The organism is Ensifer sp. LC11 (assembly GCF_001695835.1).
GTDB lineage: Bacteria > Pseudomonadota > Alphaproteobacteria > Rhizobiales > Rhizobiaceae > Ensifer.
In genome coordinates this window covers 1-56,710 of record NZ_MBSO01000001.1, presented here as the reverse complement: position 1 = coordinate 56,710, position 56,710 = coordinate 1, and the positions used below count along the sequence as shown (strand labels likewise).

General features: G+C 62.8%; 54 protein-coding genes and 1 tRNA gene (1 of these 55 cut by a window edge). 22 read left to right on the top strand and 33 right to left on the bottom strand.

All coding sequences use genetic code 11. The features are described 5' to 3' along the window. A protein-coding gene (locus BBX50_RS00275; RefSeq protein WP_065773325.1) for an SDR family NAD(P)-dependent oxidoreductase crosses the window boundary here: on the top strand, positions 1-262 show its final stretch. It extends 596 nt beyond the left edge of the window; the window shows 262 of its 858 coding nt (coding positions 597-858); the start codon falls outside the window, past its left edge; the stop codon is at positions 260-262. A gap of 91 nt (positions 263-353) precedes the next feature. Next, on the top strand, positions 354-1,910 hold the full coding sequence (locus BBX50_RS00270) for a VOC family protein (RefSeq protein WP_065773324.1): 1,557 nt from the start codon (positions 354-356) through the stop codon (positions 1,908-1,910). A 135-nt stretch (positions 1,911-2,045) separates the two neighbouring features. On the opposite strand, the gene BBX50_RS00265 is transcribed toward BBX50_RS00270, so the two are convergent. From BBX50_RS00265 to speB, 11 genes are all read right to left on the bottom strand, one after another. Next, entirely contained in the window at positions 2,046-2,606 is a 561-nt protein-coding gene (locus tag BBX50_RS00265) for an NADPH-dependent FMN reductase (protein WP_065773323.1), read from the bottom strand. A 156-nt stretch (positions 2,607-2,762) separates the two neighbouring features. After that, the gene (locus tag BBX50_RS00260) at positions 2,763-3,716 is read right to left on the bottom strand and encodes a ring-cleaving dioxygenase (protein WP_065773322.1); all 954 of its coding nucleotides are present in this window, start codon (positions 3,714-3,716) and stop codon (positions 2,763-2,765) included. Positions 3,717-3,884: 168 nt separating this feature from the next. Then, positions 3,885-4,664, bottom strand: a complete 780-nt coding sequence (locus BBX50_RS00255; protein WP_065773321.1) for a carbon-nitrogen hydrolase family protein — start codon at positions 4,662-4,664, stop codon at positions 3,885-3,887. Continuing rightward, positions 4,661-5,461, bottom strand: a complete 801-nt coding sequence (locus BBX50_RS00250; protein WP_065773320.1) for an ABC transporter permease — start codon at positions 5,459-5,461, stop codon at positions 4,661-4,663. The genes BBX50_RS00255 and BBX50_RS00250 overlap by 4 nt, the downstream gene beginning before the upstream one ends. Next, positions 5,458-6,312, bottom strand: coding sequence for an ABC transporter permease (locus tag BBX50_RS00245; RefSeq protein ID WP_065773319.1), 855 nt, complete (start codon positions 6,310-6,312; stop codon positions 5,458-5,460). The genes BBX50_RS00250 and BBX50_RS00245 overlap by 4 nt, the downstream gene beginning before the upstream one ends. After that, on the bottom strand, positions 6,309-7,346 hold the full coding sequence (locus BBX50_RS00240) for an ABC transporter ATP-binding protein (RefSeq protein WP_065773318.1): 1,038 nt from the start codon (positions 7,344-7,346) through the stop codon (positions 6,309-6,311). Before BBX50_RS00240 ends, BBX50_RS00245 begins: the two co-directional genes overlap by 4 nt. A 120-nt stretch (positions 7,347-7,466) precedes the next feature. Further along, a complete protein-coding gene (locus BBX50_RS00235) occupies positions 7,467-8,546 on the bottom strand; it encodes an ABC transporter substrate-binding protein (protein WP_065773317.1) in 1,080 nt (359 codons plus the stop codon). Positions 8,547-8,654: 108 nt separating this feature from the next. Then, complete coding sequence (locus BBX50_RS00230) at positions 8,655-9,302, bottom strand: amino acid ABC transporter permease (protein ID WP_065773316.1); 648 nt, start codon at positions 9,300-9,302, stop codon at positions 8,655-8,657. Continuing rightward, positions 9,299-9,967, bottom strand: coding sequence for an amino acid ABC transporter permease (locus BBX50_RS00225; protein ID WP_065773315.1), 669 nt, complete (start codon positions 9,965-9,967; stop codon positions 9,299-9,301). Before BBX50_RS00225 ends, BBX50_RS00230 begins: the two co-directional genes overlap by 4 nt. Positions 9,968-10,030: 63 nt before the next feature. After that, positions 10,031-10,825, bottom strand: coding sequence for a transporter substrate-binding domain-containing protein (locus tag BBX50_RS00220; RefSeq protein ID WP_065773314.1), 795 nt, complete (start codon positions 10,823-10,825; stop codon positions 10,031-10,033). 91 nt (positions 10,826-10,916) lie between these two features. Continuing rightward, positions 10,917-11,978, bottom strand: a complete 1,062-nt coding sequence (gene speB / locus BBX50_RS00215; protein WP_065773313.1) for an agmatinase — start codon at positions 11,976-11,978, stop codon at positions 10,917-10,919. A 222-nt stretch (positions 11,979-12,200) separates the two neighbouring features. Here speB and BBX50_RS00210 point away from each other — a divergent pair, with 222 nt between their 5' ends. Together BBX50_RS00210 and BBX50_RS00205 are read left to right on the top strand one after the other, a co-directional pair. After that, complete coding sequence (locus BBX50_RS00210) at positions 12,201-13,247, top strand: LysR substrate-binding domain-containing protein (protein WP_065773312.1); 1,047 nt, start codon at positions 12,201-12,203, stop codon at positions 13,245-13,247. A gap of 75 nt (positions 13,248-13,322) precedes the next feature. Then, the gene (locus BBX50_RS00205; protein WP_065773311.1) at positions 13,323-14,501 is read left to right on the top strand and encodes an aminotransferase; all 1,179 of its coding nucleotides are present in this window, start codon (positions 13,323-13,325) and stop codon (positions 14,499-14,501) included. A gap of 78 nt (positions 14,502-14,579) precedes the next feature. Here the strand turns inward: BBX50_RS00205 and BBX50_RS00200 are convergent, their stop codons facing one another. The 7 genes from BBX50_RS00200 to BBX50_RS00170 all read right to left on the bottom strand — a co-directional run bounded on the left by BBX50_RS00200 (position 14,580) and on the right by BBX50_RS00170 (position 21,803). Continuing rightward, entirely contained in the window at positions 14,580-15,425 is an 846-nt protein-coding gene (locus tag BBX50_RS00200) for a DMT family transporter (RefSeq protein ID WP_065773310.1), read from the bottom strand. A gap of 206 nt (positions 15,426-15,631) precedes the next feature. After that, complete coding sequence (locus tag BBX50_RS00195; RefSeq protein WP_065773309.1) at positions 15,632-17,065, bottom strand: aldehyde dehydrogenase family protein; 1,434 nt, start codon at positions 17,063-17,065, stop codon at positions 15,632-15,634. A 16-nt stretch (positions 17,066-17,081) separates the two neighbouring features. Then, a complete protein-coding gene (locus BBX50_RS00190) occupies positions 17,082-17,816 on the bottom strand; it encodes an MBL fold metallo-hydrolase (RefSeq protein WP_065773449.1) in 735 nt (244 codons plus the stop codon). A 4-nt stretch (positions 17,817-17,820) separates the two neighbouring features. Continuing rightward, positions 17,821-18,921, bottom strand: a complete 1,101-nt coding sequence (locus tag BBX50_RS00185) for an ABC transporter ATP-binding protein (protein ID WP_065773308.1) — start codon at positions 18,919-18,921, stop codon at positions 17,821-17,823. Next, positions 18,918-19,709, bottom strand: a complete 792-nt coding sequence (locus tag BBX50_RS00180; RefSeq protein ID WP_065773307.1) for an ABC transporter permease — start codon at positions 19,707-19,709, stop codon at positions 18,918-18,920. Before BBX50_RS00180 ends, BBX50_RS00185 begins: the two co-directional genes overlap by 4 nt. Before the next feature lie 2 nt (positions 19,710-19,711). After that, a complete protein-coding gene (locus tag BBX50_RS00175; RefSeq protein WP_065773306.1) occupies positions 19,712-20,596 on the bottom strand; it encodes an ABC transporter permease in 885 nt (294 codons plus the stop codon). A 109-nt stretch (positions 20,597-20,705) separates the two neighbouring features. Then, entirely contained in the window at positions 20,706-21,803 is a 1,098-nt protein-coding gene (locus tag BBX50_RS00170) for an extracellular solute-binding protein (protein ID WP_139108425.1), read from the bottom strand. Between the two features lie 115 nt (positions 21,804-21,918). Between BBX50_RS00170 and BBX50_RS00165 the strand changes: the two genes are divergently transcribed. Then, positions 21,919-22,536, top strand: coding sequence for a TetR/AcrR family transcriptional regulator (locus BBX50_RS00165; protein WP_065773305.1), 618 nt, complete (start codon positions 21,919-21,921; stop codon positions 22,534-22,536). A gap of 57 nt (positions 22,537-22,593) precedes the next feature. Further along, on the top strand, positions 22,594-22,986 hold the full coding sequence (locus BBX50_RS00160) for a nuclear transport factor 2 family protein (RefSeq protein WP_065773447.1): 393 nt from the start codon (positions 22,594-22,596) through the stop codon (positions 22,984-22,986). Between the two features lie 403 nt (positions 22,987-23,389). Here the strand turns inward: BBX50_RS00160 and BBX50_RS00155 are convergent, their stop codons facing one another. The 3 genes from BBX50_RS00155 to BBX50_RS00145 all read right to left on the bottom strand — a co-directional run bounded on the left by BBX50_RS00155 (position 23,390) and on the right by BBX50_RS00145 (position 27,281). Next, complete coding sequence (locus BBX50_RS00155) at positions 23,390-24,304, bottom strand: transglutaminase family protein (protein WP_065773304.1); 915 nt, start codon at positions 24,302-24,304, stop codon at positions 23,390-23,392. 299 nt (positions 24,305-24,603) lie between these two features. Continuing rightward, complete coding sequence (locus BBX50_RS00150) at positions 24,604-25,917, bottom strand: FAD-binding oxidoreductase (protein WP_065773303.1); 1,314 nt, start codon at positions 25,915-25,917, stop codon at positions 24,604-24,606. Next, entirely contained in the window at positions 25,914-27,281 is a 1,368-nt protein-coding gene (locus BBX50_RS00145; protein WP_065773302.1) for a glutamine synthetase family protein, read from the bottom strand. The genes BBX50_RS00150 and BBX50_RS00145 overlap by 4 nt, the downstream gene beginning before the upstream one ends. A gap of 223 nt (positions 27,282-27,504) precedes the next feature. Here BBX50_RS00145 and BBX50_RS00140 point away from each other — a divergent pair, with 223 nt between their 5' ends. Then, positions 27,505-28,197 (top strand): GntR family transcriptional regulator, encoded by a 693-nt coding sequence (locus tag BBX50_RS00140; RefSeq protein WP_065773301.1) that lies wholly within the window; start codon positions 27,505-27,507, stop codon positions 28,195-28,197. Positions 28,198-28,530: 333 nt separating this feature from the next. Next, entirely contained in the window at positions 28,531-29,634 is a 1,104-nt protein-coding gene (locus BBX50_RS00135) for an aminopeptidase P family protein (RefSeq protein WP_083213738.1), read from the top strand. A gap of 253 nt (positions 29,635-29,887) precedes the next feature. On the opposite strand, the gene BBX50_RS00130 is transcribed toward BBX50_RS00135, so the two are convergent. Then, positions 29,888-30,133 carry a hypothetical protein gene (locus BBX50_RS00130; protein WP_065773300.1) on the bottom strand — a complete coding sequence of 82 codons (246 nt, stop codon included), beginning with the start codon at positions 30,131-30,133 and terminating at the stop codon, positions 29,888-29,890. A 145-nt stretch (positions 30,134-30,278) separates the two neighbouring features. Here BBX50_RS00130 and BBX50_RS00125 point away from each other — a divergent pair, with 145 nt between their 5' ends. From BBX50_RS00125 to BBX50_RS00070, 12 genes are all read left to right on the top strand, one after another. Further along, complete coding sequence (locus tag BBX50_RS00125; protein WP_065773299.1) at positions 30,279-30,995, top strand: FadR/GntR family transcriptional regulator; 717 nt, start codon at positions 30,279-30,281, stop codon at positions 30,993-30,995. After that, on the top strand, positions 30,992-32,164 hold the full coding sequence (locus BBX50_RS00120; protein ID WP_058320730.1) for a PLP-dependent transferase: 1,173 nt from the start codon (positions 30,992-30,994) through the stop codon (positions 32,162-32,164). Before BBX50_RS00125 ends, BBX50_RS00120 begins: the two co-directional genes overlap by 4 nt. Positions 32,165-32,232: 68 nt before the next feature. Then, positions 32,233-33,495, top strand: coding sequence for a sugar ABC transporter substrate-binding protein (locus BBX50_RS00115; protein WP_065773298.1), 1,263 nt, complete (start codon positions 32,233-32,235; stop codon positions 33,493-33,495). A gap of 149 nt (positions 33,496-33,644) precedes the next feature. After that, complete coding sequence (locus BBX50_RS00110) at positions 33,645-34,580, top strand: sugar ABC transporter permease (RefSeq protein WP_065773297.1); 936 nt, start codon at positions 33,645-33,647, stop codon at positions 34,578-34,580. Positions 34,581-34,585: 5 nt separating this feature from the next. Further along, positions 34,586-35,419 carry a carbohydrate ABC transporter permease gene (locus BBX50_RS00105; protein ID WP_065773296.1) on the top strand — a complete coding sequence of 278 codons (834 nt, stop codon included), beginning with the start codon at positions 34,586-34,588 and terminating at the stop codon, positions 35,417-35,419. 11 nt (positions 35,420-35,430) lie between these two features. Next, positions 35,431-36,498, top strand: a complete 1,068-nt coding sequence (ugpC, locus tag BBX50_RS00100) for a sn-glycerol-3-phosphate ABC transporter ATP-binding protein UgpC (protein WP_065773295.1) — start codon at positions 35,431-35,433, stop codon at positions 36,496-36,498. A gap of 203 nt (positions 36,499-36,701) precedes the next feature. Then, a complete protein-coding gene (locus BBX50_RS00095) occupies positions 36,702-37,088 on the top strand; it encodes a cytochrome c family protein (protein ID WP_065773294.1) in 387 nt (128 codons plus the stop codon). A gap of 137 nt (positions 37,089-37,225) precedes the next feature. Next, complete coding sequence (locus tag BBX50_RS00090) at positions 37,226-38,068, top strand: cytochrome c oxidase subunit II (protein ID WP_065773293.1); 843 nt, start codon at positions 37,226-37,228, stop codon at positions 38,066-38,068. 155 nt (positions 38,069-38,223) lie between these two features. Beyond that, the gene (gene ctaD / locus BBX50_RS00085) at positions 38,224-39,999 is read left to right on the top strand and encodes a cytochrome c oxidase subunit I (protein WP_065773292.1); all 1,776 of its coding nucleotides are present in this window, start codon (positions 38,224-38,226) and stop codon (positions 39,997-39,999) included. Further along, the gene (locus BBX50_RS00080) at positions 39,996-40,700 is read left to right on the top strand and encodes a cytochrome c oxidase subunit 3 (protein WP_065773291.1); all 705 of its coding nucleotides are present in this window, start codon (positions 39,996-39,998) and stop codon (positions 40,698-40,700) included. The genes ctaD and BBX50_RS00080 overlap by 4 nt, the downstream gene beginning before the upstream one ends. An 11-nt stretch (positions 40,701-40,711) precedes the next feature. Continuing rightward, positions 40,712-41,434 carry a heme-copper oxidase subunit III family protein gene (locus BBX50_RS00075; protein WP_065773290.1) on the top strand — a complete coding sequence of 241 codons (723 nt, stop codon included), beginning with the start codon at positions 40,712-40,714 and terminating at the stop codon, positions 41,432-41,434. Positions 41,435-41,443: 9 nt separating this feature from the next. Next, positions 41,444-41,818, top strand: a complete 375-nt coding sequence (locus tag BBX50_RS00070) for a cytochrome C oxidase subunit IV family protein (RefSeq protein ID WP_065773445.1) — start codon at positions 41,444-41,446, stop codon at positions 41,816-41,818. Positions 41,819-41,924: 106 nt separating this feature from the next. Here BBX50_RS00070 and BBX50_RS00065 read toward each other — a convergent pair whose 3' ends face one another. The 7 genes from BBX50_RS00065 to BBX50_RS00035 all read right to left on the bottom strand — a co-directional run bounded on the left by BBX50_RS00065 (position 41,925) and on the right by BBX50_RS00035 (position 49,710). Continuing rightward, a complete protein-coding gene (locus BBX50_RS00065; RefSeq protein WP_065773289.1) occupies positions 41,925-42,683 on the bottom strand; it encodes an ATP-binding cassette domain-containing protein in 759 nt (252 codons plus the stop codon). Between the two features lie 11 nt (positions 42,684-42,694). After that, entirely contained in the window at positions 42,695-43,894 is a 1,200-nt protein-coding gene (locus BBX50_RS00060; protein WP_065773288.1) for an alanine racemase, read from the bottom strand. Positions 43,895-43,905: 11 nt separating this feature from the next. After that, positions 43,906-44,883, bottom strand: a complete 978-nt coding sequence (locus BBX50_RS00055) for an ABC transporter permease (RefSeq protein WP_065773287.1) — start codon at positions 44,881-44,883, stop codon at positions 43,906-43,908. A gap of 144 nt (positions 44,884-45,027) precedes the next feature. Next, complete coding sequence (locus BBX50_RS00050) at positions 45,028-46,092, bottom strand: substrate-binding domain-containing protein (RefSeq protein WP_065773286.1); 1,065 nt, start codon at positions 46,090-46,092, stop codon at positions 45,028-45,030. A 59-nt stretch (positions 46,093-46,151) separates the two neighbouring features. After that, the gene (locus tag BBX50_RS00045; protein WP_065773285.1) at positions 46,152-47,213 is read right to left on the bottom strand and encodes a substrate-binding domain-containing protein; all 1,062 of its coding nucleotides are present in this window, start codon (positions 47,211-47,213) and stop codon (positions 46,152-46,154) included. Between the two features lie 26 nt (positions 47,214-47,239). After that, positions 47,240-48,499 (bottom strand): M20/M25/M40 family metallo-hydrolase, encoded by a 1,260-nt coding sequence (locus tag BBX50_RS00040; protein WP_065773284.1) that lies wholly within the window; start codon positions 48,497-48,499, stop codon positions 47,240-47,242. Next, complete coding sequence (locus BBX50_RS00035; protein WP_065773283.1) at positions 48,499-49,710, bottom strand: ROK family transcriptional regulator; 1,212 nt, start codon at positions 49,708-49,710, stop codon at positions 48,499-48,501. The genes BBX50_RS00040 and BBX50_RS00035 overlap by 1 nt, the downstream gene beginning before the upstream one ends. A 381-nt stretch (positions 49,711-50,091) precedes the next feature. On the opposite strand from BBX50_RS00035, the gene BBX50_RS00030 reads away from it, so the two are divergent. After that, positions 50,092-52,653 carry an FAD-dependent oxidoreductase gene (locus BBX50_RS00030; protein WP_065773282.1) on the top strand — a complete coding sequence of 854 codons (2,562 nt, stop codon included), beginning with the start codon at positions 50,092-50,094 and terminating at the stop codon, positions 52,651-52,653. Positions 52,654-52,737: 84 nt separating this feature from the next. Here BBX50_RS00030 and BBX50_RS00025 read toward each other — a convergent pair whose 3' ends face one another. Further along, a complete protein-coding gene (locus tag BBX50_RS00025) occupies positions 52,738-53,667 on the bottom strand; it encodes an aldo/keto reductase (protein WP_065773281.1) in 930 nt (309 codons plus the stop codon). A gap of 257 nt (positions 53,668-53,924) precedes the next feature. Then, positions 53,925-54,713 carry an SDR family oxidoreductase gene (locus tag BBX50_RS00020; protein ID WP_065773280.1) on the bottom strand — a complete coding sequence of 263 codons (789 nt, stop codon included), beginning with the start codon at positions 54,711-54,713 and terminating at the stop codon, positions 53,925-53,927. A 94-nt stretch (positions 54,714-54,807) separates the two neighbouring features. Between BBX50_RS00020 and BBX50_RS00015 the strand changes: the two genes are divergently transcribed. Then, entirely contained in the window at positions 54,808-55,434 is a 627-nt protein-coding gene (locus BBX50_RS00015) for a TetR/AcrR family transcriptional regulator (protein WP_065773279.1), read from the top strand. A 153-nt stretch (positions 55,435-55,587) separates the two neighbouring features. Here the strand turns inward: BBX50_RS00015 and BBX50_RS00010 are convergent, their stop codons facing one another. Both BBX50_RS00010 and BBX50_RS00005 read right to left on the bottom strand, forming a co-directional pair. Next, positions 55,588-56,313, bottom strand: a complete 726-nt coding sequence (locus tag BBX50_RS00010) for a hypothetical protein (protein ID WP_065773278.1) — start codon at positions 56,311-56,313, stop codon at positions 55,588-55,590. A gap of 289 nt (positions 56,314-56,602) precedes the next feature. Then, positions 56,603-56,679 (bottom strand) — tRNA-Met (locus BBX50_RS00005). Between the last annotated feature and the right edge of the window lie 31 nt (positions 56,680-56,710).

Below are 56,710 nucleotides of genomic sequence, written 5' to 3'. Positions count from 1 at the left end.
TACCGGGCTGACGGCCGGTGGCCGGACCGAAAAGCCCGCAGGTGCGTGGACGTCGGAACAGACCGTCGACTTCATGATGGAAAGCCTGGCGCGCGGCGATTTCTACATCCTCTGCCCGGACAACGACGTGCCCCGCGCCACCGACGAGCGGCGTATCCTCTGGGCCGCCGGTGACATCGTCGAGAACCGGCCGCCGTTATCGCGCTGGCATCCGAAATATGCGGACGCGTTCAAGGCGTTCCTGGAAAAGGATCGCGACTGATCTTCCCGCGTAAACACAGCGTTCCCACGGCGCTTCTGGCGCCGTCGCTTCGTCTCGTGTTTTGTGAGCACGTACCAATGAGGGACTGACAATGACGAGCGGCATCCACCACATCACCCTGATTGCCCGCAAGGTCCAGGCAAATGTCGATTTCTATGTCGGCTTCCTGGGCTTGCGCCTCGTCAAACGGACGGGTGGCTACGAGGATGCCAACCAGTTGCACCTCTTTTACGGTGACGCCGAGGGTTCGCCCGGATCGCTCGTCACCTTCCTGATGTGGGAAGACGGCGGCCGCGGCCGGGTTGGTCATAGCCAGCCAAGCGAGATCGCCTTCGCCATCCGGCCTGAGAGCATCGGCTTCTGGCTGACCCGCGCGCTCCAGTTCAACGTCGCCATCTCCGGCCCGGCGCAGGAATTCGGTGAACCGGTGCTGCGCCTCAAGGATCCGGACGGCGTCATCGTCAAGCTCGTCGGCACCGAGGCGCTTGCAGCGGCGGCGCCCTGGAGCACCCGCGACATCCCCGAAGAAGATGCGATCCGACGCCTGCGCGGCGCCACGATCCTCACCGAGAAGCCCGAGCAGTCCGTTCACTTCCTGAAGGCGCATTTCGGCTACACGGAAACTGGCGCAACCGACACGATCCAGCGACTGACCTCCGCCTCCGGTGACATCATCGACGTGCGCAATGCAACCGGCTTCTGGACCTCGGCGCCGGGCACCGGAACGATCGACCATATCGCCTTCCGAGCTCCGGATCGGGCCGCAGTAGACACGGCGCGCGCAGACTTGCAGCGCGATCAGGCTGGCGAGATCAACGCGCATGACCGCAAATATTTCTATTCGCTCTATGTGCGCGAGCCCGGCGGCTCGCTCTATGAACTCGCCAGCGACGGCCCCGGCTTTGCCCTCGACGAGCCGAAGGAAACGCTTGGCACCGAGCTCTTCGTTCCCGCGCATTTCAGCGCCGCGAGGGAGGAAATGCTGCTCGCCATGCCGCAGTTCGCGCTACCGGGCGAGCCACGGCTGACCGAACGCGACCTGCCCTTCGTGCACCGGTTCTATCATCCGGAGCAGCTTGATGACCGCACCTTCATGCTGCTGCACGGCAGCGGCGCCAACGAGACGCAGCTTCTCCACCTCGCACACCAGGTCGACCGGCAGGCAACACTCGTCGGCATTCGTGGCCGGTCGAACGAGGAAGGCCAACCGCGCTGGTTCCGGCGCTATTCGCCGACGACCTTCGACCAGAAGGACGTGCGATCCGAGGCCGAAGCCTTCGCCGCCTTCGTCGAAGGGGCCAGGGACGGCTACCGCATAAATCTCGAGAAGACGGTTTTCATCGGCTATTCCAACGGCGCCAACCTGCTCGTGGCACTGATGCTTCTGCATCCCGGGCTCCTCCGCAACGTCGTGCTGATGCGCTCGATGCTCGTTCTCGACGACGTGCCGCCGCCGGATCTCTCGGGCACGAACGTCCTGCTGCTCACGGGCGAGCATGACAGCTACGGAGAATTCGCGCCTCGCCTGAAGGCGGAGCTTTCCCGGACCGGCGCGGATCTGTCGACAGTCGAACTGGACATGGGCCATGAGATTGGCTCACCGGATATTGCAGCCATGCAAGAGTGGCTCAAGGAGAAAGGTCTCTGAGGCCCTCAGAGACCCGCCCCTCCTCCGACTTTCGGGCGCTCTCCCTGTCCGTCATGCTCGGGCTTGACCCGAGCATCCATTCCCAAGGCCGGTGCGGCATTGTGGATCCTCGGGTCAGGATGATGAGGGGAGTATTCAGGTATTCCCGGCCCCGGCAAAATCCGCGAACGCCTTGACGAAAGCCGTCAGCCGGTCGCGGGCGTCTGTATCCGTCAGCGTCCCCGCGGCATCGAAAAGCGTCTCGGCCCTCGGCAACATCAGCCGCTTGCCCGACCAGAGTTCGGCGCCGAGCGTGCGCATCACCGGCAGCCAGGCGTTCTGGCTGAGGATGGTACCGAAATTGCCGGGCGAAGCCCCGGCAAGCGCGAAGGGCCGGCCGCGAAACACCTTGGCGATATCGGCCGGCGGTCGGCTCAGCCAGTCGATCGCGTTCTTGAACACGCCGGGGACGGAATTGTTGTACTCCGGCGTAAACAGGATGACGCCATCGGCGGCGATAATTTTGTGTTTGAGCGCCATCACCGCTTCGGGAATGCCCTTCTCGGCTTCGAGGTCCCCGTCGTAAAGTGGGATGCCGTGCAAGGTCGCAGTCTCGAATTCCACGCCGTCAGGCGCATTTTCAGCCGCCGCCCGCATCAGGCCGGTGTTGAAAGAGGCCTTGCGCAGACTGCCGGATATGCCGAGGATTCGTGTCATTGGCTCTGATCCTTTTCAGTCTTGCAGCGTCGCTCGGTGCGCCGGCTTCGAATGTGAAACGCTTGGCCCATCATCACGGGGTCCACACCAATCTTCAACAGGATCAGTGAGACGAGAACAAGGAAGCCGGGGAAATCCCCCGGCTTCTTTGCGCAGCTACTCCAACGGCTTCAGTCGTGCCTCGATCTGGGCCCGCTTCGGCTCCAGGAATGGCGGCAGCGACAGGCTTTCGCCCAGCGTCTCCATCGGCTCGTCGACCGCAAAACCGGGACCGTCGGTGGCGATCTCGAACAGCACGCCATTCGGCTCGCGGAAATAGAGTGAACGGAAGTAGTAGCGCTCGACCTCGCCGCTCGACGGCAGACGGAAGCCATTGAGCCGCTCCGTCCACTCCGTCAGTGCCGCATTGTCGGGCGCGCGGAAGGCGACGTGATGCACGGCGCCGGCACCCTGGCGGGCCATCGGCAGTCCCGGCTGGACCGCGACATGCAGTTCTGCCGCAGGTCCGCCTTCGCCCATGGTGAAGACATGGACCTCGCCCACACCATCCGGCGACGGATAGGTCCTGGCCTCGCTCATGTTCATCACATGGGTCAGAACCAGCTGGGTGTTGGTAATGTCGGGCACGCTGATGGTGATCGGGCCGAGGCCCTTGATCTGGTGCTCGGCCGCGACCGGGCTTCTTTCCCAGGGATGCGAGGGGGCAAGCCCACCGTCATCGATCAACCGGAAGCGCTGACCCTCCCCGTCCTCGAAATCGAGCGACACGCGCCCGTCGATTTCGGAGACTTCGCCAGCCGTCACCTTCAGCTCATCGAAACGACTCTTCCACCAGCGCACACTGTCGGCACTGGCGACCCTCAGGCCGGTGCGCGAAATGCTGTGCGTGCCGCGCCCCTCGGGCCCGACCGGCCAATCGAAGAAGGTGAGGTCCGTTCCCGGCGTTGCGCGCCCGTCGGCATAGAAGAGGTGATAGGCGGTGGTATCGTCCTGATTGACGGTCTTCTTGACCAGCCGCAGCCCCAGAACCTTTGTGTAGAAGCGCAGGTTCTCCGGCGCGTTGGCCGTAATCGCAGTCAGGTGGTGGATCCCAGTCAGTTGCAAGCTCATGATTGCCTCCAATGCGTGGCATTTCTGTTGAGCACCATATGGGATGCCGTATCGTTTCCGACAGTATACCAATCAGGAACGGAACGTTCCCGTCATGAGAACAATTGCGCGTGGCTTTTTTCTTGGGATCGTCCTTGAGCCCTGTCGGCATCAAAGGACAGCACACACTCAGCGCCGATTGAGGTCGCCAAGATAGGTGTTTTCAAGGCGGGAGATGGCATAGGTCTGCGGGTCGATGTCGACGAGCAGCACGGTTTCCTGTGCCGTACCGGCCTTGGCGAGCACCTGTCCGTCCGGTGCCGCGACACGCGAGAGACCGGCGAAGGAAAACAGCGGATCCGAGCCGCAATGATTGATATAGGCGACGAACACCTGGTTCTCGAAGGCCCGTGTCTGGATCATGTGCTCGGCGATGAAATCGCCGGACCAGCCGGCTGGCAGCGCCGTCGGAACCAGCACGGCCTCGGCACCGGCCAGCGCCAGCCGTCGCACATTTTCCGGAAATTCGACGTCGTAGCAGATCAGCATGCCGCAGGTGACGCCGCGATGCACGAAGAGCCGAGTCGACGGCTCCGGCGCCCGGAAGATCGCCCGCTCGTAGTCACCATAGAGGTGGGACTTGCGGTAAACGACCGGCGTCGCCGCGCCGTCGACATAGACGGCGCTGTTGTAAACGTCCTTGCCGTCACGCTCGGCAAAACCGGCGATGAGCGCGATACCGGTCTCAGACGAAATCGCCTTGAGGCGCTGAACGATCACACCATCAGGCGCCTCGGCGAGTGCCGTCAGCGCATCGCCGGCGCCATAGCCAGTGATGCCGAGTTCAGGCGTCATCAGCAACGTCGCACCTTCGGCCGCAGCCTCCTTGGCGGCGCGGGCGATCCGGTCGAGATTGGCGGCGACGTCACCCGCCACCGATTGCATCTGGAGGGCGGCGAGTTTCATCATTTTCCATCCGACGACATGGCGCCAAGCAGTTTCGGCAGGTCGCCGAAGCGGGCGACGAGACCGAAGATCACCGCGGCCGTCGTGACGAAAAGCACCGTCACAGACGCCATGGTCGGCGTGTAGCCGTAGCGCAGCGCGTTGAAGATCTTGATCGGCAGCGTTTCCACCGTGAAGCCGACCGTCATGTAGGCGACGATGTACTCGTTGAGCGACAGCACGAAGGCGAAGGCATAGCCGGAAACGATATAGGGCAGGATCAGCGGCAGCACGACCGTGCGGAAGATCGTGCGCTCGTCGGCCCCCATCGTCGAGGCCGCCTCAACAAGGGAACGGTCGATCGAGGTGAAGCCGAGCGACAGCGTCACCAGCGGCAGCGTCACGAAGAAGATCGCGTGGCTGACCACCGCCGTCCAGGGCTGGCCGTAGAAGCCGACCGTCGCCCAGAAGGTGAGCATGCCGAGCGCAGTGATGACGGGCGGCAGCGTGAACGGTGCGACGCCGAGCAGCTGGAAGATGTTCGCCCAAGGCGCGATGCGGCGCCAAAGGAACCAGGAGAGCGGCAGCGCGATCGCCACCGCAAGCGCTGCCGAAAGCACGGCCAGTGTCACCGAGGCGAAAAGAGCGTTGCGCCATTCCGGATTGAAGAAGATCTCGCCGTACCAGGAGAGGGAAAAGCCCTGCGGCGGAAAGGCGAGCGTCTGCTTCTGGTTGACCGAGACGCCGGCAACGACGATCAGCGGCAGCGACAGGAACAGGCCGATGACGAAGAAATAGGCCTTGCGGAAGATCGAGGTCATGCCGCTTCTCCCTTGCGTCCGGCAATCACGGTGAGCGCCACGAGGCCGAGCGTCACCAGCACGAGGAAGACGGCCATGGCGGCTGCGAACGGCATGTTCGACTGGTAGATCGCCTGGTCGGTGATCAGCACCGACAGCGTCCAGTGCTGCGGCCGGCCGAGAAGCTGCGGCAGGAGGTAGGAGCCGAGCGCGAAGATGAAGACCATGATCAAAGTGGCGGTGATGGTGTTTCGAAGCGCCGGCACCACCACGGTGAAGAAGGCTTTGAGCGGCGAGGCGCCGAGCGTGCGGGCTGCCTCCGTCAGCGTCGGATCGAGGCGCACGAGCGCCGGGAAAAGCACCAGGACGGTATAGGGGAAGGCCTGGTAGACCATGCCCGTCAGCACCGCGCCGAAGCTCGGCGTCAAAGCCTTGGCCTCGGCCATGATGCCGAGCGCGACGAGAATGTTGGTGATCCCAGCGGTGCGCGAAAACAGCGTCGACCAAGCAAAACCGATGATGACTTCCGAGAGCGACAGGATCGAAAGCAGCGCGACCAGCCAGACCACCTGCACCTTCCGCGCCATGCGCGTCAGCATGTAGGTGAAGGGCAAGGCGAGCACGACGCAGCAGATCGCTACGATGATGGCGAGCATCAACGAAAAACCGAGTACCCCACCGAAGAAGGCCGAGAGGAAGCGGGCGTAATTGTCGAAGACGAAGGCCGGCGTGTAGAAACCGCCCTGCTGTCGCTGGAAGAAGCTGACGGCGATCATCGTGCCGAAGGGCACGACGAAGAAGATCGTCAGCATCGCCGCCGGAAAGAGAAGTGGGGCGTAGTCGCCAAGGGTCTGGGGCGGTTCGCGTCTCATTTCTTCAGCACCACGCAGACATCGGGGGTGAGCGCGATGCCGACCTCCTGGCCGACCGAAACATCGGGCCGGGCACGCGGCGTGGAAACGGCAACGATCTGGCGGCCGGCGATATCGACGAAGGTCTCGATCGTGCCGCCGAGATCGCGCACGAAGGTGACCTTGCCGGTGAGCGCGCCGGCGCCGGGTGCCGTCAGATGCACGTCCTCCGGGCGGACCGACAATGTGCCCTTGTTGGACCCGGCCGGCAGGGCAAGGCCCGGCACCACGTAGCCGAGCACTTCGGCACGGCCGGCGCTGTCGGCCTGGACGTCGAGCAGGTTCGTCTGGCCGATGAAGTCGGCAACGAAGCTGTCGGCCGGACGGCGATAGATTTCGATCGGCGAGGCGGCTTGGCGGATCTCGCCGCCGCTCATGACGACGACGGTGTCGGCCATGGTCATCGCTTCGCGCTGGTCGTGGGTAACAACGATGGTGGTGATGCCGAGCTTCTGCTGCAACTGGCGCAGTTCCACCTGCATCGCCTCGCGCAGCTTGGCGTCGAGCGCCGACAGCGGTTCGTCAAGCAGGAAGAGTTTCGGAGAGATCGACAACGCCCGGGCGATCGCCACGCGCTGGCGCTGGCCGCCGGAGAGCTTGGCAACCGGCCGATCGGCATAGCCGGAGAGATGGATCATCGACAGGAGTTCGTCGACGCGCTTCTTCTGGTCTTCTTTTGCCGCACCGCGGATGCGCAAGGGATAGGCGATGTTCTCGCCGACGGTCAGATGCGGAAACAGCGCCAGCGACTGGAACACCATGCCGAGGTTGCGCTTGTGCGTCGGAACCCGGGTGATGTCCTCGCCGTCGAGCCGGATCGCGCCGCCGGTCGGCAGGTCGAGCCCGGCGATCATCCGAAGAAGCGTGGTCTTGCCGCAGCCGGACGGTCCGAGCATGCAGACGAACGTGCCGTGCGGCACTGTCAGGTCGACATTGTTGACGGCCCTGAAGGCTCCGAATTCCTTGACGACGTTTTGAAGGGCAAGACCGGACATTGTTTCTCCGCGGGGATGGTCCCCTCCGCCTCATGGGAGGGTTTCAGGCGGGGAGCAGCAGCAAGCCCCTCCCCGTCGTTACGCTTGTGGCCCTCCCCGGTCGTCGGGGAGCAGGCAGGATCAGCCGACGATCAGCTCGGTCCACTTCTGGTTCAACCAATCCGACTTGGTCTGGTAGAGATCGTAGCGCGGAACGATCGGCTCAATGTCGGACGAAACGGCTGCGAATTCCTTATCGGTGAGGTCGGTAACCTCGCGCTTCACGGTCGGCGACGTTCCGACCTTGCGCGACAGAGTCGCCTGGATCGAGGGCTGGCACATATAGTCGATGAAGATATGGGCCTCTTCCGACTTTTGGGAAGCGCGCGACAGCGCCCAGCAACCGGAATCCTGGATGCCGCCTTCCTTCGGGAAGGTCGAACGCACCGGATGGCCGTCGGCGGCTGCAAGACCGGTCACGTCGTGATAGTACTGGCCCATCGGGATTTCGCCCGACTTCAGCGACTGCTCGAACTGAGCCTCGTCGCGGTACCACAGGCGAACGTTCGGCTTGACTTCGGCAAGCTTCTCGAACGCCTTCAGCAGACCCTCTTCCGTGTCGAGCGCATTGGTGCCGCCCATGAAGGTTTTGGCCGTCACTTCGAGCAGGAACGAATTCGAGACGAGCGCCAGAAGACCGAGCTTATCGGCGTTCGCCGGATCCCAGAAGGCGGTCCAGGAGGTCGGCGCTTCCTTGTAGACGTCGGTGTTGGTCACAAGCGTGATGTACCAGGAGACGGCACCGATGCCGGCGATGCGTCCGTCAGGATATTTGTTGACGAAGCGATCGAGCAGGTTCGAGGCGTTCTTGATCTTTGCGGTATCGATCGGCGTCCAGAGATCGGTCGACTGGCCTTTCAGCATCGCCACCTGCGACATCATCGAAACGTCGGCGGGTGCCTGGCCAGCGCGGGCGGCCTGTTCGAGCTGGACGAGCCAGGCTTCACCTGTTGGTTCGGCGATCGATTCGATCGCGATGCCCGTCGCCTTGGTGAATTCCGGGAAGATGTTCTTGTCGAACGAATCCTTGAAGTAGCCGCCGTAGACGCCGACCTTCAGCGACTTGTCCTGCGCGCGCAGGATCGACGGCATCGCCAGCATGGAGGCGCCGGCGAGACCGGCGCCGAGCAGCGTCCGGCGCTTGATGGGAGTGGTGATCATTCTCGTTCTCCTTTGTTTCGGCGTTGCCCGCCTCGTTCCCTGTTGTATTTGATTCCTTACATGTTTTCAGTCCGCAGCGCGATCAGCATGCGCCCCAAAATCCGTGGCCTATTGCGCCGGCGCCCTCCGCTCGAGCATGCGCGCATATTGCGTCAGCGGATAACACAGCACGAAGAAGATCACAGCGACCAGCCCATAGACCGTGAAAGGTTCGAAGGTTGCATTATTGATCGCATTGGCAGTTCTGAGAAGCTCTTCGAAGCCGATGATCGAGGTCAGCGCCGTGCTCTTGATCAGCTGCACGAGGAAGCCGACGGCCGCCGGCCGGGTGATGGCGAAGGCCTGGGGCAGGATGACGAGGCGCAGCTCTTGAATGCGGTGAAGCCCGAGGCTTGCGCCGGCATCCCATTGGCCGCGCGGCAGTGCTTCCACCCCGCCGCGCCAGATCTCGGCGAGATAGGCGCTGGCGTAAAAGGTGAGCCCGAGCGCGGCTGCCGTCCAGGGCTCGATGCGGAAGCCGAGCATCGGCAGGCCGAAGAACATCAGGAACAGCTGCATCAGGAGCGGCGTGCCCTGGAAGAGCGCGATGTAGCCGGAGCCGAAGCGGCGCAGCCGCGGGCGCTCGGAGATGCGGGCCGAAAGGATGGTGAGCCCGACCGCGGCACCGCCGGCGAAGGCAACTGCAGACAGAAGCACCGTCCAGCGGGTAGCGAAGATCAGGTTGCGCAGGATATCCCAGAGGGTGAATTCGATCATGACACGCCCGCTCCAAGCACACGTCTGCCACCGGCGACGAAGAGCCGCCGGACGGCCATTGACAGGCCGAGATAGATCAGCGTGACGACGAAATAGGTCTCGAACGAGCGGAAGGTCCGCGCCTGCAAGAGGTCCGCCTCATGCGCCAGTTCGCGCACCGCGATCTGCGAGACGACGGCCGATTCCAGCATCATGATGATCACCTGGCTGGTGAGCGCGGGAAAGATCACCTTCAGCGCCTGCGGCAGGATGATCTTGACGAAAACCTGCCGGGATTTAAGCCCGAGCGCAAACGCCGCTTCGCTCTGCCCCTTCGGCACGGCATCAAGCCCGGCGCCGACGATCTCGGTCGTATAGGCCGCCATGTTGAGCGTCATTGCGACGATCGCCGCGACGATCGGGTCGAGCCGGATGCCCAGGCTCGGCAGGCCGAAGTAGATGAAGAACAGCTGCACCAGAAACGGCGTGTTCCTGACAACCTCGACATAGACGGCCACCGCCTTGCGCAGCATCGTGTAACGGCTGCGGCGGGCGGCGGCAAAAAGAATGCTGATCAGAATGCCCAGCACCGTGGTGCAGGCGATCAGGAACACGGTCATGGCCGCGCCATGGGCGATTGCGCCCGCGGCGTCCTTTAGCCAACCGAAGCTGAGGCCGTAGCCCATCGTCGCCACCTTCTCCTCAAGGGCACAGCGGGGAGCGTTGCTCCCCGCGTCGACCAAGTTCGGTTAGTCCTTGAGGTTCTCGGGGTTGAGCGGCGTCTTCAGCCAGGCTTCGGAGCTTGCGTTCAGCTTGCCGTCGGCGAGCATCTTGGCGACCACGTCGTCGACCGCCTTCTTCAGACCCTCTTCGTTCTTGTTGAGGCCGATATGGGAGGGCGAGGTCAGGAGCTGGAACTTCTGCTCCGGCTTCAGCGCTTCCTGGCGGGCCAGCACCTGGGCGCCGACGTCATTGCCGACGACCATCAGCTGGGTCTGGCCGGAGATGAAGGCCTGGATCACCGCATTGTAGTTGTCGAAGCGCTGGATGTCGGCATTGGCCGGGGCCGCCTCGGTGAGCGAGGTGTCTTCCAGCGTGCCGCGGTTGACGGCGATGGTCTTCTCCGCGAGGTCTTCCTTGCCGGCGACCTTCAGTTCGGCCGGGCCGATGACGGCGATGTAGTAAGGCGCGTAAGCCGCGGCGAAGTCGATGACCTCGGCGCGTTCCTTGGAGAAGCCGACGCTCATCAGGATGTCGACGCGCTTGTCGTTGAGATAGGGAATGCGGTTCTGGCCGGTGACGCTGACGAGGTTGAGCTTGACGCCGAGATCGTCGGCAATCTGCTGGGCCACGTCGACGTCATAACCCTTGATGCTCATGTCGGCGCTGGCCGAGGAGAACGGCGGGAAGTCGGAGAAGATGCCGACATTGATCTGGCCGGCGGACTTGATGTCGGCGAGTGCATCGGCCTTGGCGATGCCGGCGGCGGCCCCCAGCATCAGGGCAGCGGCAAACGCAGTCTTCAGTTTCGAATGGATCGTCATTGGAATTCCCCTACCCGGAAGCTTTGTGATTGTGGTGTCTGATGGTCGGCCGCCGTTTCCGGTCCGGCAGCCGACAAACTTTGTCTCGCCGTCAGGCGGACTTGCCTGATATCGCCGGGCTGAAGACCATGAGGCTCAGGATCTCGAAGAGCACCTGGGCGCCGGCGTGGGCCGTGTTCGTGGTCGAATCGTATTGCGGCGCCACTTCGACGACATCGCCACCGACGAGGTTGATACCCTTGAGGCCGCGGATCAGTTCCAGCACTTCGCGGGTCGTGAGGCCACCCACTTCCGGCGTGCCGGTGCCCGGCGCGAAGGACGGATCGAGGCTGTCGATGTCGAAGGAGAGATAGGTCGGGCCGTCGCCGACGATCTTCTTCGCCTTCTCGATGATCGCGGGAATGCCGAGGCCCGTGACTTCTTCCGCATGGATGACGGTCATGCCGGACTCGTAGGAGAACTCCCAGAGATATTCGGCCGAGCCGCGAATGCCGATCTGCACCACGCGGGTGGGGTCGAGCACGCCGTCGAGCACGGCGTTTCGGAACGGACCGCCATGGTGGAACTTGGTGAGATCGTAGGCGCCGCCGGTGTCGCAATGGGCGTCGATGTGGATCATGCCGACCGGGCGCTTCTTGCCAACCGCCTTCAGGATCGGATGGGTGATCGAGTGGTCGCCGCCAACCGAGAGCGGAAGCACGCCGGCGTCGACGACCTGGTTGATGCGCCTCTCGATATCCTCATGGCTAAGCTCCAGCCGGTAGCGGCTCTGGAACGGCACGTCGCCGATATCGGCGACACGCAGCTCCTGCACCGGCGTGCAGCCGAGCACGTGGTTGTAAGGACCGATGCGCTCGATCGAACGCAGCGCCCGCGGTCCGAAGCGCGAGCCGGGGCGGTTGGTGACGCCGAGGTCCATGGGAATGCCGACGATCGCCACCTGCAGATTACCGAAATCCGGATTTTCCGCATCAACCGGCATGTGCGGCGCGGTCAGGAAGGTCGGGATGCCGGAATAGGGCGCAAGCCGCGTGCCGCTCTTGTTGAAGATCTTGTCGGCAACCTTGCGGAAGGTCGGATCGAACAGTTCGCCGCCATGGCTCTCGCCGTATTTCGCCTTCAGTTCGGCAAGCTTGTTGTCGTTCCAGGCCATCGGTTCAGTCCTCCGTCATCCATAGCCCGGGGCATGCGCTGAGAAGCGCCACAGATATCTGTCTGCGGATGGGGCCGGTTCGTCCGGCGCGATCATGTTCCCCAGGCGCTTTCGCCTTTGTTGACGAATATTAGGCGGCAATTCCCCTAGAAAATCAATTGACATTGTTATAGCGTTTCGTGTGAGAAAAATTCACATGACAGCAACCGCCGGAACCTCGATTTGTCCAGCCGCCTGCCACCCTTGAACCCCTTGCGCGCCTTCGAAGCGACGGCGCGTCGGGGCTCCGTTTCCGCCGCAGCACGCGAACTCAACGTTACGCATGGGGCCATCAGCCACCAGATCCGGGCGCTCGAACTCTCGGTCAAGGCGGCCCTGTTCGAACGCGGCGGCAAGCGGCTGAAACTGACGCCGCAGGGCGCGCTGCTGCTTCCGGCCGTCACCCATGCCTTTGCCGAAATCGCCGCGGCAACGGCAGCCATGACGCGGCCAACGACAAGCGGCGAACTGCGGATCACCTGCGTACCGGCGCTGCTCTCCTTCTGGCTGATCCCGCGGTTGCATCTCTTCACCGAACAGTATCCGGACGTACGCCTGACGCTGATCGCCTCCAACGACGAGGCCTATCTGCATTCGCCCGACGTCGACGTCTGCCTGATCTATGGCGACGGCAATTGGTCGGGCGCCTGGGCGAAGCTCTGGAGCCGACTGGAACTCTTTCCGGTCGTGAGCCCGACGCTCGTCAACATGCGGCCGCTGCGTTCGGTGCGGGACCTGCGCGACCACGTGATGCTGCATGGCGACGACGGCCGCGAGTGGAACACCTGGCTGGCGGCAGCAGATGCCAGCGACCTGCAGCGCGGGCGGCAGCATTTCATGAGCGACGCGCGGCTCTCGACCGAAGCCGCGCTGCACAACCAGGGTGTGGCCCTTGGCGACACCATTACCGCCGGCAGCCTGATCGCGCGCGGCGAGCTGATCGCCCCCTTCGACCTGACCGTGCCTGCCAACGACGCCTTCTTCGTCGCCTGCCGCAACGAGGTGCTGGCGGCACCCATCGTGCGCATTTTCATCGACTGGATGTTCGCGACGCTCGAAAGCGACCCGATGCCGGAACTGCAGACTTCGGCGCGCACGATTATTCGCAGTCGGGCCTCGAAATTGGAGGCAACAGATCGTAAATCGGGCAAGGACAGCTTTCAGCCGGTCTCGGCGCCGAGCCGCGCCCGCCGCCCCGATCGTCCGCAGAAACGTAAAGCCAAGGCCTAAAGCGGGATGAGGAAAAGTGTATACGGTTTTCCGCCCGCATCCCGCTTGAAACTATCTAACGCAGGAACACCCGCCATGCCGCATTTCAACCCGCTCGTCGAAAAGCTCTCGCCGCCGCCCGTCCCTTCGGTGCTGGCGTGGGCAAAGTCCTACGACGGCTCCCCTGGCCCGCTGATCGACCTGTCGCAGGCCGTGCCCGGCTATCCCGCGCATCCGGATATGCTCGCCTGGCTCGGCGAGGCCGCCGCCTCCACCGCCTATACCGGCTATGGCGCAATCGAGGGTGAAGCGGTGCTGCGCGACGCCTATGCGGCTCACGTCGCCGAACTCTATCGCGCGACGGTCACGGCCGACAACATCCACATCACTTCGGGCTGCAACCAGGCCTTCATCTGCACGGCGATGGCGATTGCCGGTGCCGGCGATACGATCCTGATGACCAACCCCTATTACTTCAACCAGGAAACGACGCTGTCGATGCTTGGCATCAATGTCGAGCTGGTGCCCTGCGATGCCGGCGCCGGCTTCCTGCCAGAGGTCGACGCGATTGCGGCCGCCCTTCGCCCCGGCATCCGGGCGCTGGCGCTCGTTTCGCCCAACAACCCGACCGGTGCCGTCTATCCGCCGGAGCTGCTTTCCCGCATCCACGAAGCCTGCCGCGCCAACGGCGCCTGGCTGATCCTCGACGAGACCTATCGCGACTTCCTGCCCGACGCTTCCGTCGCCCCGCACGGCCTTCTGGCAACCGAAGGCTGGCAGGAGAGCTTCATCGGCCTCTACAGCTTCTCAAAATCCTTCTGCATTCCCGGCCACCGCCTCGGCGCCATCACCGCCGGCCCTGCTGTCATCAAGCAGGTGACCAAGATCATGGACAACCTGCAGATCTGCGCGCCGCGTTCCGCTCAAGCCGCCGTCGCCAGGGCCATTCCGGCGCTTGCCGACTGGCGTCAGGCCAACCGCGCCGAAATCGCCGCGCGCGCCGATGCGCTGCGCGACGTGATGAGCCGGCTGCCGAAGTGGAAGCTGCAAGCGGTCGGCGCCTATTTCGCCTATGTCCGCCACCCCTTCCCCGATATCGACTCGCAGTTCATCGCCGAGAAACTGGCAAAGCTCGCCGGCGTCGTCTGCCTGCCGGGCGACTATTTCGGCGAGGGCCAGGAGAACTACCTGCGCTTTGCCTTCGCCAATGCGGATGCCGAGACGATCCGCAAGCTCGAAGAGCGGCTGGCGAATTTTACGCCGCCGGGTCTTTAAGACTTTGAAATGACGCAATTCCGGACGGAAAACCGCTTCACACTTTTCCTGGAATTGCTCTGAGGAAAGCGCGCGGCGTTATCCGCGCCGCGCGATCAGGATGCCGACAAGAACGATCGCCCCGCCGATCGCCTGCATCAGGCCAACAGGCTCGGCCAACAGGATCCAGGCGAGGATCGCCGCGACCACCGGCTGCAGCAGCAGGGTCAGCGAGGAAAACGCGGGCGGCAGATAGGCGAGCGCATAGGTGATCGCCACCTGCCCGCCGGCATGGCTGACGAAGGCAAGCCCGAACAGCATCGCCCAGCCGAAGGCGGTCGCCGGCAGCAGGGTCTGCTCGAAGAGCGCCACCATCGGCAGCATGCAGATCGCCGCCGAAGCGGTGCTCCAGATCATGATGCGCACGGTGCTGAAGAGGGTGCGCAGCCGACCGATTGCCAGGATATAGCCGGCATAGAACATCGCGGCGACGACGGCGATGCCATCGCCGACGAGATTGCCCTCTCCGAGCGCCATCGGGCCGCCCTTGAGTGTCACCACACCGGTCACTGCCGTCACGAGACCGATGACGAAGATGGCGCTGATCCGTGCCCGGAACAAAAGCCAGCCCGCGAGCGTCACAAAGACAGGCGCGAGGTTGGCAAGCAGCGTGGCATTTGCGACCGACGTCTTGGTCAGCGCATAGTGCCAGGCGGCGAGATCAATCGCCAGGAACACACCGGGCAGGACAAGGAGCGCATATTCCGAGAGCTTTTGCGGCCGCCGGTCGTTGGCACCCTCGCCGCGAAACCACGACCAGGCGAGCAGCGGGATCAGCGCCAGCGCCACGCGCCAGAAGGCGGTCGCCATCGGCCCCACCTCCGACAGCCGCACGAAAATCGGCGAACCGCCAATCGCAGCGCCACCGATGAGAAGCGCAGCCATGGCAACGCGATGATGGGCTTGGGAATGAGATGCGTGGGTCACGGGAGGTGTCCGGGGAGCATTGGTCTGAGGCGGGAGGCCCGAGTGCTTCGCAGCTATCAGATGCGCGCGACCGGTGACAGTCCCTTGTACTCCGGAAGCAGAAAGAAAAACGGCCGTCGCCGGGTGCGACAGCCGTTTCAATGTTCAGGACTGCGCTCCGCTGATCAGGCAGCGTCCGGAACGTGCACGGTCTTCACTTCGAGGAAGTCTTCCAGGCCGAAGATGCCGCCCTCGCGGCCATTGCCCGACTGCTTGTAGCCGCCGAACGGGCTGCCATAGCGGTGTGGTCCGCCGTTGATGTGCACCATGCCGGCGCGAAGACGCGACGCGACGCGCTCGGCGCGCTTCGGGTCGCCGGTCTGGACATAGGCGGCAAGGCCGTAGTTGGTGTCGTTGGCAACCGCGATCGCTTCCTCTTCGGTGTCGAAGGGAATGATCGCAAGCACCGGACCGAAGACCTCCTCGCGGGCGATGCGCATGTCGTTGTTGACGTCGGCAAAGATCGTCGGCTTGACGAAGTAGCCGGTCTCGAAACCCTCGGGCTTGCCGGCACCGCCGACGAGAAGACGTGCGCCTTCGGCAATGCCCGCCTCAATCAGCGCCTGCACCCGGCCGAACTGGACGTGGCTGACGAGCGGGCCGATGTGGCCGCCTTCCTGGGTCGGGTCACCGACCTTCGCCTCGCGGCCAACACGCTTGGCGATCTCGACCACCTGGTCATAGACGCTGCGCTCCACCAGCATGCGGGTCGGCGCGTCGCAGGACTGGCCGGAATTGTTGAAGCATTCGAGCACGCTGCCAGTGACGCGATCTTCGAGATCGGCATCGGCAAAGACGATGTTCGGCGATTTGCCGCCGAGCTCCAGCGTCACGCGCTTGACGGTCTCGGCCGCATCCTTGCTGACGGCGATGCCGGCACGCGTCGAACCGGTGAACGACATCATGTCGATGTCGTGGTGCTTGGAAAGGGCGGCACCCGCATTGATGCCGTCGCCGTTGACGAGGTTGAAGACACCAGCCGGGAAGCCCGCCTCATGGATCATCTCGGCATAGAGCATGGCGTTGAGCGGCGTGAACTCGCTCGGTTTCAGCACGCAGGTCGAACCGGTCGCGAGCGCCGGCACTACCTTCAGCGCGATCTGGTTGATCGGCCAGTTCCAGGGCGTGATCAGGCCGCAGACGCCGATCGGCTCGCGCAGGATCAAGTCGCCGTTCGGCAGCCTGTCGCGGCTCTTCAGCCGCTTCAGCGCGTCGATGAAGCCCTGGAGATGGCCGACGCCAACATCGGCCTGCTGCTCGCGGGTCATGGTCTTCGGCGCGCCGAGTTCCATGGTGATGGTGTCGACCATCTCCTCGTAGCGGCGCTTGTAGACGGCGAGCAGCTTTTCCAGCAGTGCCAGGCGTTCTTCGACGCTGGTCTGGCTATAGGTGACGAAGGCCTTCTTGGCGGCGGCCACGGCCCGATCGATATCCTCGGCCGTGCCCATCGAGATGACGGCAACCGGCTTTTCGGTCGCCGGGTTCAGCACTTCGAGGTCGTTGGCGACGATGGGATCCACCCAGGCGCCGTTGATGTAGAACTTGCGTTTGTCGAGCATTCGCTCCTCCTTCCCGTCAGTTTGTCTCTTGTTTTTCCGCGAGCCAATTGCGGATCAGCGTGCGGTAACGCTCACCCGAAAAGCTCGGAAAATGTCCGCCGTGAACGATACGCACGGGTATCGTCAGCAGCCGTTCCATCGACGCCAGGTAGTCGTCGGCATTGGAATGATAGGTGTCTTCGATCAGCGGCCCGTCATAGAGGATGTCGCCGGAGAACATGATGCCGGTTTTCGTTTCAAAGAGCGCGATGCCGCCGGGCGAATGGCCCGGCGTGTGGATCACCTCGAAAACCCGGTCGCCGAGATCGATGTGGTCGCCGTCTTCGAGCAGCCGCGTCGCCGGCGCCGCCTTCACCGCATAGGTGGTGGACGCATAGGGCTCGGGCGGCAACGCGTCGAAGATCTCGTCAGCGACGTAAGGGTCGGCGAGCGTGTTCTTGCGCGTCGGATGCGCCAGCAGCTCCGCTTCGGCCGAATGCACGCAGCGGCACTCGAACTCGTGATGGCAGCCGATATGGTCGAAATGGGTGTGGCTGGCGACAGCATCCAAAGCACGCTCGGTAACAAGCGGCACCCATTGCCGGAGCGACACCACGCCCATGCCGCTATCGACCAGCATGTCGCGGTCGCGGCCGCGCACATGCCAGATATTGCAGCGATAGAACTCCTGGATATAGGGCTCGTCGATGGCGGTGACGTCGTCGTCGAGCCGCCTCACCCGATACCAGTCCTTGGGAGCAATTCTCTGCATGATGCTACGCATGTCCGCCTGTCGCGGGCAAGGCTACGACGTCGCTGGCACGCACCGCAAGTGGCACGATCTCGCCCTCGCGCACGCTTGCCGATTGCGGCAGATGTGCCACCAACGCCCTCGTATCCGTGGCGCAGGGCTCGAGATGGCAGCGATAGTGCGTGCCGAAGAAGGCACTGCCGACGACCCGCGCCTCGCCGAGCGCTACCGTCGGCCCCTCCGCTTTGTCGTCGGAGCGGAAATGTTCCGGCCGAATGGTGAGCGTGATGCGGTCGCCCGCCTTCGGCGCCGACGCCGTGAAGTTACCGGTCGGGAGCGCCAGGCTGCCGAGCGGGGTTTCCACCCGGGCGGAACTTGCATCCGCCGCTGCGACCCGACCGGAAACGAAATTGACCTCGCCCATGAAGCCCGCCGAAAACAGCGAGCGCGGCCGCATGTAGATCTCGGACGGCGGGCCGAAATCCTCGATCCGTCCCTGGTTCATCACCACGATGCGGTCGGCGATTGCCATCGCCTCCTCCTGGTCGTGGGTGACATGCACGAAGGTGGTGCCGACCCGCTTCTGGATCGCCTTCAACTCGTCCTGCATCTGGCGCCGGAGCTTCAGGTCGAGCGCGCCGAGCGGTTCGTCGAGAAGCAACACATCCGGATCGACGGCGAGCGCACGGGCAAGCGCCACGCGCTGGCGCTGGCCACCGGAAAGCTCATGCGGCCGCTTGCCGGCCGAGGCCTTCAGCCCGACCAGATCAAGGAAACCCAGTGCCTTTTCATCGCGCTCGGCCTTGGCAAGGCCGCGCATCCTGAGCCCAAAGCCGACATTGTCGACGAGGCGCATATGCGGAAACAGCGCGTAGTCCTGAAACATCGTCGTCGTCGGGCGCTTGGCCGGCGCCACATAGGTCATGTCCTGCCCTGCAATCGTCACCCGGCCGGCGCTTGGCGACTGGAAGCCGCCAAGGATCGAGAGCAGCGTGGTCTTGCCGCAGCCCGACGGCCCGAGCAGCACGATGAACTCGCCAGCGCGGATATCGAGGGAGACGTTGTCCAATGCCGTAAAGGCACCGAAGATCTTGCTGACGTTTTCGATCGTGACGGATGCGGTCATTGTTTTTTCGTCCTTCCGAACAGGGAAAGCTCAAGGATGAGAAGCACGGCCACCGAGGCGAGAAACACCAGCGAGCCGATGGCATTCGTCTTGGGGTTGAGGCCGGAGCGCAGCATGCTCCAGATCTCCACCGGCAGCGTCACGTCGAAGCGCGACAGCAGGAAGGCGATGATGAACTCGTCCCAGCTGAAGGTAACCGAGAGGAAGAAGGCGGCAAGGATCGACGGCATCAGCATCGGCGCCGTCACCAGCGCCATCAGCTTGAAATCGTTGGCACCGAGATCGCGCGCCGCCCGCTCAATGTTGATGTGATGGTCGCCCATCGAGGCATAGATGATAGCAAAGCAGAGCGGCAGGTTGATCACAACATGGCCGATGCCGACCGTCATCAGCGACAGCGGGACATGCAGTGCATTCATCAGCGACAAGAGGCCAAGCGCAATGATCAGGTAGCTGACCGTCATCGGCGCGATCAACAGCCCCCTCTGCAGCGCCGAGCCCGGCAGCTTGTAGCGCGCCAATGCATAGGCCGCGAGAAAACCGAGCAGCACGGAGATGACCGAGGAGACGAGCGCCACGACCATCGAGTTGCCGAGTGCGGCCATCAGCTTGCGGTCGGCGAAAACCGCCCCGTACCATTGCAGCGAGAAGCCGTTGAACGGCGGCACCGGCAGGCGCCCGTCCTGGAAGGAGAAGAGGACCAGCACGGCGACCGGCAGGAAGATGAAGGCGTAGACGAGGACGAGATAGGTCCAGGAGAGCACGTTTGCGGAAATCTGACGCAGCATCGTCAGGCCCTCTCAATCTTCAGCCAGCGGGCGCAGGCCAGATAGGCGATGGTGACGGCGAGCATCAAGACGATCGACAGCGCCGCCGCCATCGGGAAATCCGCCCTCCGTCCGAGCTGCAACATGATGATCTGCGGCAGCACCAGTTCGTTGTTGCCGCCGAGGATCTGCGGCGTGACGTAATCGCCGATGCAGAGAACGAAAGTGAGGAAGGCGCCTGTCATGATGCCTGGCAACGTCAGCGGCAGCACCACGTGCCAGAAGGTCTGGAAGGCGTTGGCGCCGAGGTCGGCCGCCGCGCGGCGGTAGTTGGGCGACAGCTGAATCAGGTTGGAGTAGATCGTCAGCGTCAGAAGCATGACGAAGAAATGCACGAAACCGATCACCGTTGCGGTGCGGGTGCTCGCCAGCTCCAGCGGCTCGGAGATCAGGCCGATGTTCATGAACAGCTGGTTGATCACGCCGTTCTTCGACAGCACCAGCAGCCAGGAATAGGAACGCACGACGTAAGACGTCCAGAACGGCAGGATGGCCAGGATCAGCGCCATCCGCTGCAGCCGCTTCGGCACGCGCTCGGCGATGATCCAGGCGAGCGGATAGGCAAGCAGCACCGAAATCACCGTGACGATGACGGTGATTTCGAGCGAATTGACCAGCCCCTGGAACAGTGCGTTTTCGGAGAAGAAGCGCACATAGTTGTCGAAATTCCAGACACGGACGAGATCGCGCCCTTCCCGCTTCCAGAGGCTCATCGCCGCCATTAGGGCGAAGGGCACGACGAAGAAAGCGACGGTCCAAAGCAACGCCGGAGCAACGAAGCCCCAGGCCTTGCGGCGGTCCGCGTCTTCGAGCGCTGTCGCTGATGTCAAGGTTCCGGCGTCTGCCATGGCTATCCAGGGGCTCAAGGGTTGCGGGCATGGATTGCCCTCGCGCGCCGCCAAGGCGGCACGCCAGGTGATCAGGCGAGCACGATGCGGATCGCGCCCGCCTTTATCGTTACTGCTGCAGCATCTCCGTCCAGGCGTCCTGGAACTGCTGATCCAGTTCGGTCGACGGGATCGGATAGAGCTGGGTCTTCTTCAGGTATTCGGCCTGTTGGTCGAAGCGCAGCGCCGCCTTCTGCTGATCGTTCAGGTGCTCGCCCGCCTTGGCATTGGCCGGCATCGCCCAGTAGCAGGAGGACGTCGCAAGCCGCGCCTGGCCCTCGGGGCTCAGGATGTACTGGACGAATTTCAGCGCCAGATCCTGCTTGGTCGAATCCTTCATGACGCCGATCGATTGCGCCCAGCGCACGGCACCCTGCTCGGGAATGGTCCAGTCGAGGCTCGGCTTGTCGGCGGAGAGAACCGCGGTGATCCACTCGCCGCCGCCGACGAGAATGTCGACTTCGCCGGTCGCCAGAGCCGTCTGCGAGGAGACGACGTCGCTCACCTGCTTGGAGGCCGCACGCATGGCCGCGAGTTTTTCCTTGATCGCCGGCATGTCCGCCTCGGAAAGCTCGGAGGTCTTCTTGCCGAGCCCGAGCCCGACGAGACCGATCATCGGCAGGTAGTAGTCGTAGAGCGCGATGCGGCCCTTGTATTTGTCCGACCAGATGACCGACAGGTCCTGCATGTCCTTCGGATCGACCTTGGTCTTGTCGTAGGAGATCGTGTTGTAGCCGAACTTTTCGGTGACGGCGTAGGTCTTGCCGTCCTTGGTGTTGTTCGCCTCCATCCGCACTTCGGGGAAGATGTCGGCGGTCGGCAGCGCACTATCAGGCATTTCGGCCAAGAGATCGAGATCGATGGCGCGGTGCACGTCGACGCCGTCGATGACGAGCACGTCCCAGTCGCCCGGCTGCGATTGATCGAGGATCGAGAGCCCTGCCCCGGTGCCCTCATAGACCTTGACGTTGACCTTGACGTCGTTGGCCTTCTCGAACGGCTCCAGAAGCGCCGGGTCGGTATGGTCGCACCAGACGAGCGCATTGAGCTCTTCCTGGGCAAGGACCGGCGCGGGCGCTGCGACCGTCGATAGCGCCGCGATCGCGATTGTCGCAGTGGAGGAGAAAAAACGGCGCAGGCGCGCACCGTCACGAACTGACTGCATCATGCTGTTGCCCTCTTGTTTTGACGCTCGTTCCGGCGCCTTCAAAAAAAGATTGAATGAATTCATTTTTTAAGTCAATCTCAATTTTGAACCAATTCATAATTCGGGGAAACATCAGATGACGGGACTGCGCGCACGGCAAAAGGCCGATCGGAACCGGCGTATTCTCGACGCCGCCGCCGCGCTCTTTCGCGAGGTCGGCTATGACAGCGCGCGCATCGAAGACATTGCCGAGCGCGCCGAGATCTCGGTCGGGACCTTCTACAACTACTATGAAAACAAGGGCGACATCCTGCTTGCCACAGTGTCGATGGAAGTAGAGGAAGTGCTCGCCGCCGGCCGGACGATCGTCGACAATCCCCCCGCCTCCGTCATGGGCGCGTTAGATGCGCTGATCGGCGAGTATTACGACCACTCGCTCTACTATCTCAGCAAGGAGATGTGGCGCACCGCCATGGCGATCGCCATCCAGCAGCCGGAGAGCCCGTTCAGCAAACGCTACACCGAACTCGACCGCCGGCTCTGTGATCAGATCTCGACCCTGATCCTCAAGCTGAAGGCCAAGGGCGTCGTCGCACTCGACATCGACGCCGAGGCCGTCGGCGAAATGTTCTTCAACAATCTCAACATGATGTTCACCGAGTTCGCCAAGCGCGAGCCAATGACGCTCGATGATCTGAAGGCCCGCGTTTCGCGCCAGAACCGTCCGCTCGCGACATTGATCTCGGCGCGCTGATCATCAGGAAAAATGCCCGGCGTGACGCTCGCTTCGGCAAAATCAAAAGGAAACACGATGCAGGATCTCGAACTGTCGGTGCTTGCGGCGGCAGACCGGCTGGTTGCCGCTTTCGCTCAGCACGACCGCACGTCTTACTTTTCGGCCTTCGCGCCCGATGCCACCTTCATCTTCCACACGCTCGACCGGCCCCTTCTGAGCCGCGCGGCCTACGAGGCGGAATGGTCGCTGTGGGAGGAACGGGATGGTTTTCGCGTGCGCGCCTGCCGGTCAAGCGAACGGCATGTGCAGGCGGTGGGCGATGTCGCGGTTTTCACCCACCGGGTCGAGACCGAACTGGAGCTCAACGGCGAGCCGACGACCGCAGACGAACGGGAAACGATCGTTTTCCGGCGGGCATCGTCAGGGGAATGGATGGCGGTGCACGAGCACCTGTCGCGTCATAGTTGACAGCGAGAGAAGCTTAGAGGACGCCAACGACGATAGCGCTAACGAAGGAGAATGCCGCAACGATGGCGATCGCGTGCGGGACCAGATGAACAGGGGACCGGCGCTGGGGTGCAGTTGCATAAAGCGCGTATCGGGACTGGACCATCGGCCTCGAAGCGTTCATCGCGTCTCTCCGTCGCTCACTACAGCGCCGCGCGTCTTTTCAGACGCGCAATGGTCGCTGTAGCACTTTGAATTGCTGCATGTTTTTGTCCTTTAATCGGACCGATTAAAGGAAACATGCAGTAGCGGACCATTGCCCGCCTTCTCTCTTGTTCTCCTATATTCTCGATTGAGTTTATAGATATTATTTTCCTGAAATGGCGCTGACCGTAAAAAATCGGTTCAGGCTTGCAAACGGCGGTCAATGCCGATTGCGGTCGCGTTCCTGCAAATGCTTCGACCAGGTTTCGCTGAACCAGGGGGTCAGCAGCGAGACGTCGGAGCCGCGATGCGAACGTGTGAGCGCGCTGTCCGTCTCGACACAGGTCCAGACGGTGAAGCCCGTCAGTTCGTGTTTGCCGAAGGTCTGGATCAGCGGAATGTCGGCCGCGTCACGGCCACGGGCAACTGCGATCCGCCCTGCCCGCCGCTGGTTGGTCTTGGCGTCGAAGGTGTGCCAACGGTCGCCGAGGAAGACCTCGAACCAGGCGTTGAAATCCATCGGCGCCGGATCATCGCTCTTCGGGATATCGGCCATGTAGCCGTTCACATAGCGCGCCGGCATGTTCATGCAGCGACAGAAGGTGATCGCCAGATGGGCGTAGTCGCGGCTGACCCCGACACGATCCTCATGCGCCTCGAGCGCGGTGCGCATCGTCTGCGCATAGCCGTAACTGAAGACCAGACGTTCGTGCACATAATCGCAAATCGCCTGGACCCGCGGCCAGCCGGGAATCGTATCACCAAACAGCCGCCAGGCGAGTGCGCCGAGCCGGTCGGTCTCACAATAGCGGCTCGCCGCGAGATACGGCAGCCAGGCCGCCGGCAGATTCTCGACCGGCACCGCATCGGCCAGCGGATCAGAGGCGTCGAGCCGGCCATCAGCTTCGATCACCGCATCATAGGAGAGCTTGAAGTCACCTTCGGGCACGGTCATCCGGAAGCAGGTGTTGCCGTGCGGATCGGTAATCTCTTCCATCTTCACGATCGGCAAAGAGACCGGCCCGTGCTCGCGGCGAAGGGCTGGGCGCAGCTCCGACACAGGCGAGAGATAGGTCATCATCGGAGTTGGCTGCGGACAGCGAATGCCGATTTCATAGCCAAAGCGCACGAACATCTCGGGGCCTCCCAGGACATCGATCAGGAGCCACCAGCCCCTAGCTTGTTCGCCCGCAGAAACCCGCGGGCGCTCCTTGGTATCCGTCGGCACACAACGGGCTCGCCCTATGGCGGCAACCGGATGCCAGAGATGCAACAGGCCCGCTCGAACGGGCGAGCTGATGCCACAATGGACTAATACTAGCGCATCAGCAGACGCGGCGGAATTGCGCTCAGCGGGAAATCGACCAAACAGAATGCCGGCGAGAAGTGCCCCCTTTGACGTAGGGGCGCCTCAAAACAGCAGGTCGCCCGACCCTATAGACCGACCGCATCCTTGAACTGGTACCACCAGGAGCCGATCGTCGAATATTGGGCGCGGAACATGCGCCCGCCGGGGAAAGGATACCAGGGCAGCTTCTCGAAGACGTCGTAGCGCGTCGTATCGCCATCGATCGCTTCGGCAAGCGTGCGGCCGAAGAGGTGCGAGCCGGTAACGCCGTGGCCGCTGTAGCCGTGAGCGAAATAGGTGTTGGAGCCGATCCGCCCCATCTGCGGCACACGGGTGAAGGAGAGCGCGAAGTTGCCGCTCCAGGCATAATCGATCTTCACGCCCTTGAGCTCAGGGAACACCTTTTCGAGATTGGGCTTCAGCTTGGCGACGACATCGGCCGGATCGGTGCCGCCATAGACGGTGCCGCCGCCGAAGATCATCCGCTTGTCGGCAGAGAGCCGGAAATAGTCGAGGATATAGCGCACGTCCTCGACGCACATGTCGCTCGGGATCAGCGAATGGGCGAGCTCCTCGCCGAGCGGCGCCGTTGTGATCATCTGCGTCGAGACCGGCATGACCCGCGAGACGAGCTTGGGCACCGCGTCGCCGAGATAGGCATTGCCGCAGAGCACGACGATGCGCGCCGAAACTTCGCCGCCTTCGGTATAGACGGTCGGCCGCGCCGCCTCATGGTCGACGCGCGTCACCGGCGACTGTTCGTAGATCGTGCCGCCGATGCTTTCGAGGGCGCGCGCCTCGCCGAGCACGAGATTGAGCGGATGCATGTGCCCGCCTGTCGCGTCGAGCATGCCGCCGCAATAGGCATCCGACTTGACGAGCTTCATGAGCGCGTCACGGTCGAGAAGCTGGTGGTCATCCATGCCGTATTTGCGCCAGAGCGCCTGCTTGGCTTCGAGTTCCTTCATATGCGCCGGCGTGTAGGCGGCGTAAATGTTGCCCGGCTTCAGGTCGCACTCGATCTGATACTGGCTGACGAGACGGCGGATGATCTTGCCGCCCTCCTGCACCAGCCCGCCGATGAAGCGCGCGGCATCCTCGCCATAGCGGCGCTGGATCGTTGCGAGACTGGCATTGAGACCGTTGACGACCTGGCCACCATTGCGTCCCGAAGCGCCCCAGCCGACCTGCGCACCCTCGATGACCACGACCTTGTAGCCTTTTTCGGCAAGGTGGATCGCCGTCGACAGGCCGGAGTATCCGGCACCGACGACGCAGACGTCGGTCTCGACCCGGCCCTGAAGCCGGACCGGCGTGCGGATGATGTTGCGGGAGGCGGCGTAGTAGCTGGTCGGATAGCTGCCGTCACCGGCATAGGATTTCTGTTTCGTGAGCATCAGACGATTTCCAGATAGGCGCTGAATTCGTAGTCCGTGACCTGCTCGGCAAAGCCTGCGATCTCCTGGCGCTTGCAGGCGATCAGCATCGAGCGCAGCACGGGGTCGAAGATTTCGGCGGCAATCGGTCCTGCCTCGAAGCTATCGACCGCCTGCCCCCATTCCGAGGGAATTTTGGGCAATTTCTCCGCTGCATAGGCGCGACCCGAAACCGGCGCCGGTGGCTTCCACTTGTTGCGGATACCGACGAGTGCGGCACCGAGGATCGCGGCGATGACGAGATAGGGGTTGGCATCCGCGCCGGCGACGCGATGTTCGATGCGGCGCGCATTGGGATTGCCGCCGGGAATACGGATTGCCGAGGTGCGGTTCTCATAGCCCCAGCAGACGGCTGTCGGCGCATGGGTGTCGGGCCTCAGCCGCCGGTAGGAATTGAAATGCGGCGCAAACAGCAGCGTCGTCTCGGCCATGCCGCGCAAGAGACCGGCAACGGCATTCTTCAGGATCGGCGAGCCTTCGTCGCTGCCGTCGTTGAAGACATTGTTGCCCTCCTCGTCGAGCAGGCTGAAATGGATATGCAGACCATTGCCCGAGCGCGTTCCATAGGGCTTGGCCATGAAGGTTGCTGCAAGCCCATGCTTGCGCGCCACACCCTTGACGATGCGCTTGAAGAAGATGGCGTCGTCGGCCGCCTTCAGCGGGTCGTCGGTGTGCAGCAGGTTGATCTCGAACTGGCCGATGCCGTTTTCGGCGATCGCCGCATCCGCCGGCACGTTCTGCCGGGCACATTCCTTGTAGACGTCGGAGAAGAACTCGCCGAAATCGTCGAGCTCGTCGATCGACAGGATCGCGTCGGAATCGAGCCGCTTGCCGGTATAGGGCGAGATCGGCGGCACCGCGCTGTCGGGCTCCGGATCGATCAGGTAGAATTCCAGCTCGGTGGCGACGACGGGCCGAAGGCCAAGCTCCTGATATTCCCGCACGACCGCCGCCAGGGCCTGGCGCGGATCGGCCAGAAACGGCTTGCCGTCTTCGAGCTGCAGCCACAGCGGCACCAATGCGCTCGGCCGCGAGGTCCAGTTGACCGGCAGCGCGCCGCGCCCGGTGACGCCGCAGATGCCATCACGGTCGCCGCTCGCAAACACGTGCTCGCTGTTGATGATGTCCTCACCCCATACATCGACGCCGACGATCGAGAGCGGCATGCGGATGCCGCCGCCGAGCACTTTGGCCGCCTGCTCCACCGGCACGCGTTTGCCGCGCATGATGCCGTTGAGGTCACAGACCACCGCCTGGATGCTTTCGATCGGCCCGTTCTGCTCGAGCCATGCCTTGAATGCGCTGGGATCTTCCGCGTCGAGCGACATATCGCAAATCTCTTTTTGTGATCACATTTTCTGAAAGTTGACATAATTCAGGAATTGGAGTCAAGCATGAACGATGCTATCAGGCGTTTGAGGTAGAGCGGGGTGCGGAAAAGTGTATGCGGGTTCCGCCCGCATTCCGCTCGCAAGTATGAGTAACGATTGCGATGACTTCGGATCGAACCAAGCCAAGGCCATCGCTAGCTGGCCAGAAGGAAAGGCGCACTTGAGACCCCTAGTTTTGCCGCCACTTGCAAGGCCCGACGGCATGACCACGCACGATTACGCCTTCAATCGGCTGCGCCAGGCGATCATGGTCGGCGCCTTCCGCCCCGGCACCTCCGTCACCATTCGCGGCCTTGCCGAAGCGCTCGAAAGCAGCCCGACGCCAGTGCGCGAGGCGCTGCGCCAGCTCACCTCCATCGGCGCGCTGCAATTCCTTGAGAACCGCCGCATCGTCGTGCCGCACATCACACCCGCTCGCTTCGAGGAGTTGATCTCACTGCGCATCGCACTCGAAAGCCACGCCGCACGCCGGGCTGTCGCCCATCTTTCCGAGCGCCAGATCCAACAGATCGCAGCGGTTGATGACAGCATCGAGACGGAAATCCGTGGGGGAGACAAGGTGGCGGCGCTGATCGCCAACCAGGCGTTCCATCGCATGATCTACACCGCCAATCCCGATCCGGTCGCCATGCCGCTGATCGAGAGCGTCTGGCTGCAGCTCGGCCCCATCCTCGGCATCGCCATGGAACATGTGACCGAACTCTATGTCGTGGACCGGCATCGCGAGGCGATCGAGGCGCTGAGGCGACGCGACGAAGAGGCCGTTGCCGACGCGATCGCCGCCGACATCAGAGAAGGCATCGGCGGCTTCGACCAACAGGCCGTCGCACGCCTCCTTCGATTGGCCGCCTGAGCCAACGACAACCACGGGCTTCATAAATTTTAGTGTGACTAAAATTCCGTATTGACAACGCTCAGGCTCGGCACCAAAGTCGAGCAAATACAGATGCATAGCAACGGGAAGCAGCCAGCCTTCCCGGCCTATGTTCGTGCATTCGAGGGGGAGGAGTCCGCTTGAAGAGCCAAAGAGCTACACTCCGGGGCAGCACCTGCACCGGCCCCAGGCATTCCCCGTAAACGCCACATCGCGCCGAACCGCCGCGCCCCAATTCCGTCCGCCGATGAGCGCCACAGTCGCGTGAACGGCGAGCGCATCTCATGTCCTCAAGCCAGAACTGGAATCCCCATGAAGGAACTCACCAAGAGCCGTTTTGCAGCGCTCCGCCGCAAGATGGCCGAAAGCAAAGTCGGCCTCGTCGCGCTGGCGCCCGGATCACACATGGACTGGCTGATCGGCTATCACCCGCATCCGGACGAGCGCCCCTGCCTGCTCCTGATCGGCCCGGAAAAGGAAGCCTTCCTGATGCCGGCGCTCAACGCCGAAGGCACGCGCGAGCACACCGACATCGCCTTCCACAACTGGGCTGATGACGTTGGCCCGGCCGACGCCCTGACGGCAGCCCTTGCCGATGTCGGCGCCGAAAAGCCCGGTCGCGTCGTTCTGGACGAAACCATGCGCGCCGATTTCGCATTGCTTTTGATCGATGCACTGCCCGAGGATACCGCCCGCGAATTCACCCCGGCAACGCTCGGTGCCTTGCGCATGCGCAAGGACAAGGGCGAATACGCGCTGCTGAAAATGAACGCCGGCATAGCCGACCGCGCCATGCAGACGGCGTTTTCCAAGATTCGGCCGGGCATGACCGAAAAGGAACTGGCCGCCGAAATCCGCACACACTTCGCCTCGGAGGATGCCGCACCCGCCTTCTGGATCGTCGGGGCCGGCGGCAACGGCGCCTTCCCGCATCATTCGGCGAGCGAACGGGTGATCGAGGAAGGTGATGCCGTCGTCATCGATATCGGCGGCCGCAAGCAGCGCTTCCCGAGCGATATCACCCGCATGGCGATCGTCGGGCGAGCGCCCGAGGGCTACGGCCAGATCCACACGATCGTCGAGCGGGCCGTCCAGGCCGCGCTCAAGGCAGCTCGTCCGGGCGTGCTCGCCAAGGATGTGGACGATGCGGCCCGCAAGGTGATTGCGGATGCCGGCTATGGCGAATACTTCGTCCACCGCACCGGCCACGGCATGGGCATCGACGGCCATGAGCCGCCCTACATCACCGCGACCTCCGAAACCGTGCTGGAAGAAGGCATGGTTTTCTCGATCGAGCCCGGCATCTATTTGCCCGGCCGCTTCGGCATCCGGCTCGAAGATATCGTCATCCTGCGCGAGGACGGGCCGGAGGTTCTCTCTTCGCTCCCCCGCGACGTTCACGTCGCCAAGGTCTGACAAAATAGCGGCGCCTTCGGGCGCCGCGCGCCGACATTTCCGTCATCCCTGTGCTTGTCACAGGGATCCAGACAGCCCCAGTCCTTGGGCTGAAAACTCTTTTGACCCGACAGACGTCGGGTCGCTGGATCCCCGCCACAAGGGCGAGGATGACGGAAAATTGGATGTCCGTCTCGCCAGAAAGCCATCTCCAGGCCTTGTTACCTGTCTGGCGGCGCCCTCGGACGCCGCCTCTTCTTGCGCTATCGCCCGCCTAGTAGCTCAACCGTTTGCGCGGCTTCGGCGTCTCGCCGCCCGCGCCCTTCTTGCCCGGACGCGGCTTATAGACGGGTTGCTGTTCGGCCGGCGGCCAGATCCAGTAGTGACCATAGGGCTTGCGCTGGACCCCTTCGTAATACTCGCCCTTTCTGGTGCGCATCTGCGCTTCCGCGTCGCCCGCGATTGCCATCACGGCAAGGAACGCGGCGGCGACGGCAACCCAATATCTCGATTTCAACATCTTCAAGCTCCTTGCCTTCTGTCTACGCCTGAAGCGCGCGAGGTCAATGGCCGTCCACGTCTATCAGTTCCTGCTTGACGGCCTCCGCCGCCTTAATCATAGTGCTCAGATGTCAGACCAATTTGGCCTCCGAGGAGGGAGCCGAATGAGTGAACCGGCAAGAGCGGCGCTGATGCCACTGCCCCCGGCCGACCGGGCCCAGCAGGTCATTGCCGCGTTGGCTGACTTTATCGAGCAATCGGGCCTGAAGCCCGGCGAACGCCTGCCGGCCGAGCGCGAGCTGATGACGGCACTCGCCGTCGGCCGCTCCACCATCCGCGAGGTCATCCGCCACTTCCAGGCGCTCGGTGTCGTCGAGGCGCGCAAGGGAAGCGGCACCTATCTGCTGCGCACCATTTCGGGCGCCACCGTCCATATGCCGCTCACGCTTGACGCCGCGCATCTACGTGACGTGCTGTTGATGACGCTCGAAGTGCGCCGCGGTATCGAGGTCGAGGCGAACATGGTCGCGGCCCGCCGCCGCACCGAGGAAGACCTGAAGATCATCGAAATCAAGCTCAACGAGATGGAGCGGGTGCATATCGCCAAGGGCACGTCCGGCCCGGAAGACCTCGCCTTTCACCTGGCGATCTACGACGCCACGCACAATCCGCTCTTCCGCCAGCTTCTCGAACAGATGCGCGAAGCCTTCGAGCGCTTCTGGGAGGAGCCTTTCGACCGGTCGGATTTCGCCCGCCGCTCCTTCCCCTTCCACCGCACCCTCTTCAATGCGATCGCGGCTCAGGATCCTGACACCGCGCGCGAAGAAACGCTGAAAATCCTCGCGATCGTCGAGGAAGACATCAAGGAAATGTCCAAATGACCAACGGCCTCGATCCGTTCGACCATGCCTCGCTGATCGTCGCGCATGACGAGGGCCATGCCTTCGATGCTGTCGTGCCGCCGATCGTGCAGACCTCGCTCTTCACCTTCAAGGACTATGACGACATGGTCGCCTCCTATCGGGGCGAGCGTGTGCGGCCGATCTATACCCGCGGCCTCAACCCGACGGTGCGCATGTTCGAGGAAATGCTGGCGAAGCTCGAAGGCGGCGAGGACGCGATCGGGTTCGCCAGCGGCATGTCGGCGATCTCGTCGACCGTTTTGTCCTTCGTCGAACCGGGCGACCGGATCGTCGCCGTCAACCATGTCTATCCCGATGCCTTCCGCCTGTTCGGCACCCACCTGAAGCGCATGAAGATCGAGGTGACCTATGTCGACGGCCGCGACGAGGAAGCCGTCGCCAAGGCCCTTCCCGGCGCCAAGCTGTTCTACATGGAAAGCCCGACGAGCTGGGTCATGGACACCCACGACGTTGCGTCGCTTGCCCGCCTTGCCAAGGACCAGGGCATCATCACCGCGATCGACAACAGCTGGGCGAGCCCGATCTTCCAGCAGCCGATCTCGCTTGGCGTCGACCTCGTCATTCATTCGGCCTCGAAGTATCTCGGCGGCCACTCGGACGTCGTCGCCGGCGTCGTCACCGGTTCAAAGGAACTGATCGGCCGCATCCGCTCCGAAGCCTATCCCTATCTCGGCGGCAAGCTCTCGCCCTTCGACGCCTGGCTCCTGATCCGCGGCCTGCGCACGCTGCCGATCCGTATGAAGTCGCACGAGCGCTCGGCGCTTGAAGTCGCGCGGCGGCTGCAGGCGCATCCGCTGGTCGAGACCGTCTGCCACCCCGGCCTCGGCAACACGCTGCCGCCCGGTCTTTCCGGTACCTCGGGTCTCTTCTCCTTCATCTTCCGCGAAGGCGTCGACGTCAGGCGCTTCGCGGATCATCTCGAACTCTTCAAGCTCGGCGTTTCCTGGGGCGGACATGAAAGCCTCATCGTGCCGGGCGAAGTCGTGCTGTCGCAGAAAGCCCAGCCCAATTCCGCGGCCGCCTTCGGCATCTCGCCGCGGTCGGTACGGCTCCATGTCGGCCTGGAGGGAACGGAGGCCCTCTGGAGCGATCTCGAAGCGGCGCTCGCCGTCGCTTCGACTGGCTGACAGGAGCGGGACAAGATCCCGCTCTCCCACTTTGAACCAAAACCAACGAAGAAAAGAGGGAACATAAAATGAAGAAACTGATCACTGCCACGCTTCTCGCCAGCCTGATGGCCGGAAGCGCACTCGCCGACACCAAGCTGAAACTCGTCGAGGTCATCACCAGCCCCGAGCGCACCGAGACGCTGAAGTCGATCGTCGCCAAGTTTGAAGCCGCCAACCCCGGCACCACGGTCGAGATCATCTCGCTGCCCTGGGGCGAAGCATTCCAGAAGTTCGCGACTATGGTTTCGGCCGGCGAACTGCCTGATGTGATGGAAATGCCCGACACTTGGCTGTCGCTCTATGCCAACAACGGCATGCTCGAGAGCCTCGAGCCCTATCTCGCCAAGTGGGAACACACCGGCGGCCTCACCGAGCGCGCGCTCGAACTCGGCCGCGACGTCAACGACACCGCCTATATGCTGCCCTACGGCTTCTATCTGCGCGCCATGTTCTACAACAAGAAGCTTCTGTCGGAAGCCGGCGTCAGCGAGCCGCCGAAGACCATGGACGATTTCGTCAAGGCGTCCGAAGCAGTTTCCAAGCTTCCGGGCAAATCCGGCTACTGCTTGCGTGGCGGCCCGGGTGGTCTCAACGGTTGGGTGATGTTCGGCGCAACCATGGCCGGCAGCAACACCTTCTTCAACGAGGACGGCACCTCGACCATGAACAGCGAAGGCTGGGTCAAGGGTCTCACCTGGGTGATCGACCTCTACAAGAAGGGGCTGGCGCCGAAGGACAGTGTCAACTGGGGCTTCAACGAAATCGTCGCCGGTTTCTACAGCGGCACCTGCGCCTTCCTTGACCAGGATCCGGACGCGCTGATCGCCATTGCCGAGCGCATGAAGTCTGAGGATTTCGGCGTCACCACCATGCCGAAGGGCCCGAGCGGCAAGGCGTTTACCACCATCGGCTTTGCCGGCTGGTCGATGCTTTCGAAGAGCGAGAACAAGGATCTCTCCTGGAAGCTGATCGAGACCCTTGAAGGTCCCGAAGGCAACATCGAGTGGAACAAGCGCACAGGCGCCCTGCCGGTGCACAAGTCCGCCGAGAAGGACCCCTTCTATGCGAGCCCGCAGTTCAAGGGCTGGTTCGACGAACTTGCCGACAAGGACGTCGTGTTGACGGTCATGCCGACCTACCTCGAAGAATTCGCCTTCTTCAAGGATTCGCTCGCCATCAAGACGACCCAGGAAGCCCTGCTCGGCGACATCACGCCGGAAGAGCTCGCCAACCAGTGGGCCGACTACCTCACAAAGGCGCAGCAGAAGTTCTTGGCCAGCAAGAAGTAAGCCTTCGGCCGGCGGCGGTCCGCCGTCGCCGGCCGTCATGATCTTGAGCGGAATGACGTGTGCGCGGTCTCCGTCCGCATCCCGCTCCGACTTAGCGAAAACGAGGCACGTCGAAAAAACCGGCGGCCGCACAGGGGAAATATCGATCGATGGCCCATGTCGCCCGCCAAAGCGGCCTGCCGGCAAGCAGGACGCCGCTGAAGAAGCGCATCGCCGATGGCGCCGCACCCTATCTCTATAGCGCGCCGGCGCTGATCCTGATCGTCACCGTCATGCTGGTGCCGCTGGTCTTGGGCGTTTCCTACGCCTTCCGCGATATCCAGCTCTTGAACCCGTTTTCCGGCGCCTATATCGGCCTCGATCATTTCCGCGCGCTTGCCGAGGACCAGGCCTTCTACCGGGCGCTGCGCAACACGCTCTGGTGGACCGGCGCCTCGGTCTTCTTCCAGTTCGTCTTCGGCCTGATCCTGGCGCTGCTGCTCGACAAGCCTTTCTACGGCCGCGGTCTTGCCCAGGCCCTTGTCTTCCTGCCCTGGGCGGTGCCGAGCTTCCTTGCCGGCCTCAACTGGGCCTGGCTGTTCAATCCGGTGGTCGGTCCTTTGCCGCACTGGTTCTATGCGCTCGGCCTCATGAGCGAGCCGAACAACATTCTGTCTAATCCGCAGCTCGCCATGTGGGGCCCGATCATCGCCAATGTCTGGTGGGGCATTCCCTTCTTTGCGATCACGCTTCTCGCCGCCCTCCAGGCGATCCCGCGCGACCTCTATGAGGCCGCCAGCATCGACGGCGCCGGCCCGGTGCAGCGCTTCCTGTCGATAACGCTGCCCTTCCTCGCGCCGACCATCGCCATCACCATCCTGCTGCGCACCGTCTGGATCTCGAACTTCGCCGACCTGATCATTGTCATGACCAATGGCGGGCCGGCCGACCGCACCCAGATCGTCGCCAGCTACATCTTCACCCAGGCCTTCAAGCGGCTGGACTTCGGTTACGCCTCGGCGATCGCGCTGGTGCTTCTGGCACTGCTGCTCGCCTATTCGATGCTGATCGTCATCCTGCGCCAATGGCTGCTGAGCAAGGATTGAGACCGATGCGCGCCAAACCCCATCTCCTCACCATCGCGCACCGGCTGGCCATCCTCGCCTATATCGCTTTTGCGCTCTTCCCGCTCTATTGGCTCCTGAAGGTCGCAGTCACCCCCAACGACCTGCTCTACTCCGAAGGCATTCGAATGTGGCCGTCGCGCGCCAGCCTCGAACATTTCGACTTCGTGCTGCGCCACAGTGCCTTTCCGGTGTTCTTCAAGAACAGCCTGATCGTCTCCGGCTCAACCGCCGTCATCGTCACCGTCCTCGCCTCGCTCTCCGGCTACGCGCTGTCGCGCTTCAATTTCCGGGGCAAATACTGGCTGGTGGCGCTGATGCTTTTGACGCAGATGTTCCCGCTGGTGATGCTGGTCGCGCCGATCTTCAAGATCCTGTCGCCGCTCGGCCTGACCAACAGCCTGACCGGCCTCGTCATCGTCTACACCGCCTTCAACGTGCCCTTTGCCACCTTCCTGATGCAGTCCTTCTTCGACGGCATTCCGAAGGATCTCGAAGAAGCCGCGATGATCGACGGCGCAACGCAGTTCGTCGCCTTCCGGCAGATTATCCTGCCGCTGACGCTGCCCGGCATTGCCGCCACACTCGGCTTCGTCTTCACCGCCGCCTGGAGCGAACTCCTGTTCTCGCTGATGCTGATCTCCGGCAACGACCAGGCGACCTTCCCCGTCGGATTGCTGTCCTTCGTGTCGAAGTTCTCCGTCGACTTCGGGCAGATGATGGCGGCCGGCGTGCTTGCGCTCATCCCCGCCTGCCTCTTCTTCCTGCTCATTCAACGCTACCTCGTCCAGGGCCTCACGGCCGGCGCGGTCAAAGGCTGAGGATTGCTCTCATGGCTTCCATCGATATCGCCAACATCCAGAAATCCTACGGCATCCACCCGGTCCTGCACGATGTCGACCTGAAGATCGGTGACGGCGAATTCGTCGTGCTTGTCGGCCCGTCCGGTTGCGGCAAGTCCACGCTGCTGCGCATGATCGCCGGGCTTGAAAGCGTCACCTCGGGCGAGATCCGCATCGCCGGCAAGCGTGTCAACGAGCTGGCACCGAAGGACCGCGACATCGCCATGGTGTTCCAGTCCTATGCGCTCTATCCGCACATGTCGGTCGCCAAGAACATGAGCTACAGCCTCAGACTCCGGAAGACCGCCAAGGAGAAGATCGCGAGCGTCGTCTCGGGTGCGGCCGCCAAGCTCGGCCTCGATCCGCTGCTCGAACGCCGGCCGCGCGCGCTCTCGGGCGGCCAGCGCCAGCGCGTCGCCATGGGCCGCGCCATCGTGCGCGAGCCGAAGGCCTTCCTGTTCGACGAGCCGCTGTCGAACCTCGACGCCCGGCTGCGCGAGCAGATGCGCGCCGAGATCAAGAAGCTGCACAAGGACCTCGGCGCCACCTCGATCTACGTCACCCACGACCAGATCGAGGCGATGACGCTCGCCGACCGCATCGTCGCCATGAACGGCGGCTACGTGCAGCAGGTCGGCAGCCCGCTCGACCTCTACGATCGGCCCGCCAACCTCTTTGTGGCCGGCTTCATCGGTTCGCCCGGCATGAACTTCTTCGAGGGCACCTACCTGAACGGCACCGCCCCGCGCTTCGAGACGGCAGGCGGCGTCACCATCCCGGCGCAGCAGCATCCGGCTCTGGCCGACGGCGACCGCGCAACGCTCGGTATCCGCCCGGAGCATGTGGAGATCGGGGTTGAGGGGCCGGATGCGCTGACCGCCACAGTCGATCTGGTCGAACCGACCGGCTTCGGCATCATCCTGCACCTCTCTTTCGGCCGGGCCGGCTTCAAGGCGTTTACCAACGACCGCAAGTTCCTGACCGCCTCAGGTTCGCTTGCCGTACGCCTGCCGGTGGAACGGTTGCACTTCTTCAACGCCGACGGCAATCGCGTCTGATCGCCGGCACCGGCAATGGCCAAATTTGGGCGCAGCCGGCGACCTGCCGGCGGCGGCGGTTGACTTCCGCAAGGCGAGGCGTACCGTCGTCCTGTCGCAAGTATCAACCGCCCGTGGCGCCAAATAAGAGAAGCAAGTACCGCCAAGACGACAAACCGACGATAGCCTTCCTTGCCTGCGCCCGGCGATTTTGAGGAAGTGTCATGCGAATTCTTGTTGTTGCCCTTGCCTTTTCGACAACTTCGCTCTGTCCGCTCGCAGCCCTCGCACAGGAGGGCGACGCCGCAGCCGGAGCCACCGTCTTCAAGAAATGCGCCGTCTGTCATGTCGCCGACAGCGATACCAACAAGGTCGGGCCCTCGCTCAACCACCTGTTCGGGCGGACTGCCGGCACCCATCCCGACTTCAGCTATTCCTCGGCTATGGTCGATGCCGGCAAGGGCGGGCTCGTCTGGGACGAGGCGCATCTGCGCGACTATCTCCACAATCCCCGGACCAAGATAAAAGGCACGAAAATGGCCTTTGCGGGACTGAAGGATGACACGCAAATCTCTGATCTCATCGCCTATCTCAAGCAGTATTCGCAATAGTCGAGAAAGATGAGAAACACGCACCGCCTGCGGTGAGACGGCGAATTGCGACTATTTGACGTTCGTGCAATAATTGCAGTCAGAGCTCTACGGATTGCGTATTCATGCCCACAGCCGCACGGCGAGGAGGGACAGAAATGGCCGTGGTAGTTATTCTGGTTTTGGTGGCCGTCGGGTCGGTGTTGTTCCATCTGTTGAGCCCATGGTGGTGGACGCCGATCGCGTCCAACTGGAATTACATAGACGATACGCTCATCATCACCTTCTGGATTACCGGCGTCGTCTTCGTCGCCGTCGTGCTTTTCATGGCCTATTGCGTCCTCCGTTTTCGGCATCGCCCGGGAAACCGGGCGGCCTACGAACCGGAAAACAGGAAGCTCGAAGGATGGCTCGCCGGCGGCACGACGCTCGGCGTCGCCGCCATGCTCACCCCCGGCCTTTTCGTCTGGCACCAATTTGTGACCGTGCCTGACGGGGCGGCAGAGGTCGAAGTCGTCGGCCAGCAATGGTTGTGGAGCTTCCGCCTCCCCGGCGCCGACGGCAAGCTCGGAACCTCCGAGACCCGCGACATCACCCCGGAGAACTCGCTCGGCCTCAACCGCAACGATGCTGCAGCGCTTGACGACGTCGTCATCGAAGGCGGCGAGCTGCATCTGGAAGTTGGAAAGCCGGTCAAGATGCTCTTGCGCTCGGTCGACGTGCTGCATGATTTCTACGTGCCGGAGTTCCGCGCCAAGATGGACATGGTGCCGGGCATGGTCACCTATTTCTGGCTGACACCGACCCGCACAGGCACTTTCGAGGTGCTTTGTGCCGAACTCTGCGGCACCGGCCATCCACAAATGCGCGGCACCGTCATCGTCAACAGTGCCGCCGATTACCAGGCCTGGCTTTCGCAGCAGCAGACCTTCTCGCAGCTGCAGGCAAAGGCAGGGACGAAGGAAACGGCGCAGGCAGGAAATGCCGCCCCGGCGCAGTAGGAGGCGCCTCGACGGCCAAAGCGGGATGAGGAAAAGTGCTCGCGGTTTTCCGCCCGCATCCCGCTCGTGAGCGAAGGCAATTCCAACGTTAGAGTCCGGAATTGCGTGGTTCAAAGCGTTGGATCGAATGATCCGGTGTTGGGAGGTTCTCGCATATGGTCGATATCCGGCATGGCACGGGCGAACAGATTGGCCCCGCGGAAGTGGAGGACGTCGAGCTTTATCATCCCCATAGCTGGTGGACGCGCTACGTCTTCAGCCAGGATGCCAAGATCATCGCCGTGCAATATGCCTCGACCGCGATCGCCATCGGCATGGTCGCCCTGGTGCTCTCCTGGCTGATGCGGCTGCAACTCGGTTTTCCCGGCGCCTTCGCCTTCATCGACGCCGAGCGCTACTATCAGTTCATCACCATGCACGGCATGATCATGGTGATCTACCTCTTGACCGCGCTGTTCCTCGGCGGCTTCGGCAACTACCTGATCCCGCTGATGCTCGGCGCGCGCGACATGGTGTTCCCCTATGCCAACATGCTGAGCTACTGGCTCTATCTGCTCGCCGTGCTCGTGCTTGTCGCAAGCTTCTTTGCACCCGGCGGACCGACCGGCGCCGGCTGGACACTCTACCCGCCACAGGCGGTGCTGTCGGGCACACCCGGCGGCAAGGACTGGGGCATCATCCTGATGCTCTCGTCCCTCATTCTTTTCGTCATCGGCTTTACCATGGGCGGGCTCAACTATGTCGTGACAGTGCTTCAGGGCCGCACCCGCGGCATGACGCTGATGCGCATGCCGCTCACCGTCTGGGGCATCTTCACAGCCACGGTCATGGCGCTGCTTGCCTTCCCCGCCCTCTTCGTCGCCTGCGTCATGATGCTGTTTGACCGCGTGCTCGGTACCAGCTTCTTCATGCCGGCGATCGTCGAAATGGGCGAGCAACTGCAGCACGGCGGCGGCAGCCCGATCCTCTTCCAGCACCTCTTCTGGTTCTTCGGCCACCCGGAGGTTTACATCGTCGCCCTGCCCGCCTTCGGCATCGTGTCCGATCTCATCAGCACGCATGCCCGCAAGAACATCTTCGGCTACCGCATGATGGTCTGGGCGATCGTCATCATCGGCGCGCTCTCCTTCATCGTTTGGGCGCACCACATGTATGTCAGCGGCATGAACCCCTATTTCGGCTTCTTCTTCGCGACGACCACGCTGATCATCGCCGTGCCGACGGCGATCAAGGTCTATAACTGGGTGCTGACGCTCTGGCGCGGCGACATCCACCTGACGCTGCCGATGCTCTTCGCACTCGCCTTCATCGTCACCTTCGTCAATGGCGGACTGACCGGCCTGTTCCTCGGCAATGTCGTCGTCGACGTGCCGCTTTCCGACACGATGTTCGTCGTTGCGCATTTCCACATGGTCATGGGCGTGGCGCCGATCCTCGTCATCTTCGGCGCCATCTATCACTGGTACCCGAAGGTGACCGGCCGCATGCTCAATGAGGCAATGGGACAGCTTCACTTCTGGGTCACCTTCGTCGGTGCCTATCTGATCTTCTTCCCGATGCACTATCTTGGCCTCATCGGGATGCCGCGCCGCTACTACGAAATGGGCGAAGCCGCCTTCGTCCCGGCCTCCGCCCACACGCTCAACGAGTTCATCACCATCATGGCGCTGATCGTCGGCGCCGCGCAGGTCGTCTTTCTCTTCAACCTCATCTGGAGCATCCGCCACGGACGCGAGGCCGGTGGCAATCCCTGGCGGGCAACGACGCTCGAATGGCAGACGCCGGAAACCCCGCCGCGCCACGGCAATTGGAAGGAACTGCCGGTCGTCTATCGCTGGGCCTACGATTACAGCGTGCCCGGCGCCGCCGAGGACTTCATTCCGCAGAACCAGCCAGGGTCCGCTGGGCTTGCGTCGGAGGAGGCCTCATGAGCGTTAGCCTGGTCTTCCTGGCAGTCATTCTCCTGATCGCCGGCTGGTGGCTGGCGCATCAGCGGCTGTTTTCGAAGCCCTGGCTGGAGGTCGGCCACACCCATGATCCCCGCCCCCACGGACCGCCTGTCATCGCGCCGGCGCAAATCGGGCTCGGCGTCTTTCTGGTGGTTGTCGGCGCGCTCTTCACGCTCTTCATCAGCGCCTATTTCATGCGCATGGCATCCACCGACTGGTGGTCGACGCCGATGCCGAGAATCCTCTGGCTCAACACCGCCATCCTCGGCCTCGGCAGTCTGCTGCTTCATGCGGCCCGTGTCACGGCCGAGCAGCATCGTGAGGAGACGAGCCGCACGGCGCTCATCGCCGCCCTTGCCTCCGGCCTCGCCTTCCTCGCCGGCCAGGTCTTTGCCTGGAGCGAACTCACCGATGCCGGCTTTCTCATCGCCGACAATCCGGCCAACAGCTTCTTCTACATGATCACAGGCATGCATGGCCTGCACATCCTCGGTGGCCTGTTCGCGCTTACGCGGGTGATCCTGAAAACCCGCGCCGGCCCGATCGGCGAAAAGGGGGTGCTGTCGATCACGCTTTGCGCCACCTACTGGCACTTCATGCTGGCCGTATGGCTGGTGCTTTTCGCGCTCTTTTCCGGCTGGGCCAACGACTTCGTCGAGCTCTGCCGGCAACTCTTGACCTAAGGAGCCAAGGCATGTCCGCCGAGACACATTCGCATGTCAGAGAGCCGCTCCACCGCCCGGCGGGACTTGCCGGTTTTGCTGCCGACTGGGCCTCCGACCAGCGGACGTTCAAGAACGTCTCCTGGGGCAAGGCGATGATGTGGATCTTCCTCCTCAGCGACACCTTCGTCTTCGGCTGCTTCCTCATCGCCTACATGTCGGCGCGCATGTCGACCGCCGTGCCCTGGCCCAATCCGAGCGAGGTCTTTGCGCTCCATATCGGCGGTTCCGACGTGCCGCTGATCCTGATTGCCATCATGACCTTCGTCTTGATCACCTCGAGCGGCACCATGGCCATGGCCGTCAACTTCGGTTACCGACGTGATCGCAAGAAGACGGCCCTGCTCATGGTTCTGACCGCCCTCTTCGGCGCCACTTTCGTCGGCATGCAGGCCTTCGAATGGACAAAGCTGATCACCGAGGGCGTGCGCCCCTGGGGCAACCCCTGGGGTGCGGCGCAATTCGGCTCGACCTTCTTCATGATCACCGGGTTCCACGGCACCCACGTCACCATCGGCGTCATCTTCCTCTTGATCATCGCCCGCAAGGTCTGGCGCGGCGATTTCGATACCGAACGGCGGGGCTTCTTCACGAGCCGCAGAGGACAATACGAGATCGTCGAGATCACCGGTCTCTACTGGCACTTCGTCGACCTCGTCTGGGTCTTCATCTTCGCATTCTTCTATCTGTGGTGAGGCATGGCCATGACAGAAACGACTGTTCACACCCATACTATACCGCAGCCGGAAGCACGGGCGCCGGCGCATGAGCACCAGCAACACCCGATCGGCCTCTACCTGGTCGTGTGGCTGCTGCTCTTCGTGCTCAGCACCTTTTCCTATCTCGTCGACTATGTCGGGTTGCAAGGCTATCTCAGGTGGTCGCTGATCCTGATCTTCATGGTGCTGAAGGCAGGGCTCATCGTCGCGATCTTCATGCACATGGCCTGGGAGCGGCTGGCGCTGATCTACGCGATCCTGCTGCCGCCGCTGCTGGTGCTGGTCTTCGTAGCCCTCATGGTCTCGGAATCGCACTACGTGCTCTTCACCCGCCTCGCCTTCTTTGGTGCCGCGCCGTAAAGTGACGTGGCAACGGCGGCGCCACGCTTAAAGCCCCGTATCTCCTGGAGTTACCCCCCTCTGCCCTGCCGGGCAGAGGGGGGTCGATCAATGGCGCTAAGGCCCGTCAATGTTGCTGAAGCCCGGTGATCATCGCAATGATCTCGTTCTTGTCGGTCTTGGCCGTCTCCCGGATGCCAATCTGCTTGCCGCGGCGGAGCACACAGATGCGATCCGAAAGCTTGAACACCTGGTCGAGGCTGTGGCTGATGATCAGCACGCCGATGTTGCGGCGCTTCAAGGATTCGACGATCTCCTCGACCTTGGCGGTTTCGGCAACCCCGAGTGCTGCCGTCGGCTCGTCGAGAAGGATCAGCTTGCTTGCCCAATGGGTGGCGCGGGCAATGGCGACACCCTGGCGCTGCCCGCCGGAGAGGTCGCGGATCGTCGCATGGGCCGAGGGGATGCGAACATCCAGTTCCTTCACCAGCGTCTCGGTCTCGGCGATCATCCGGCGACGGTCGAGCAGGCCGAACCGGTTTACCGGTTCGCGGCCGAGGAACATGTTCATGTAGACCGTCTGCTGGTCGGCAAGCGCCAGGTCCTGGTAGACGACCTCGATGCCGTGGCCGCGCGCCATGGTGGCGTTCGACATCGCCACCGTCTGGTTCTCGATGGTAATCGTGCCCGAGGTCGGCGTGTAGACGCCGGAGATGATCTTGATCAGCGTCGACTTGCCGGCACCGTTGTCGCCGACGAGCGCGACGATCTCGCCTGGATGGACGTCCAGCGAGAAATTCTCGATGGCGGTGACGCCGCCAAAGGTCTTGCGGATGTCCTTCAGCTTCAGGACCGGCTCGTTTGCTGCACTCACGTTCGCGTTCATGACGTCGCCCCTCAAACCGGCCAGGCTGCGGTTTCGCCGAAACCGTTTTCGATCGTTTCCACCTTCGGCGTGCCCTTGGAGATACCGGAGACGCCGACGACATAGGCGCGCGTGACGAAGGCCTGACCGCGAAAGCCGAACACGACGGTGTCGCCGGGCTTGGGTGCTGCGGCACCGCTGGGGTCGATCATCGCGTAATAGTCGATCGCCGATGGCGGCGGCACCTCGACACTTCTGAGCGCCGATGCCGACGTCGTCGGTTCGGCCGATACGATCGCCTTGACGTCATAGTCCGGAAAGATCGGATCGATGTAGAAGCCACCGCCGAAGCAATAGGCCTTGCCGCCCGAGAGATGCGAGACCTCGGTGAGATAGAGCACCGCCGGCAGTTCCGGCAGGTCCTCCATCACGTGCAGTGCCGTGGTGCCATGCAGGCCGTTGCCCGGCTCGCACTGCGTCGCGCCCGCTTCGGCCAACGCCGGAAGCATGACGCTGGAGGTCGTGCCCGGGGCATTCACCTCGATCCCCTTGCGCCCGGCTTTGGCCAGCGCCTCGGCAGCCTTCGACAGCGTTGCGAGATTGTGCGTCGGCCGCACCTTGCGGCTTTCATGATCGAAGAGCAGCGCCGGAAAGGTGGTGATGCCGGCAAAGCGACCGCCGTCGAGGGCGTCGAGCCGGTCTGCGACCGCGGCGACGTCGCCGGCGTCGAACCCGCCCTCGTGGCCACGGTAGAAGGTGTCGCCTTCGGCACGGATGCGGGCGAGCAGATCCTGCCGATAGCCGGCGGCTTTCGCACCGGATGCCGCTTCGCTCGCCTTCTCGTCATTGAAGACGGTCCAGTAGTCCGGCTGGAACGCTTTCGCGGCGGCAGCGGCCTCATGGCGCGCGACCTGCTGCAGGTGGCCAAGATGGCCGAGCCTCAGTCCGGCCTTGTGGGTGGCGCGGGCACAGGCCATGTCGACAGCGACGGACCTGTCGATGCCACCGCGCTTTACCGCTGCACAGAAGGAACTGGAGCGGCCGACCTGCTTGGTCATCGCAAAGATCTTCAGGCCGAGGCGACGCGCCTCGTCGCTCAGAGTGCGAGCATTGGCCTCGACCGCGTCGAGGTCCAGAACATAGGCGTTTGCCGGGATCTTGCCCTGCTGGTGCAGGCCGATGGCCGCTTCGATGAATGCCGGGTTGCGGCGGCGCAGAACGTCGAGAAACATGGAAGCCTCCTTCAGCGGGACTTTTCGCGCAGCGACACGGCGACCGCAGCGAGAATGATGAGACCGCGAACGATCATCTGGTCGGAAACGGAAAGGCCCATCAGGATCAGGCCGTTGTTGAGCATGCCCATCATCAGCGAGCCGACGAGCGCGCCGATGATCGTACCCTTGCCACCGTTGAGCAGCGTGCCGCCAACGATGACGGCGGCGATCACGGTCATCAGGTCGGTCTCGCCGAGCGTGTATTTGGCCGCCTGCAGGCGGCCGGCGTAGAGCAGTCCCGCGAGACCGGCAAGGCCACCGCTAATCAGCAGAACGGCGAGCCGGATGCGCGGCACGCTGATGCCCGACACGCTCGCAGCGCGGCTGTTGTCGCCGGTTGCCAGCACATGCGCGCCGAAGCGGGTTTCCCGATAGATGACATGGCCGCAGGCAACCGCGACCACGGTCCACCAGATCAGCGACGGCACGCCGAGAAACGAGCCCGAGCCGAAGAAGCCAGTAAACGTGCTGTCGGTCACAGGGATCGAGCGCAGGTTGGTCATCGAACGGGAGACACCGGCGAAAAGCCCGAGTGTCGCCAGCGTAACCAGGAACGACGGCAGCTTGACATAGGCGACGAGCACGCCGTTCAAAAGTCCGATCAAAAGGCCGGCACCGATCCCAGCAATGATACCTGCGCCGAGACCATAGTCGTTGACCGTCACTGCCGCCGCCAGCGCCGAGACGGCGACCGTCGATCCGATCGACAAATCGATCTCGCCGGCCGACATGACGAAGACAAGGCCGATTGCCATGATCGTCACCGGTGCGGTCTGCAGCATGATGTTCGAAAGGTTGCGAACGGTTAGGAACCCGCTGTCCTTCAACACGATGGCGAAAAACAGAAAGATCACCAGGAAGCCGAGATAGACGACGTATTGCTGCAGGTTGAGGCGATTGACGAGGCTTGCCGGCTGGCCGCTCGCACTGGAATGGGCACTGGACATCATTCTTCCTCCGAAGGCAGGGGGACTCTCCCCCTGCACTACAGCGCCGCGCGTCATATTGGACGCGCAAAGGTCGCTGGAGCACTTTGAAAAAGCTGCGTGTTTTGTCCCCAAATCCACTTTTAAGGACACATGCAGTTGGCATCACTTCATCGCGTCCGCGATCGTCGCGGGCACATCTTTGTTCAGAGACTTCTTCCAGCCGTCGGCAACGGTGGCCTTGGTGACCGCAAGCGAGTCGACCACCAGGAACGGCTCGGCCGTCTTGCCGACCAGCGACCCTGCCGCCGCGCGCGCCGCCGTAACGCCGATATTGTAGGCTTCGTCGGCGACCAGGGCTGCAATGTTGCCGCCCTTGACCATGTCGAGCGCTGCCGGCTCGTTGAGATCGAGCGTGACGATCTTGGTGTGGCTGTTGCCGGCGCCGCGCAGCGTCGACAGCACGCTGAGAGCCGGTTCCGCCCAGGTCACATAGATGCCGTCGAGATCCGGGTTCTGGGTAATCATGCCTTGAGCGATCTCCTCACTGCGGGCCGGATCGGCCATGCCGGCCTCGGCGACGATCTTCATGTCAGGATAATCCTGCTCGATCGTCGACTTGAAGGCGCCGTCACGCTGGTTGGTCACGTAGAAATCGGCATCGTGATAGATGTAGCCGAGCTTGCCCTTGCCGCCGAGCGCATCCGCCATGGCAACAGCCGCCTTGTTGCCCATCTGGAAAAGATCGTCGGAGACGATCGTCACATAGTCCTTGCCATGCTCATAGCCGGCCGGAGAATTGTCGACGAAGGCGAGCTTCACACCGGCCGTGCGAGCCGGATCGTAGACGACGGCGGCCGTCGCCGGATCGACCGGCAGCGACAGGATGATCGAAGGCTTCTTGGCAAGCACCGTCTCGACATCGGATTTCTGTCGCGCGGCATCAAAACCGGCATCGGTCTGTGCGACCACCTCTACGCCGAGCCGCTTGAACTCGTCATGGGCGCCGCTGTTGACCGCGTTGGTGTACTCGCTCATCTCGTGCCAGACGAGTGCTGCGGTAAACTTGCCGTCCTTGACCTGCTGCTCTTCGGCCGCCGTCAGCGCAAATGTACCGGCCGGCGTCGGCGCCTCGCCATGCGGACCGGTGGTCTTGCCGTCAGCGGCATAGCCCGACGTCGCGACAAAGACCGTTGCCAGCAACGCGAAATGTCTCACTGCCCTGTGCATGTCTGCCTCCCTTTAGGATGATGCCGCCGGAAGCGTCCTCTCTTCCGGCAGCCATCGGGTTATTTGGCCGCGTCGAGCACCGACTGCGGTGCATCGCGATTGAGCGACTGCTTCCAGCCCTCGGCAACGTTTTCCTTGGTGACAGTCAGCGCCGGTGCGACCACGAAAGCCGGGGTCTCTTGTCCAAGCAGCGACTTCAGGCCGGCCGCAGCCATCGCCCGTCCGAGTTCATAGGCCTTGTCGGCAACAAGCACGGTGACGTTGCCGCCCTTGACCATGTCGAGCGCCACCGGTTCGGCAAGATCGAGCGTGACGATCTTGGTCTTCGTGTTGCCGCTTGAACGAAGAGCCGAAAGCACGCCATCGGCAGGCTCCGCCCAGGTCACGTAGATGCCGTCAAGATCAGGGTTCTGGAGAAGCATGGCGCTTGCCAGCTCTTCGGCGCGGGCCGGATCGGAAATGCCCTGCTCGGCAACGATCTTGATATCCGGATAGTCCTTTTCGATGGTCGACTTGAAGGCCTGGTCGCGCTGGTTGGTCACGTAGTAGCTGGCGTCATGGAAGATGTAACCGACCTTACCTTTGCTGCCGATCGCCTTCGCCAGCGCGTCGGCCGCCTGCTTGCCCATCTGGTAGAGATCGTCGGTGACGATCGAGGCATAGTCGGTACCCTGCTTGTAGCCACTCGGCAGGTTGGAGAGAAACACCAGCTTGCTGCCATCGGTGACGGCCTGGCGGAACGCTTCGGCCGAGGTCACCGGGTCAAGCGGCAACGCCAGAATGACGTTCGGCTTGGCGGCAAGCGCGGTTTCGATATCGCTGCGCTGGCGGGCGGCATCAAAACCTGCATCCGTCGTCACCGCGATCTCGACGCCGGCACGGGCGAATTCATCCTTGGCACCGGCCGAAACGGCATTGGTGAAATCCGACGATGTGTGCCACAGCAGCGCCGCCTTGTAGCCCTTGCCCTTCAGCGCGCCGATATCGGCGTCGGTCAGGGCCACGTCGGCGCTCGGCGTCGCGCTCTCACCGGACGGACCGACCGTTTGGGCGGAAGCGGCACCTGCGGCAAGCACGAAACCGCTGACGAGTGCGGCAGCCATCAATTTCTTCAAAAGCATTGTCTCTCTCCCTCTTGTTCAACAGTTCAGCCCATGACGCCGCAGTAGCGCGCCATGAAGGCGGCGAAACCGACGACGCCGGCGAGGTATTCCTCGACCTCGACCCGCTCCTCGTAGGTATGGCAATTGCGGATATCGCCCGGGGCGCAGTAGACGGCGGGTATGCCGAGGCGATTGACGAAGAACGGCGATTCCGACCAGAAGGGTGCGCCTTCGATGACGCCGCGTCCGGCCATGGCTTCGGCCATTGAGGCCGATAGCGCGCCGACTTCCCTTGCCGTCTCGTCGATCTCGGCAGCCGTACCGCCAAGCGCGTGGTCGCGTCCCGCCGGATAGGAAAACTCGACGGTGATCTCCGGGTCGGTGATCGCCGCGCGAACCGCCGCTTCGATCTCGGCCGCTGCCGTATCGAGCGTGTCACCGGGCAGAAGCTTGCGGATCAGCGACAGGGTGCAGCGTTCAGGCACGGCAATATAGCCGCCGCCGGCAAGGCCCGTAATCAGCAGGAAACTGCGGCCGATCAGCTTGTGTTCGGCGCGTGCGGCAATCTCGTCGGAGTGTTTCCACAGAGCCGACATCACCGCGTGGCTGGCGCGTAGCGCATCCTTGCCGAGTTCCGGTACACCGAAATAGGCCGACTTGCCTGATATCGTGATGTCGGTGATGAAAAAGCCGATCTGCGCCGGATAGACCGAAAGCCGCGTCGGCTCGACATAGACGACAAAGTCGGGCCGCGCGATTTCGCCAGCTTCGATCCGGCCGACCAGATCCTTGATTCCCGCCGACACGCCGGTGCCCGGCTGACCGCTTTCCTCGTCGCCGACAAAGGCGAAGCTGACGTCGCCGGCAAGCTCGACACCGGCCTTGTCAAGCAGCGACAGCGCTGCAAGCGACGCGCAGATACCGGCCTTGAGATCGCCCGAACCACGGCCCCAGACCGCACCGTCGATGATCGGTGCGGCGAAGGGATCCTCGCGCTCGGTGCCGGCCCAATGCTCGCGCCAGCCGTCGACATGCACCGTGTCCGTGTGGCCGATGAACAGCAGCCGCGGGCCTTTACCAGCACCTTTGCGCTCGGCCCAGACATTCGGGCGGCCCGGCAGAAATTCGGCGGTCGTCAGCCCTTCCAGGTTGGGATGCCGCATTGTCTCGGCGAGAAACGAGACAAAGTTCGCCTCATTGCCGGTAATGCTCTCGCGCCCGATCGCACCGCGAAAAAGGTCGATCGCCGCCTCCCGGTCGAGCGCTGAGCGCAAGTGTTCGACCAAGCCGTCCTTCGTCGCCATCAGATTGCCTCCCGAAGTGCTGTGACGTTTGCCCGGGGCAGCGAGATGCGGCCATCAGGCGCATCGACCCCGAACAGGGTGTTGTGCAACTGGCCAAGCCCGATCGCCGCAGCGCCGATGATCGCGGCGCGCGAACCGAGCTCGCCCGTCTCGACATTGACCGGATAGGGAAAACACTGCGGCAGGAAGGCTTTCACCCGCGCTAGCATCTCCGGCCTCAGCCCGATCGATCCGCCGAGAATGACTTTCTGCGGGTTGGCGATCGCGGCAATCGCCGCAACGCCGGCCGCGAGAAACCTCGCGGTCTCGTCGAGCACCGTGAGGGCCGCCGCATCGCCGGCTTCCGCGTTGGCGAAGATCGTGGGCACCGGAACGGTCTTGCCCGAAAGTGCTGCATAGCGCTCCGCCATGCCGTGCGATGCGACGGCCCGCTCGAAGGCGCCGGTGCGCAGCGATTCCGCCTCGAACGGATCGGCGCCGAGCGGCAGGAAACCCATTTCGCCGGCCGCATTACTGACACCGCGCACCAGGTGGCCGCCGACCATCAGCCCACTGCCCACGCCGGTGCCCAGCGCCACATAGGCGAGATTGTCGATGCCCTGCCCCTGCCCCAGCCAGTTCTCACCGAGAACCGCGAGATTGACGTCGTTTTCAAGCATGGCACCAAAACCGAGCACTTCCTCGAAGGCGCCGACGACATCCATCGTATCGAAGCCGGCGATGTTCGGCGCGAGCAACACGCGGCCGGTCTCGCTGCAGGGTGCGCCCGGAACGCCAACCACCGCGAGCCGGATCTTCTCGCGGGCGATCTTCTGCCGATCTGCCGCATCAAAAGCCATGGCGGCGATCTGCTCGACAACGAAGCGGCCGCCGCGCGGATCGGTCGGCGCCGTGTCTTCGGCGAAGATCTGGCATGCGAGATCGGTGATCGCCACGCGCACCTTCGTGCCGCCGAGGTCGACAGCGATGATGAAGGCGGCATGGCAGACCAGTTCGTAGGTGACGGCCGTGCGTCCAACATGGCCGCTGGTGCGGCCGGTCTCCTGAACCCAGCCCTCCTCCTCGAGACCGCGAACGATTTCCGAAATGGTCTGCTTGGAAAGACCAGTCTGCTTGGAAATCGATGCACGCGAAATCGGCCCACCCTGGACGATCGCCTCCATGACGGAGCGCTGAGAGAACTTCCGGGAGATGCGCAAGCTGTCGTTCACGGGGACCTCTTTTAATTCGTTCTGTTACCGAACTTATTAATATCAGACATCGCTGTCAATCTTACCCGATGGGATTATCTTTCGGGGCGAACTCCGCTGCCACGGGGAACAGGAATATTCCGCAACCGCATTCGGCAGGAGGCGGCGATGCCGCATTCGGATGCGTCGGGATTTGCGATATGCTAGATAGGATCACGCTTGCGCCCACTGGCGCTTTTTCTCACGAAATCAGTGGCATGACCGTCTCGACAACTCTCGTCCCGCGATCCACAGATTGCTCGGCTCTGGTCGTGCAGTTTGATGATTATGTCGTAGACAGGCTCTAGTCGCGATGTATCAAGCCCTAAAATCCGGCTTCCAAACCAACTAGGGTCGCAATCAATGGCAGAGTTTCCGCAAAAGGCGAAGGTCGTAATCATCGGGCTGGGTGGCATCGTTGGAGCCTCGATCGCGCATCACCTGATCGAGCGCGGCTGGGACGATATCGTCGGCATCGACAAATCAGGCGTGCCGACCGATATCGGCTCGACGGCGCATGCCTCGGACTTCTGCTACACCACCAGCCACGACTATCTCTCGGTCTGGACGACGCAGTACTCGATCGATTTCTTCGAGAAGATGGGCCACTACGCCCGCATCGGCGGCCTTGAAGTCGCACGCACCGGCGACGATGTCTGGATGGAGGAAATCAAGCGCAAGCTGTCCTCGGCAAAAGCCTTCGGCACCCGCGCGCATTATGTCTCGCCGGCTGAAATCAAGAAGATGTTCCCGCTGATCGAGGAAGATCAGGTGATGGGCGGCATGTTCGATCCGGACGCCGGCCTCGTCATCCCGCGCTCGCAGACCGTTGCCGGCAAGCTCGTCGACGCGGCAGAAAAGTCCGGCAAGCTCCAGGTCTTCGGCAACACGCCGGCAAAGTCGCTCATCGTCGAGAACGGCCGCATCAAGGGCGTCGTCACCCATCGCGGCACGATCATGGCCGATCATGTCATCGTTTGCGCCGGTATCTGGGGCCGCCTCATCGCCGAAATGGTCGGCGAGGACCTGCCGGTCATGCCGGTCGACCATCCGCTCACCTTCTTCGGCCCGTACAACGAATTCGAAGGCACCGGCAAGGAAATCGGCTTCCCGCTTTTGCGTGACCAGGGCAACTCGGCCTATATGCGCGACACCGGTGACCCGAAGACCACCGAAGGCGGCCAGATCGAGTGGGGCTATTACGAGACCACCAATCCCCGCCTCTGCCATCCGCGCAATATCCTTGAAAAGCATGAGGCGCGCCTGTCGCCGTCACAGCGCGACCTCGAGATGGAGCAGATCATCGAGCCGCTCGAGCGCGCCATGGAACTGACGCCGATCCTCGGCGAGCTTGGCTACAACGAGAGCCACTCCTTCAACGGCCTGCTGCAGGTGTCAGCCGCCGGTGGTCCCTCCTGCGGCGAGAGCCAGAAGGTGCGCGGCCTCTGGTACTGCGTCGCCATCTGGGTGAAGGACGGCCCCGGCTACGGCAAGCTGATCGCCGACTGGATGACGGACGGCCGCACCGAGATCGACCATGCCTCGATCGATTATTCCCGCTTCTACCCGCACCAGCTCGAGGAGAAGTTCATCGAGGGTCGCTGCTTCGAGGCGGCGCAGAAGATCTACTACCCCGCCGTGCACACCCGCGAGCCCTATGCGAGCGGCCGCAACGTCAAGCGCTCGCCCTTCTACGAGCGCGAGAAGGAACTCGGCGGCTACTTCATGGAGCTCGGCGGCTGGGAGCGCGCCCATGGCTACGCCGCCAACGAACATCTGCTCGAAAAATACGGCGATCGCGTTCCGGTGCGGCAGAACGAGTGGGACAGCCGCCATTTCTGGCGCGTCTCCAACGCCGAGCATCTGGCGATGAGCGAGGATTGCGGCATCGTCAACCTCTCGCACTTCCACATGGTCGACATCGAAGGCCCTGACCATGTCGAGCTGCTTGAGTGGCTTTGCGCCGCCAAGATCGGCGGCGACGGCAACATCGGCAAGGGCATCTACACCCACTTCCTCGACGACGAGGGCATGGTGCGGGCCGACTTCACCGTCTTCCGCATGGCCGACCGCGGCCGTCTCGTGAACGGCGCCGACGCCGGCCCGCGCGACTTCCACTACATGCGCCGCGTCGCCGAGGATCGGGGCCTCGACGTCACCATCACCGACGTTTCGGAAAAGTTCGTCACCATCGGTATCTGGGGACCGAATGCCCGCGAGAACCTGAAAAAGGTGGTTGCCGACCCGGCCGGTCTGGACATCGAGAACTTCGCCTTCGCTGCGATCAAACCGATCGAGATTGCCGGTAAAAAAGTCACCGCCTTCCGCATCTCCTATGTTGGCGAGCAGGGCTGGGAACTGCACATGAAGTACGAGGACGGGCTTGCCGTCTGGGACGCGCTGCGCGCAACCGGCGTCATGGCTTTCGGCGTCGAAACCTATGCCAACTCGCGCCGCATGGAAAAGAGCCTGCGCCTGCAGAACGCCGATCTTCTCACCCAGTACAACCTGATTGAGGCCGACCTTGCCCGTCCGAAGGTCAAGGACGTCGACTTCCGCGGCAAGGCCAAGCACCTTGAATACAAGGCACGCGAGCACCAGCCCGCCATGCTCTGCACGCTCGTGCTGACTGAGAACACTGACAAGAATGGCGTCAAGCGCTATCCGGTCGGCACCCTGCCGGTGATGGATCCGGAAACCGGCAAGGTGCTGGTCGACGAACTCGGCCGCCGCTCCTACACCACTTCGATCGCCTTCGGACCGACGATCGGCAAGAACATCGCGCTTGCCTATCTGCCCTGGTCCCATTGCCAGGTCGGCCGCAAGCTCACCGTCGAGTATTTCGCCGAGACCTATCCGGTCGAGGTCGTCGGCGTTGGCTACAAGCCGCTCTACGACCCCGAGAACCTGAAGCCGCGCACCTGATACGCCGACGTGCGACGTTTAAAAAACAAAAGGCCCGCTCAGATCCGAGCGGGCCTTTTCACATTCGGCTCCTCAAGTGGTCCGTCAGGGCAGCACATGCCCTGCGGCGGTGAAGAGGCGATACCAGTCCTCGCGCGACAGCGTGATAACCGCACCGGGCGCGATGTCTGCCAGCCGCTCAGGGCTCGTTGTTCCCAGGACCACCTGGATGTTCGCCGGATGCCGCGCGATCCAGGCATAGGCGACCGCCGACGGCGACACCGCATACTTTTCGGAGAGTTCAGTCAGCACCCGGTTGAGGTCGGGAAAATTCGTCTCGTCGCCGACGAAGACGCCGCCGAAGAAGCCCTGCTGGAACGGCGACCAGGCCTGTAGCGTCATGCGATTGATCCGCGAATAGACAACCACCTCGCCGTCACGATCGATCGACTGCTCGAGACCCGCCATGTTCGCGGCAATGCCAAAGGCAATGGACGGAGCATGCGCGATGCTGAGCTGGATCTGGTTGGCGACCAGCGGCTGGCGCACGGCCGTCTTCAGGAGATCGATCTGCCGCGGCGTGTGGTTGGAGACGCCGAAATGCCTGACCTTGCCGGCCGCGTGCAAACGGTCGAAGGCATCGGCCACCTCCTCCGGTTCCACCAGGGCATCCGGGCGATGCAGCAACAGAAGATCGAGATAGTCGGTCTTCAGCGCCGCAAGTGAGCGATCGACGGACTGCAGGATATGGTCGCGGGAGAAGTCGAAATAGCCGCGCCGGATTCCGCACTTGCTCTGAATAACGATCTGCGCGCGCTCGGTTGGCTTCAGCCGCAGCGCATCGCCGAAGCGACGCTCGCAGGCGTGCAGTTCGCCACCATAGATGTCGGCGTGGTCGAACACGTTGATGCCGGCGTCCCGCGCCTTGCCGTAGAGCCGGGCAATGGCGTCATCGCTGAGATCGGCGATCCGCATCAGGCCGAGAACGGCGGATGATACGGACAGGTCGGTTGTTCCCAGATTGAACTTTTTCATCGGCGTCACGCCCTCACTGTCGCAGTCGTTTCGAAGGGGAATCTTCCAGCGCTGCCCAAACCTGTGGGCAGCTGCGAATCTCTGATCCCCAATCTCTACCAGCCGGAAGAGGCTTGGCAAACGCCTCAAAGGTGCCCGGTCGAGATCGCGCGACTATGTATAGGCGAAACAAGGGACGTGGCAGCGGCCGGGTGGCCCCGGCGCTTCATGCGATGCGGGAGCCGATGAGATCACCGGCTCCCGCCTTAAGCCACCGGTCAGGCGGCGGACCGATAGCGATCGGCGGGCTCGGACTGCGCAAAATTCGGCAGCATCGCCTGGCGCGCGGTGTCAAAGCTCGTCCACTGTGCGCCGTCCGGCAGCGGCGGGATCGTCACCAGTTCGCGGCGGTCGAAGCCGACGAGGGCCGCATCAACGAGGTCGCCCACCTCCATCACCCCGGCAATCGTATTGACGTCGACACCCGCGTGATCCCAGATTTCGGTGCGAGTCGCCGCCGGAAGGACCGCCTGGACATACACGCCCTTTGCTGCCAGCTCGACATTCAACCCCTGCGACAGGAACAGTACGAAGGCCTTAGTCGCGCCGTAGACGGTGGCGCCCATTTCCGGCGCGAGCCCGACGACGGAAGCGACATTGATGATGGCCCCCTCGCCGCTTTCAGCAAAGCGGGGTGCCGCGGCATGCGCCAGCCGGGTGACGGCCGTGACATTCAGTGCGATCAGCTTCGAAATATCCTCGCCCTTCTGCTGAAGAAAGCCGCGCGGGATCGATGTGCCGGCATTGTTGATCAGCACACCGATATGGTCATCTTCGCTGAGGCGCTGCTCGATCCTGGCGAGGTCCTGGTCGTTCGTCAGGTCGGCCGGCACCACATCTACATGGACACCTGTTTCATCGCGCAGGCGCGCCGCCAAAGCGTCGAGGCGCTCGGCATTGCGGGCAACCAGTACGAGATTGTGGCCGCGGCGCGCAAATCGCTCCGCATAGACAGCGCCAATTCCGGTCGAAGCACCGGTTACAAGGACTGCGGGTTTCTTGCTCATCGGAAAACTCCTGAGTTATTCATGATGACGATCATGTATTTTGATATATGATGGGTATCATGTATAATGTCAAACATATTTTCAGGAGGCGGTGATGCGCGTGAGCCGACAGCAGGTCGAGGAAAACAAGAGAACCATCCTGGAAGCCGCAGGGCGGCTGTTTCGCGAACGCGGCTTTGACGCCGTCACGGTCACCGACGTCATGAAATCAGCCGGGCTGACGCATGGCGGGTTCTATGGCTACTTCGAATCCAAGGATGATCTGATCGCGCAAACCCTTGCGGAACTTCGGGGAAACGCCGAGCCACAGCCCGCCGACCTTGCAACCGTCGCTAGACGTTACCTCTCGCCGGAGCACCGTGACGATTTCGGACATGGCTGTCCGCTGGCTGCCCTGGGGTCGGAGATGAGCCGCCAACCACGAGCTGCACGTGCGGAAATGACCGCCTTCCTCGAGCGCCAATTCCTCCGCCTTGCGAAAATTGCACCTGGTTTGGATGATGATGAGAGGCGTCGCGCTGCGATCGGCAATTCGGCGGCCATGATCGGCGCACTCATCCTGTCGCGGATGACGGATGACCCGCAGCTGTCGGACGAGATACTCAACGAGACGCGCGCCTGGCTGACCGCCACGGATCAGAATAACGAAGCGGCGCCACTACCGGAGCCCAAGACAAACGAGAAGGCGCAAGACCATTTCACTGTTTCGTCGAGACAGTGAAATATCCGATCTCTTGAAGCGGCGAGTTTTGTCGGCGACGTCCCCAACCGGCGCGCTTCGGCGTAGTTGAACTATCCTGCGATAGGCGACGCTGCGCCAATTGCACGAACATCGCTATCGACATCGGGGCGGCCGTACGTTTGGCGCCACTGCCTATCGCGCCTCAGCAGGTTCGTCCTTCCAGCCGAATTTCTTCGCCCACATCGTGTTCCAGTCCTGTAGCAAGCTGTAAACGTTCCGATATCTGCGATCGGCGGCTTCCACCGCCGCGGTGGCATCCTGCAGCTCGCCGTCCTTTGCGTTCATATGCCATTTTCGCGCTTCCATGAGACCTTCGCTGGCCTCACCCGCAGCCTGCGCTAGGTACCCACCCGAGCTATGCCCATCAGCATCGGCGATGTAGTGAATCTGGTTTGCCTGGTGCTTCAGGTCATAACCGAGAACGATCTCCGTTTCGGCAAAACGGCTGCGATTGCTTCGCACTGTGGCGGTTAGCGCGGTGGCGATCGCTTCTTCCAGTTTCAAACCCGGCTTGTTTTGGAGTTCGGCTTCGATGCGAGCGGCAAATATGTCACCATTCTCGTTGAGCAGGGCCTTCAACGTCTCCTTGGCATCCGGATCGCTCGACTTGAAGCGATCGGAATTCACAAATTCAAGCGCCATCCCGACATAACCGTCCGCCCGCGCCTTCATATCGAGCAGGGTGTTGTTGATAGCGTCGGCGGCTTGTGTCGTCGCCCTCCCCGGCTCGGTCGAAATGCCGTTGGCTGCCTTGATAAGGCCGTCCGTAGAGTTGGCGGCGCCAGGCTCCTGATCCGATTCAACCGTCCGCCGGAGGATTTGAAGTACGGCGTTCGTCGTCGGCGAAATTGTCGTCATATCTGATCCTTCGTGGCACGCGGCACTCCTGCGCCCCCTGCCCTATTCGTGTGCGCGCAGCCTCATGCTTTCACGGGAATCTGTGGAATAAGCAACTATCGATTGTATTCATTAATAAAGCGGTAACGCTGCAGCATTCGACCTCCCGGTCGCGGTTTGTGTCCCGCGACGGCCGCCCTCGCCTCACGCCGCTCGGCATCGGCGGTCGGCAGTGAGGTGAGAACGGCAGGGCCATGCCTGGAACGCAAAAAAGCCCGCCGGATTTTGTCCTGGCGGGCTTTTTTTGATTTGGTTGCGGGGGCAGGATTTGAACCTGCGGCCTTCAGGTTATGAGCCTGACGAGCTACCGGGCTGCTCCACCCCGCGCCATCGCGGTAGATCCCCATGGGATTTATCC

Excerpts from the sequence above, each read along its gene's own strand:
- BBX50_RS00270 (WP_065773324.1), top strand. The coding sequence starts at position 354 with ATGACGAGCGGCATCCACCACATCACCCTGATTGCCCGCAAGGTCCAG.
- BBX50_RS00265 (WP_065773323.1), bottom strand. The coding sequence starts at position 2,606 with ATGACACGAATCCTCGGCATATCCGGCAGTCTGCGCAAGGCCTCTTTC.
- BBX50_RS00260 (WP_065773322.1), bottom strand. The coding sequence starts at position 3,716 with ATGAGCTTGCAACTGACTGGGATCCACCACCTGACTGCGATTACGGCC.
- BBX50_RS00255 (WP_065773321.1), bottom strand. The coding sequence starts at position 4,664 with ATGATGAAACTCGCCGCCCTCCAGATGCAATCGGTGGCGGGTGACGTC.
- BBX50_RS00250 (WP_065773320.1), bottom strand. The coding sequence starts at position 5,461 with ATGACCTCGATCTTCCGCAAGGCCTATTTCTTCGTCATCGGCCTGTTC.
- BBX50_RS00245 (WP_065773319.1), bottom strand. The coding sequence starts at position 6,312 with ATGAGACGCGAACCGCCCCAGACCCTTGGCGACTACGCCCCACTTCTC.
- BBX50_RS00240 (WP_065773318.1), bottom strand. The coding sequence starts at position 7,346 with ATGTCCGGTCTTGCCCTTCAAAACGTCGTCAAGGAATTCGGAGCCTTC.
- BBX50_RS00235 (WP_065773317.1), bottom strand. The coding sequence starts at position 8,546 with ATGATCACCACTCCCATCAAGCGCCGGACGCTGCTCGGCGCCGGTCTC.
- BBX50_RS00230 (WP_065773316.1), bottom strand. The coding sequence starts at position 9,302 with ATGATCGAATTCACCCTCTGGGATATCCTGCGCAACCTGATCTTCGCT.
- BBX50_RS00225 (WP_065773315.1), bottom strand. The coding sequence starts at position 9,967 with ATGGGCTACGGCCTCAGCTTCGGTTGGCTAAAGGACGCCGCGGGCGCA.
- BBX50_RS00220 (WP_065773314.1), bottom strand. The coding sequence starts at position 10,825 with ATGACGATCCATTCGAAACTGAAGACTGCGTTTGCCGCTGCCCTGATG.
- speB (WP_065773313.1), bottom strand. The coding sequence starts at position 11,978 with ATGGCCTGGAACGACAACAAGCTTGCCGAACTGAAGGCGAAATACGGC.
- BBX50_RS00205 (WP_065773311.1), top strand. The coding sequence starts at position 13,323 with ATGCCGCATTTCAACCCGCTCGTCGAAAAGCTCTCGCCGCCGCCCGTC.
- BBX50_RS00200 (WP_065773310.1), bottom strand. The coding sequence starts at position 15,425 with ATGGCTGCGCTTCTCATCGGTGGCGCTGCGATTGGCGGTTCGCCGATT.
- BBX50_RS00195 (WP_065773309.1), bottom strand. The coding sequence starts at position 17,065 with ATGCTCGACAAACGCAAGTTCTACATCAACGGCGCCTGGGTGGATCCC.
- BBX50_RS00190 (WP_065773449.1), bottom strand. The coding sequence starts at position 17,816 with ATGCAGAGAATTGCTCCCAAGGACTGGTATCGGGTGAGGCGGCTCGAC.
- BBX50_RS00185 (WP_065773308.1), bottom strand. The coding sequence starts at position 18,921 with ATGACCGCATCCGTCACGATCGAAAACGTCAGCAAGATCTTCGGTGCC.
- BBX50_RS00180 (WP_065773307.1), bottom strand. The coding sequence starts at position 19,709 with ATGCTGCGTCAGATTTCCGCAAACGTGCTCTCCTGGACCTATCTCGTC.
- BBX50_RS00175 (WP_065773306.1), bottom strand. The coding sequence starts at position 20,596 with ATGGCAGACGCCGGAACCTTGACATCAGCGACAGCGCTCGAAGACGCG.
- BBX50_RS00170 (WP_139108425.1), bottom strand. The coding sequence starts at position 21,803 with ATGATGCAGTCAGTTCGTGACGGTGCGCGCCTGCGCCGTTTTTTCTCC.
- BBX50_RS00165 (WP_065773305.1), top strand. The coding sequence starts at position 21,919 with ATGACGGGACTGCGCGCACGGCAAAAGGCCGATCGGAACCGGCGTATT.
- BBX50_RS00160 (WP_065773447.1), top strand. The coding sequence starts at position 22,594 with ATGCAGGATCTCGAACTGTCGGTGCTTGCGGCGGCAGACCGGCTGGTT.
- BBX50_RS00155 (WP_065773304.1), bottom strand. The coding sequence starts at position 24,304 with ATGTTCGTGCGCTTTGGCTATGAAATCGGCATTCGCTGTCCGCAGCCA.
- BBX50_RS00145 (WP_065773302.1), bottom strand. The coding sequence starts at position 27,281 with ATGTCGCTCGACGCGGAAGATCCCAGCGCATTCAAGGCATGGCTCGAG.
- BBX50_RS00135 (WP_083213738.1), top strand. The coding sequence starts at position 28,531 with ATGAAGGAACTCACCAAGAGCCGTTTTGCAGCGCTCCGCCGCAAGATG.
- BBX50_RS00130 (WP_065773300.1), bottom strand. The coding sequence starts at position 30,133 with ATGTTGAAATCGAGATATTGGGTTGCCGTCGCCGCCGCGTTCCTTGCC.
- BBX50_RS00125 (WP_065773299.1), top strand. The coding sequence starts at position 30,279 with ATGAGTGAACCGGCAAGAGCGGCGCTGATGCCACTGCCCCCGGCCGAC.
- BBX50_RS00120 (WP_058320730.1), top strand. The coding sequence starts at position 30,992 with ATGACCAACGGCCTCGATCCGTTCGACCATGCCTCGCTGATCGTCGCG.
- BBX50_RS00115 (WP_065773298.1), top strand. The coding sequence starts at position 32,233 with ATGAAGAAACTGATCACTGCCACGCTTCTCGCCAGCCTGATGGCCGGA.
- BBX50_RS00110 (WP_065773297.1), top strand. The coding sequence starts at position 33,645 with ATGGCCCATGTCGCCCGCCAAAGCGGCCTGCCGGCAAGCAGGACGCCG.
- BBX50_RS00105 (WP_065773296.1), top strand. The coding sequence starts at position 34,586 with ATGCGCGCCAAACCCCATCTCCTCACCATCGCGCACCGGCTGGCCATC.
- ugpC (WP_065773295.1), top strand. The coding sequence starts at position 35,431 with ATGGCTTCCATCGATATCGCCAACATCCAGAAATCCTACGGCATCCAC.
- BBX50_RS00095 (WP_065773294.1), top strand. The coding sequence starts at position 36,702 with ATGCGAATTCTTGTTGTTGCCCTTGCCTTTTCGACAACTTCGCTCTGT.
- BBX50_RS00090 (WP_065773293.1), top strand. The coding sequence starts at position 37,226 with ATGGCCGTGGTAGTTATTCTGGTTTTGGTGGCCGTCGGGTCGGTGTTG.
- ctaD (WP_065773292.1), top strand. The coding sequence starts at position 38,224 with ATGGTCGATATCCGGCATGGCACGGGCGAACAGATTGGCCCCGCGGAA.
- BBX50_RS00080 (WP_065773291.1), top strand. The coding sequence starts at position 39,996 with ATGAGCGTTAGCCTGGTCTTCCTGGCAGTCATTCTCCTGATCGCCGGC.
- BBX50_RS00075 (WP_065773290.1), top strand. The coding sequence starts at position 40,712 with ATGTCCGCCGAGACACATTCGCATGTCAGAGAGCCGCTCCACCGCCCG.
- BBX50_RS00070 (WP_065773445.1), top strand. The coding sequence starts at position 41,444 with ATGACAGAAACGACTGTTCACACCCATACTATACCGCAGCCGGAAGCA.
- BBX50_RS00065 (WP_065773289.1), bottom strand. The coding sequence starts at position 42,683 with ATGAACGCGAACGTGAGTGCAGCAAACGAGCCGGTCCTGAAGCTGAAG.
- BBX50_RS00060 (WP_065773288.1), bottom strand. The coding sequence starts at position 43,894 with ATGTTTCTCGACGTTCTGCGCCGCCGCAACCCGGCATTCATCGAAGCG.
- BBX50_RS00055 (WP_065773287.1), bottom strand. The coding sequence starts at position 44,883 with ATGTCCAGTGCCCATTCCAGTGCGAGCGGCCAGCCGGCAAGCCTCGTC.
- BBX50_RS00050 (WP_065773286.1), bottom strand. The coding sequence starts at position 46,092 with ATGCACAGGGCAGTGAGACATTTCGCGTTGCTGGCAACGGTCTTTGTC.
- BBX50_RS00045 (WP_065773285.1), bottom strand. The coding sequence starts at position 47,213 with ATGCTTTTGAAGAAATTGATGGCTGCCGCACTCGTCAGCGGTTTCGTG.
- BBX50_RS00040 (WP_065773284.1), bottom strand. The coding sequence starts at position 48,499 with ATGGCGACGAAGGACGGCTTGGTCGAACACTTGCGCTCAGCGCTCGAC.
- BBX50_RS00030 (WP_065773282.1), top strand. The coding sequence starts at position 50,092 with ATGGCAGAGTTTCCGCAAAAGGCGAAGGTCGTAATCATCGGGCTGGGT.
- BBX50_RS00025 (WP_065773281.1), bottom strand. The coding sequence starts at position 53,667 with ATGAAAAAGTTCAATCTGGGAACAACCGACCTGTCCGTATCATCCGCC.
- BBX50_RS00020 (WP_065773280.1), bottom strand. The coding sequence starts at position 54,713 with ATGAGCAAGAAACCCGCAGTCCTTGTAACCGGTGCTTCGACCGGAATT.
- BBX50_RS00015 (WP_065773279.1), top strand. The coding sequence starts at position 54,808 with ATGCGCGTGAGCCGACAGCAGGTCGAGGAAAACAAGAGAACCATCCTG.
- BBX50_RS00010 (WP_065773278.1), bottom strand. The coding sequence starts at position 56,313 with ATGACGACAATTTCGCCGACGACGAACGCCGTACTTCAAATCCTCCGG.